This is a genomic window from Levilactobacillus spicheri DSM 15429 (genome assembly GCF_001435095.1).
GTDB classification, from domain to species: Bacteria; Bacillota; Bacilli; order Lactobacillales; family Lactobacillaceae; genus Levilactobacillus; species Levilactobacillus spicheri.
Map to the genome: position 1 here is coordinate 1 of NZ_AZFC01000003.1, position 57671 is coordinate 57671.

General features: G+C 49.4%; 62 protein-coding genes (1 of these 62 running past the window's edge). 53 read left to right on the forward strand and 9 right to left on the reverse strand.

Features of this window, described 5'->3' with window-relative positions; genetic code table 11:
- From FD37_RS01490 to FD37_RS01630, 32 genes are all read left to right on the forward strand, one after another.
- Nucleotides 1-234 (forward strand): DNA-methyltransferase (locus FD37_RS01490; protein ID WP_162256102.1); only part of this gene is annotated, 234 nt, incomplete at its 5' end.
- A 109-nt stretch (nucleotides 235-343) separates the two neighbouring features.
- On the forward strand, nucleotides 344-511 hold the full coding sequence (locus tag FD37_RS12995) for a hypothetical protein (RefSeq protein ID WP_170206968.1): 168 nt from the start codon (nucleotides 344-346) through the stop codon (nucleotides 509-511).
- A gap of 19 nt (nucleotides 512-530) precedes the next feature.
- Nucleotides 531-1007 carry an HNH endonuclease gene (locus FD37_RS12525; protein ID WP_186811284.1) on the forward strand — a complete coding sequence of 159 codons (477 nt, stop codon included), beginning with the start codon at nucleotides 531-533 and terminating at the stop codon, nucleotides 1005-1007.
- Nucleotides 1007-1555: an NUMOD4 domain-containing protein gene (locus FD37_RS12530; RefSeq protein ID WP_082605087.1), complete on the forward strand. Its 549-nt coding sequence runs from the start codon at nucleotides 1007-1009 to the stop codon at nucleotides 1553-1555. The genes FD37_RS12525 and FD37_RS12530 overlap by 1 nt, the downstream gene beginning before the upstream one ends.
- Before the next feature lie 131 nt (nucleotides 1556-1686).
- On the forward strand, nucleotides 1687-2145 hold the full coding sequence (locus tag FD37_RS01495) for a phage terminase small subunit P27 family (protein WP_056962971.1): 459 nt from the start codon (nucleotides 1687-1689) through the stop codon (nucleotides 2143-2145).
- A gap of 30 nt (nucleotides 2146-2175) precedes the next feature.
- The gene (locus FD37_RS01500; RefSeq protein WP_056962973.1) at nucleotides 2176-4074 is read left to right on the forward strand and encodes a terminase large subunit; all 1899 of its coding nucleotides are present in this window, start codon (nucleotides 2176-2178) and stop codon (nucleotides 4072-4074) included.
- Nucleotides 4064-4261, forward strand: coding sequence for a DUF1056 family protein (locus tag FD37_RS01505; RefSeq protein ID WP_056962975.1), 198 nt, complete (start codon nucleotides 4064-4066; stop codon nucleotides 4259-4261). The genes FD37_RS01500 and FD37_RS01505 overlap by 11 nt, the downstream gene beginning before the upstream one ends.
- A gap of 2 nt (nucleotides 4262-4263) precedes the next feature.
- Entirely contained in the window at nucleotides 4264-5418 is a 1155-nt protein-coding gene (locus tag FD37_RS01510; protein ID WP_056962977.1) for a phage portal protein, read from the forward strand.
- A complete protein-coding gene (locus FD37_RS01515) occupies nucleotides 5411-6115 on the forward strand; it encodes a head maturation protease, ClpP-related (RefSeq protein ID WP_056962979.1) in 705 nt (234 codons plus the stop codon). Before FD37_RS01510 ends, FD37_RS01515 begins: the two co-directional genes overlap by 8 nt.
- On the forward strand, nucleotides 6115-7347 hold the full coding sequence (locus tag FD37_RS01520) for a phage major capsid protein (protein WP_056962981.1): 1233 nt from the start codon (nucleotides 6115-6117) through the stop codon (nucleotides 7345-7347). Before FD37_RS01515 ends, FD37_RS01520 begins: the two co-directional genes overlap by 1 nt.
- 22 nt (nucleotides 7348-7369) lie before the next feature.
- Nucleotides 7370-7696 (forward strand): head-tail connector protein, encoded by a 327-nt coding sequence (locus tag FD37_RS01525; protein ID WP_056962984.1) that lies wholly within the window; start codon nucleotides 7370-7372, stop codon nucleotides 7694-7696.
- Nucleotides 7680-8036 carry a phage head closure protein gene (locus FD37_RS01530; protein WP_056962986.1) on the forward strand — a complete coding sequence of 119 codons (357 nt, stop codon included), beginning with the start codon at nucleotides 7680-7682 and terminating at the stop codon, nucleotides 8034-8036. Before FD37_RS01525 ends, FD37_RS01530 begins: the two co-directional genes overlap by 17 nt.
- On the forward strand, nucleotides 8029-8475 hold the full coding sequence (locus tag FD37_RS01535; protein ID WP_056962988.1) for a hypothetical protein: 447 nt from the start codon (nucleotides 8029-8031) through the stop codon (nucleotides 8473-8475). The genes FD37_RS01530 and FD37_RS01535 overlap by 8 nt, the downstream gene beginning before the upstream one ends.
- Entirely contained in the window at nucleotides 8472-8846 is a 375-nt protein-coding gene (locus tag FD37_RS01540) for a DUF806 family protein (protein WP_056962991.1), read from the forward strand. The genes FD37_RS01535 and FD37_RS01540 overlap by 4 nt, the downstream gene beginning before the upstream one ends.
- A gap of 16 nt (nucleotides 8847-8862) precedes the next feature.
- Nucleotides 8863-9486 (forward strand): phage tail protein, encoded by a 624-nt coding sequence (locus FD37_RS01545; protein ID WP_056962993.1) that lies wholly within the window; start codon nucleotides 8863-8865, stop codon nucleotides 9484-9486.
- A gap of 118 nt (nucleotides 9487-9604) precedes the next feature.
- Nucleotides 9605-10006 (forward strand): phage tail tube assembly chaperone, encoded by a 402-nt coding sequence (locus FD37_RS01550; RefSeq protein ID WP_056962995.1) that lies wholly within the window; start codon nucleotides 9605-9607, stop codon nucleotides 10004-10006.
- A gap of 207 nt (nucleotides 10007-10213) precedes the next feature.
- Nucleotides 10214-15634, forward strand: coding sequence for a phage tail tip lysozyme (locus FD37_RS01555; protein ID WP_056962997.1), 5421 nt, complete (start codon nucleotides 10214-10216; stop codon nucleotides 15632-15634).
- A 7-nt stretch (nucleotides 15635-15641) separates the two neighbouring features.
- Nucleotides 15642-17621: a distal tail protein Dit gene (locus FD37_RS12535; RefSeq protein ID WP_162256104.1), complete on the forward strand. Its 1980-nt coding sequence runs from the start codon at nucleotides 15642-15644 to the stop codon at nucleotides 17619-17621.
- Between the two features lie 16 nt (nucleotides 17622-17637).
- Nucleotides 17638-20232, forward strand: a complete 2595-nt coding sequence (locus FD37_RS01570; protein ID WP_056962999.1) for a phage tail spike protein — start codon at nucleotides 17638-17640, stop codon at nucleotides 20230-20232.
- Complete coding sequence (locus FD37_RS01575) at nucleotides 20229-21320, forward strand: tail fiber domain-containing protein (RefSeq protein ID WP_056963001.1); 1092 nt, start codon at nucleotides 20229-20231, stop codon at nucleotides 21318-21320. Before FD37_RS01570 ends, FD37_RS01575 begins: the two co-directional genes overlap by 4 nt.
- Nucleotides 21317-21556: a hypothetical protein gene (locus FD37_RS01580; protein ID WP_056963003.1), complete on the forward strand. Its 240-nt coding sequence runs from the start codon at nucleotides 21317-21319 to the stop codon at nucleotides 21554-21556. Before FD37_RS01575 ends, FD37_RS01580 begins: the two co-directional genes overlap by 4 nt.
- Nucleotides 21549-24092 carry a hypothetical protein gene (locus tag FD37_RS13090; protein WP_263862262.1) on the forward strand — a complete coding sequence of 848 codons (2544 nt, stop codon included), beginning with the start codon at nucleotides 21549-21551 and terminating at the stop codon, nucleotides 24090-24092. Before FD37_RS01580 ends, FD37_RS13090 begins: the two co-directional genes overlap by 8 nt.
- A gap of 17 nt (nucleotides 24093-24109) precedes the next feature.
- A complete protein-coding gene (locus FD37_RS01590) occupies nucleotides 24110-24469 on the forward strand; it encodes a hypothetical protein (RefSeq protein WP_056963005.1) in 360 nt (119 codons plus the stop codon).
- A gap of 1 nt (nucleotide 24470) precedes the next feature.
- Nucleotides 24471-24689: an XkdX family protein gene (locus FD37_RS12725; protein WP_147007661.1), complete on the forward strand. Its 219-nt coding sequence runs from the start codon at nucleotides 24471-24473 to the stop codon at nucleotides 24687-24689.
- Nucleotides 24690-24745: 56 nt separating this feature from the next.
- Nucleotides 24746-25174, forward strand: coding sequence for a hypothetical protein (locus FD37_RS01595; RefSeq protein WP_056963007.1), 429 nt, complete (start codon nucleotides 24746-24748; stop codon nucleotides 25172-25174).
- Nucleotides 25167-25985: a GH25 family lysozyme gene (locus tag FD37_RS01600; RefSeq protein ID WP_056963009.1), complete on the forward strand. Its 819-nt coding sequence runs from the start codon at nucleotides 25167-25169 to the stop codon at nucleotides 25983-25985. The genes FD37_RS01595 and FD37_RS01600 overlap by 8 nt, the downstream gene beginning before the upstream one ends.
- Nucleotides 25985-26257: a hypothetical protein gene (locus FD37_RS01605; protein ID WP_024526705.1), complete on the forward strand. Its 273-nt coding sequence runs from the start codon at nucleotides 25985-25987 to the stop codon at nucleotides 26255-26257. The genes FD37_RS01600 and FD37_RS01605 overlap by 1 nt, the downstream gene beginning before the upstream one ends.
- Nucleotides 26258-26676: 419 nt before the next feature.
- Nucleotides 26677-27075, forward strand: coding sequence for a hypothetical protein (locus FD37_RS01610; protein WP_056963011.1), 399 nt, complete (start codon nucleotides 26677-26679; stop codon nucleotides 27073-27075).
- Between the two features lie 427 nt (nucleotides 27076-27502).
- Complete coding sequence (locus tag FD37_RS01615; protein WP_056963013.1) at nucleotides 27503-28591, forward strand: DNA alkylation repair protein; 1089 nt, start codon at nucleotides 27503-27505, stop codon at nucleotides 28589-28591.
- A gap of 145 nt (nucleotides 28592-28736) precedes the next feature.
- Nucleotides 28737-29687, forward strand: a complete 951-nt coding sequence (locus FD37_RS01620; RefSeq protein ID WP_056963015.1) for a zinc-binding dehydrogenase — start codon at nucleotides 28737-28739, stop codon at nucleotides 29685-29687.
- 188 nt (nucleotides 29688-29875) lie between these two features.
- Entirely contained in the window at nucleotides 29876-30691 is an 816-nt protein-coding gene (locus tag FD37_RS01625; RefSeq protein WP_056963018.1) for a MerR family transcriptional regulator, read from the forward strand.
- Between the two features lie 326 nt (nucleotides 30692-31017).
- Nucleotides 31018-31722, forward strand: coding sequence for an MIP/aquaporin family protein (locus FD37_RS01630; protein ID WP_045808035.1), 705 nt, complete (start codon nucleotides 31018-31020; stop codon nucleotides 31720-31722).
- Nucleotides 31723-31807: 85 nt separating this feature from the next.
- Here the strand turns inward: FD37_RS01630 and FD37_RS01635 are convergent, their stop codons facing one another.
- A complete protein-coding gene (locus tag FD37_RS01635) occupies nucleotides 31808-32476 on the reverse strand; it encodes a histidine phosphatase family protein (RefSeq protein WP_045807943.1) in 669 nt (222 codons plus the stop codon).
- Nucleotides 32477-32747: 271 nt separating this feature from the next.
- Between FD37_RS01635 and gnd the strand changes: the two genes are divergently transcribed.
- A complete protein-coding gene (gene gnd, locus FD37_RS01640; protein ID WP_045807942.1) occupies nucleotides 32748-33650 on the forward strand; it encodes a phosphogluconate dehydrogenase (NAD(+)-dependent, decarboxylating) in 903 nt (300 codons plus the stop codon).
- 212 nt (nucleotides 33651-33862) lie between these two features.
- On the opposite strand, the gene FD37_RS01645 is transcribed toward gnd, so the two are convergent.
- From FD37_RS01645 to FD37_RS01660, 4 genes are all read right to left on the reverse strand, one after another.
- Nucleotides 33863-34387, reverse strand: coding sequence for a GNAT family N-acetyltransferase (locus FD37_RS01645; RefSeq protein WP_056963020.1), 525 nt, complete (start codon nucleotides 34385-34387; stop codon nucleotides 33863-33865).
- A 34-nt stretch (nucleotides 34388-34421) separates the two neighbouring features.
- A complete protein-coding gene (locus FD37_RS01650) occupies nucleotides 34422-34874 on the reverse strand; it encodes a MarR family winged helix-turn-helix transcriptional regulator (RefSeq protein ID WP_045807940.1) in 453 nt (150 codons plus the stop codon).
- A 139-nt stretch (nucleotides 34875-35013) separates the two neighbouring features.
- Nucleotides 35014-35196 carry a PspC domain-containing protein gene (locus tag FD37_RS01655; RefSeq protein WP_045807939.1) on the reverse strand — a complete coding sequence of 61 codons (183 nt, stop codon included), beginning with the start codon at nucleotides 35194-35196 and terminating at the stop codon, nucleotides 35014-35016.
- Nucleotides 35197-35221: 25 nt separating this feature from the next.
- Nucleotides 35222-35884, reverse strand: a complete 663-nt coding sequence (locus tag FD37_RS01660) for a histidine phosphatase family protein (protein WP_045807938.1) — start codon at nucleotides 35882-35884, stop codon at nucleotides 35222-35224.
- Nucleotides 35885-36046: 162 nt separating this feature from the next.
- On the opposite strand from FD37_RS01660, the gene FD37_RS01665 reads away from it, so the two are divergent.
- The 3 genes from FD37_RS01665 (at nucleotide 36047) to FD37_RS01675 (ending at nucleotide 38823) form a co-directional block, all read left to right on the forward strand.
- Nucleotides 36047-36913, forward strand: a complete 867-nt coding sequence (locus FD37_RS01665; protein WP_056963021.1) for a PPK2 family polyphosphate kinase — start codon at nucleotides 36047-36049, stop codon at nucleotides 36911-36913.
- Nucleotides 36914-37054: 141 nt separating this feature from the next.
- Nucleotides 37055-38233, forward strand: coding sequence for a hydroxymethylglutaryl-CoA synthase (locus FD37_RS01670; RefSeq protein WP_082605089.1), 1179 nt, complete (start codon nucleotides 37055-37057; stop codon nucleotides 38231-38233).
- Between the two features lie 149 nt (nucleotides 38234-38382).
- Nucleotides 38383-38823 (forward strand): nucleoside 2-deoxyribosyltransferase, encoded by a 441-nt coding sequence (locus tag FD37_RS01675; protein WP_045807936.1) that lies wholly within the window; start codon nucleotides 38383-38385, stop codon nucleotides 38821-38823.
- Between the two features lie 139 nt (nucleotides 38824-38962).
- Here FD37_RS01675 and lexA read toward each other — a convergent pair whose 3' ends face one another.
- The gene (gene lexA / locus FD37_RS01680) at nucleotides 38963-39592 is read right to left on the reverse strand and encodes a transcriptional repressor LexA (protein ID WP_045807935.1); all 630 of its coding nucleotides are present in this window, start codon (nucleotides 39590-39592) and stop codon (nucleotides 38963-38965) included.
- A gap of 188 nt (nucleotides 39593-39780) precedes the next feature.
- Here lexA and FD37_RS01685 point away from each other — a divergent pair, with 188 nt between their 5' ends.
- From FD37_RS01685 to FD37_RS01700, 4 genes are all read left to right on the forward strand, one after another.
- Nucleotides 39781-40029: a DUF896 domain-containing protein gene (locus FD37_RS01685; RefSeq protein ID WP_045807934.1), complete on the forward strand. Its 249-nt coding sequence runs from the start codon at nucleotides 39781-39783 to the stop codon at nucleotides 40027-40029.
- A 98-nt stretch (nucleotides 40030-40127) separates the two neighbouring features.
- Nucleotides 40128-40355, forward strand: a complete 228-nt coding sequence (locus tag FD37_RS01690) for a YneF family protein (protein ID WP_186811283.1) — start codon at nucleotides 40128-40130, stop codon at nucleotides 40353-40355.
- Between the two features lie 142 nt (nucleotides 40356-40497).
- A complete protein-coding gene (locus FD37_RS01695) occupies nucleotides 40498-42258 on the forward strand; it encodes an ABC transporter ATP-binding protein (protein ID WP_056963024.1) in 1761 nt (586 codons plus the stop codon).
- Nucleotides 42248-44044 carry an ABC transporter ATP-binding protein gene (locus tag FD37_RS01700; protein WP_056963026.1) on the forward strand — a complete coding sequence of 599 codons (1797 nt, stop codon included), beginning with the start codon at nucleotides 42248-42250 and terminating at the stop codon, nucleotides 44042-44044. Before FD37_RS01695 ends, FD37_RS01700 begins: the two co-directional genes overlap by 11 nt.
- Before the next feature lie 65 nt (nucleotides 44045-44109).
- Here the strand turns inward: FD37_RS01700 and FD37_RS13095 are convergent, their stop codons facing one another.
- Both FD37_RS13095 and FD37_RS01710 read right to left on the reverse strand, forming a co-directional pair.
- A complete protein-coding gene (locus FD37_RS13095; protein ID WP_225436288.1) occupies nucleotides 44110-44625 on the reverse strand; it encodes a hypothetical protein in 516 nt (171 codons plus the stop codon).
- Nucleotides 44626-44692: 67 nt separating this feature from the next.
- Nucleotides 44693-45334 carry a lysophospholipid acyltransferase family protein gene (locus FD37_RS01710; RefSeq protein WP_045807930.1) on the reverse strand — a complete coding sequence of 214 codons (642 nt, stop codon included), beginning with the start codon at nucleotides 45332-45334 and terminating at the stop codon, nucleotides 44693-44695.
- A 102-nt stretch (nucleotides 45335-45436) separates the two neighbouring features.
- Between FD37_RS01710 and FD37_RS01715 the strand changes: the two genes are divergently transcribed.
- From FD37_RS01715 to FD37_RS01725, 3 genes are all read left to right on the forward strand, one after another.
- Complete coding sequence (locus FD37_RS01715; RefSeq protein WP_056963028.1) at nucleotides 45437-46186, forward strand: tRNA1(Val) (adenine(37)-N6)-methyltransferase; 750 nt, start codon at nucleotides 45437-45439, stop codon at nucleotides 46184-46186.
- A complete protein-coding gene (locus FD37_RS01720) occupies nucleotides 46179-46454 on the forward strand; it encodes a GIY-YIG nuclease family protein (protein ID WP_045807928.1) in 276 nt (91 codons plus the stop codon). Before FD37_RS01715 ends, FD37_RS01720 begins: the two co-directional genes overlap by 8 nt.
- A gap of 91 nt (nucleotides 46455-46545) precedes the next feature.
- Nucleotides 46546-47541, forward strand: a complete 996-nt coding sequence (locus tag FD37_RS01725) for a D-2-hydroxyacid dehydrogenase (protein ID WP_045807927.1) — start codon at nucleotides 46546-46548, stop codon at nucleotides 47539-47541.
- Nucleotides 47542-47638: 97 nt separating this feature from the next.
- Here the strand turns inward: FD37_RS01725 and FD37_RS01730 are convergent, their stop codons facing one another.
- Complete coding sequence (locus tag FD37_RS01730; protein WP_056963030.1) at nucleotides 47639-48364, reverse strand: HAD family hydrolase; 726 nt, start codon at nucleotides 48362-48364, stop codon at nucleotides 47639-47641.
- A gap of 236 nt (nucleotides 48365-48600) precedes the next feature.
- On the opposite strand from FD37_RS01730, the gene rpsB reads away from it, so the two are divergent.
- The 10 genes from rpsB to FD37_RS01780 all read left to right on the forward strand — a co-directional run.
- Nucleotides 48601-49404: a 30S ribosomal protein S2 gene (gene rpsB, locus FD37_RS01735; protein ID WP_056963032.1), complete on the forward strand. Its 804-nt coding sequence runs from the start codon at nucleotides 48601-48603 to the stop codon at nucleotides 49402-49404.
- Nucleotides 49405-49551: 147 nt separating this feature from the next.
- Entirely contained in the window at nucleotides 49552-50436 is an 885-nt protein-coding gene (tsf, locus tag FD37_RS01740; protein WP_045807924.1) for a translation elongation factor Ts, read from the forward strand.
- Nucleotides 50437-50584: 148 nt separating this feature from the next.
- Nucleotides 50585-51310, forward strand: a complete 726-nt coding sequence (gene pyrH, locus FD37_RS01745; protein WP_045807923.1) for a UMP kinase — start codon at nucleotides 50585-50587, stop codon at nucleotides 51308-51310.
- Nucleotides 51311-51315: 5 nt separating this feature from the next.
- Complete coding sequence (frr, locus tag FD37_RS01750; protein WP_045807922.1) at nucleotides 51316-51873, forward strand: ribosome recycling factor; 558 nt, start codon at nucleotides 51316-51318, stop codon at nucleotides 51871-51873.
- A 28-nt stretch (nucleotides 51874-51901) separates the two neighbouring features.
- Nucleotides 51902-52324 carry a hypothetical protein gene (locus tag FD37_RS01755; RefSeq protein ID WP_045807921.1) on the forward strand — a complete coding sequence of 141 codons (423 nt, stop codon included), beginning with the start codon at nucleotides 51902-51904 and terminating at the stop codon, nucleotides 52322-52324.
- Between the two features lie 101 nt (nucleotides 52325-52425).
- Complete coding sequence (locus tag FD37_RS01760; RefSeq protein ID WP_056963034.1) at nucleotides 52426-53205, forward strand: isoprenyl transferase; 780 nt, start codon at nucleotides 52426-52428, stop codon at nucleotides 53203-53205.
- 28 nt (nucleotides 53206-53233) lie between these two features.
- The gene (locus FD37_RS01765) at nucleotides 53234-54022 is read left to right on the forward strand and encodes a phosphatidate cytidylyltransferase (RefSeq protein ID WP_056963037.1); all 789 of its coding nucleotides are present in this window, start codon (nucleotides 53234-53236) and stop codon (nucleotides 54020-54022) included.
- Nucleotides 54023-54110: 88 nt separating this feature from the next.
- A complete protein-coding gene (gene rseP / locus FD37_RS01770; RefSeq protein ID WP_056963038.1) occupies nucleotides 54111-55388 on the forward strand; it encodes an RIP metalloprotease RseP in 1278 nt (425 codons plus the stop codon).
- 31 nt (nucleotides 55389-55419) lie between these two features.
- Nucleotides 55420-57132: a proline--tRNA ligase gene (locus FD37_RS01775; RefSeq protein WP_056963040.1), complete on the forward strand. Its 1713-nt coding sequence runs from the start codon at nucleotides 55420-55422 to the stop codon at nucleotides 57130-57132.
- Nucleotides 57133-57205: 73 nt separating this feature from the next.
- A protein-coding gene (locus FD37_RS01780) for a PolC-type DNA polymerase III (protein WP_056963042.1) crosses the window boundary here: on the forward strand, nucleotides 57206-57671 show its 5' portion. The gene runs 3872 nt beyond the window's last position; only the first 466 of its 4338 coding nucleotides appear in the window; the start codon lies at nucleotides 57206-57208; its stop codon lies beyond the right edge, outside the window.

The window sequence follows — 57671 nt, forward strand, 5'->3', positions numbered from 1 at the left end:
GTCGCCAATAATTCAAAAGAGAAAACGGACCATCCGACACAAAAACCGGTAAAACTGCTGGACTACCTGATCAAGACCTACACGAACCCCGGCGATGTTGTCCTAGACAACTGCATGGGGTCCGGGTCGACGGGGGTCAGTTGCGTTGAGACCGGTCGGAACTTCATTGGCATGGAGATGGACCCGCATTACTTTGATGTGGCTAAGCACCGCATTGAAGAAGCACAGAAGTAGGAGGTGGCCTTTTAATTTGGAGGAATGGCAATGAGAAACTATCAACGGGACAACTTAATATTCGGCCTGCTGATGGTGCTACTCATTATCGTGTTGGGAGTGTGGCTACATGCAACACACTGAATATGGCTACGTTAGCCCAACAGAGGATCACTGCTATCATGACTTAGAGCGTTGGTTGGCTGATAAGAAGAAACGTGAGCGTCGTGCTAAGAAGCATGGCGCTTTTAATTTACACAAAGGTGGTGGTGATCATGCCAAGAGTAAGACGCTGTAGACAACCAGGGTGCCATGCCATGGTTAACTTACCAGATCATTATTGCCAACAGCATTATGAGCATGAAGCAGAGTACCTAGCAAGCCGTGAGCGTTGGGCACGTAGCCACGATAAGCATTACACGCACAAGTACAACACAGTTATACGTAATCGTAATGAGGACAAGCGCCAGCAATATAACTTCTATCGGACAAGGCAATGGTCACATCTAAGGCAACAAGTCCTAGAGCGTGACCATTACTTGTGTGCTTACTGTAAAGTGCAAGGCATTATCACACCAGCTAAGACAGTCGACCATTTACGACCTATAGAAGCTTTTCCAAATGATAAAGCTAACATAAATAATCTTGTTGTTATATGCAGACAGTGTCACGCACTTAAAACTCGGTTTGAGCAAAAGTATTACGGATGTGGGAAAGACAACGTGTTAACAGACGCAAAACCAGTAGATGATATTAAGAAGATAGTTTTGTTAATGAGAAAGGAACATATTTAATGGAACACTGGAAGACAGTTGACGATTACAAGAATCTTTATGAGGTCAGTTCATATGGCAGAATCAGAAGTTTAGACCGCTTTGATAGACTAGGACGAATAACTTGGGGAAAGGTTCTAAGCCCTACTAATAATGGAAATGGTTATTACAGTGTTATGCTTTGCAAGCCTAATTCTAAAAGAAGATGTTATGTTCATCGACTTGTGGCAACGGCATTCGTTGACAATCCTAATAGTTTTCTTGAAATAAACCATAAAGATATGAATCCTGGAAACAATAGAGCATCTAATCTTGAATGGTGCTCAAGAAAATATAATGTCAATTATGGAGATCACAATGTTAAATTGTCGCATACCAAAGGAGAGCCTTTTAAAGCTATTAATTGTTTAACTCACGAGAGCAGCCTGTTTTACTCAAAAGATACGGCCGCTTCAGAATTGCATATTGGTAGAGACAAAATAGTTAAAGGCTTGAAAGAAGGAAAAATAAGCTACTTTTTTAAAGGACAAAAATTTAGTTGGTATTTTGAAAGGTTGCAGCCGAAATAAAACAATAAAAATCCCCCCCGCCTTGTTTTAAACAGGAGAGAGCCGCACATAACCCTCATTTTGTGACGCAAACGTTTTTTTAAACTTTTTAGGTAGGGGGGGTCACCCAATAATGAAAGGAGACAGAGAAAATGAAAAAAACGGATAAAGACGTCAACAACGGTCAATTAACGCGCACACCGCCAGCTTACTTAGGACGGCAAGCTAAGGTCGTTTGGCGTCGATTAGTGCCTTTTTTAGAGGATAACACCCCAGTTAAACGCATTGATAGCGGACTTGTGGAACAATATGCTTCTCAATATGAGATTTACCGCAATGCGTATAAGCACATTCGAAAGAACGGTGAAGTCCAAGCAATCTATAAGACGTTGCAAGACCAGACTGGTAAAAAAATCGGTCAGGACTTTACAGGTTATAAGCGTAATCCTATGACTCAAATCTATGATTCAGCCGTTAAAAATCTAACGAAGTTAGGCGCTGAGTTGGGACTATCTCCTAAGTCGCGTAGCGATTTGCTCAAGTTAAACTTAGATGACCACAAAGACGAGCGAAGCATTAGTGACCGCATGAAAGAATTTCTAGGAGAATAAAAAAGACTACTTGTGAAAGGGGGTGATCTTATGAATATTGACCTTACTCAATCCCATGATGTGTTAGGAGCATACCGTGGGCTTGATGTAAAAAGTATTCGTGACGAATACACAGACGCAGGGACACAATATGCTTTTGATGTTTTAGATCAGAAGGCAACTACTGGCTATCTGATTAAGTTAGCTGCTTTTCGCCATATCCGAGACTTGCAACGGCAAGGTAGCGTTGAATTTCCCTTTACTTATTCGGTTAAGAAAGTAGACCAAGTGCTTAAATTTGCCGCTATCTGTCCAAATGTCGATACCGGCGAGCCAACTAAACTGATGCCGTGGCAGAAATTCATTATGGCTATGCTGATTGGTTGGCGGAATGATGACGGCGGCAAACGTTTCTCACGAGCCATTGTTTCAGTTGCTCGTGGTGCTGGAAAAACCTACCTTATGGCGATTCTTACAGCTTATAGTTTCTTAATTGAATCTCTAGGATTATCAAACCAAGATTATTTGGTATCATCTATTAATTACAAGCAGACGAGTAAGATTCTGGGGTACATTAAGTCGATGTTAGCCAAGATTGCAACCATTGAGCCGTTTAAAACGCTAATGCATGATAGTGGATTAGATACACGGACACTTTCCTCGCAGGCCGATCAAGTCACGATGAGTAAGACTAATAACAAGTTACGGGCGATTAGTCATGAAGCTGGACAATATGACTCTTTTCACTTTACAACGGCTATTTTTGATGAAATTGGCGAAGTAAAAACACGGCAAAAGATTTCTAAAATCGTTTCAGGCCAAGTTAAGGTGCGTAATAAGCAATTTGTTCAGATTTCAACAGCTTATCCCGATCCAACCGTGCCATTCCATGATGATGAACGTATGATTCAACAAGCCATGGAACAGGATTACTTGCGTGATGCTGATACTTACTTAGGCCTGATTTGGGCCCAAGACAGTTTAGACGAGACGTTTAAGCCTGAAACTTGGGTAAAAAGCAATCCCTTACTTGATCTGCCAAGCCAGTATGAAGTCTTAATGAACGGGCTGACAGATAAGCGTGATTCTGACGCGTTGTCAGGCACAATTAATGATTTTCAGAACAAGAACCTTAACCTTTGGCTAGAGCAATCAGTGGACAGCTTTTTAAAACTTCCTGATGTTGAAAAAGCCATTGTTCCATCGTTTAGTTTTGATGAGCGTCAAGTCTACATTGGCTTTGACTACTCAATGTTTAGCGATAATACCGCTTTGGCATTTGTGTTTCCCTATCAGGATGCTAAGGGCAAGCCACGTTGGTTTATTTATCAGCATAGTTTTATCCCGTGGCAAAAGGCCGGATCGATTGAAGCTAAAGAGAAGCAAGATGGCATTAATTATCGCAATTTAGCTCAAAAAGGTTTCTGTACGATCAGTAGTCACCCGCAGGGACTGATTAATGACGAACAAGTCTATCAATGGCTGCTCAATTTTGTAGAGCGTCACCGATTAGAAGTAGTCTTTTTTGGCTATGACGCCTGGGGAGCCACACCAGCTATTAAACAGCTGGAACTTAATTCTGGCTGGCCGTTAGAAGCTATTCGTCAAAGAACCAGTGAGCTTAAAGACCCTACCAAGTTCTTACAAAAGATGTTTGTTGAGGGATCGGTTGATCGATTAGATGACCGGATTATGGAAAAGGCACTACTGAATGCAGAAATCTATGAAGATAAGATTGGCATTCAGGTCGATAAGGCTAAAGCCACGTTAAAAATTGATGTGGTTGATGCGCTGATTGATGCCTTATTCCAAGCCATGTATCACTTTGAAGACTTTTCAGACGTGAACAATCCTGATAAGCAAGTGGAACGTATGACTAAGGAACAGGTCTTAGCATGGTTTAAGAATCCAGAGTCGGGGCTGTTAGGAGATGACATTGATGATTTTTAAACGCTTTTTTGCCATGATTTGGCACTATTTCGACTTTCTATGCTTCGTAAGCGCCCTGATTGTGGCGGATTACGGGGCATTTTTATTTGGCAAGCCTTGGGGTGTCATGGCAGTAGCGGTGACACTTTTTGTAATTGGCTGGCTGTCAGAAGTGATTAACACGTCCCAGAATAAAGGAGGTGATTAAAAATGCCAGTTTTCAGACCACCTGAGATTAAGAACCAAGTACAAAGTGTGCCCGTTGAAGATGACGATATTGTTAATTTCTTAACCCCCAATGGTCAACGTGACTATGTTAGCGCGACGGATGCTTTGAAAAATTCTGATATTTATTCGGTAGTCAGTCAATTATCTGGCGATCTAGCAACGGTACAACTTAGTGCTAACATGCCACGAGCGCAAGGCATCCTGAACAATCCCAGTAGTACCGCCAATGGTCATGCGTTCTGGCAATCAATGTTTGCCCAGCTACTACTAGGCGGCGAATGTTTTGCTTACCGATGGCGCAATAGCAACGGGTTAGATATTCGTTGGGAATACTTGCGACCCAGTCAAGTTGAAACGTACTTGCTGGAAGATGGAAGCGGCTTAACTTATACCGTAACGTTTGATGAAACCCAATTGGGTGTACGGCAATACGTACCACAGGGCGACATGATTCATATTCGGTTAACTGGTATTAACGGCGGTCAAACAGGTATTAGCCCCTTAGAAGCGCTAACTAGTGAGCTACAGATTAAGGACGCTTCCAATGACTTAACCTTAGCTGCTTTAGCGCGTTCGATAAGCGCGCCTGGTGTGCTATCTATTCAGCATGGCGGCCTGTTGAGTGAAAAAATGAAAGCTAGTCGATCACGTAACTTTATGAGGCAGGTCAATAAGTCAAATGGCGGCCCAGTTGTAATTGATGAGCTGGAAGAATATAAGCCACTCGAGATGAAGGCTGATGTAACTAAGCTTCTAAGCCAGACTGATTGGACCAGCAAGCAGATTGCAAAGGTATTCGGTATTCCTGATAGTTATTTAAACGGTCAAGGTGATCAGCAAAGCAACATTGACCAGATTAAAGGCATGTACGCCAATGCGCTAAACCGTTATATGCAATGTATTGTATCGGAGCTAGACAACAAGCTGAACGCGACTATCACCGCCAATTTACGGCCGGCAATTGATCCATTAGGCGATGCTTTTGCTACGACACTATCTGGATTAGCTAAGGACGGCACAATTGCTAATAATCAAGCGACATGGGTACTGCAACAATTGGGATACTTCCCTGCAGATATGCCAGAAGCTATTCAATCAGTGGAAGGAGGTGACAACAACGAAGAAGGTAATGATTAAAGGTGACGTGGTCGACAATGAAACAGCGGCATTCTATCAATTTTTCGGTATGCCAGCGGTATCACCAGCCGGCGTGTCTGATGTGTTAGATAGCGCAGGGCCTAATGATGATGTAGAAGTTGACATTGCGTCTAACGGTGGCGATGTGTTCGCTGCTAGTGAAATTTACACGATGTTAAAAAATTATCAGGGAAATGTCATGGTTAATGTGCAAGGATTAGCAGCTAGCGCTGCGAGCGTGATCGCTATGGCTGGGGACAAAGTCTCCATCTCACCAACGGCACAAATTATGATTCATAAGGCATGGTCAGGTGTCCAAGGAAACGCGGATGACCTGTCGCATGAGTCGAATGTGTTAGATAGCATTGATCAGTCTATCGTTGCAGCCTATGTTGCTAAGACTGGCATGGCCGCGGAGGATGTGTTGCAATTAATGGCAAACGAGACTTGGATGACGGCACAAGATGCAGTGGATAAAGGCTTTGCTGACGAGATTATGTTTGTCGATGATAAGCAACCTCAATTTACCAACTCAGTTTCAGAGATTCCTTCCAAAGCGGCAATCAACAAATTTATGAACCTGATTTCCAAGTCACAACCCAAACCTACACAACCTAAAGAAAGCCAACCTGCTAATGCACTTATGCAAAGCAAGTTGGCTATTTTGATGGGTAAAAATAAAGAGGAGGCCAACTAATGGCTACGAATATTAATGACTTAAACGATGCCTGGATTGCCCAAGGGCAAAAGGTATCGGATTTGAATGACAAGCTTAATGCTGCCGTTTTAGATGATAAATTTAACCAAGAAGAATTCAAAAACATGACTGCAGAACGGGATAACGCGGTTGCTCGTCGTGACGCCTTACACACACAACTTGAAGAAGAACGTAAGGCGCAAGAAATTGCCAATATGGATGATAAGAATAAGACCCCACTTGATGATGACGAAGAAGACATCAAAGCCAAGTTCATTAAGAACTTCCAAGGCATGATTAAAGGTGACCCTAAAGTTATGAACTTGGTAACTTCTTCTACCGACGAAGCTGGAAACGCAATTGGTTTGACTATCCCTCAAGACATTCAAACGGCCATTAACACATTGGTTCGCCAATATGACAACCTTCAACAATATGTTAATCGGGAAGCTGTTAGCACCCAGACGGGATCACGAGTTTTTGAAAAATGGTCAGATGTCACTCCATTAATTGATTTAGATGATGAAACAGCCACCATTGGTGATAATGATGATCCAAAGCTTACTTTGATTAAGTATGTAATTCATCGTTATGGTGGAATTACGACGGCAACAAATTCATTATTGAAAGATACTGCGGACAACCTTATGGCATGGCTTACCCAATGGATTGCTAAAAAGGTTGTTGTTAGTCGTAACACTAAGATTATTGAAGCCATGAATAATGCGCCAAAGAAGCCAACCTTAGCTAAGTTTGATGACATCATTGATATGATCAACACGGCTGTTGACCCAGCAATTAAGGCAACATCGTTCTTGTTGACGAACACGTCAGGATACAATGAGTTATGCAAGGTTAAGGACGCTATGGGAAATTACCTATTGCAACCAGATCCAACCCAGCCGGACCGCATGATTGTCCGCGGTAAGCGAGTGGTTATGATTGCTGACAAGTGGTTGCCAAATAATGGGACGACAGCGGCACCAGTTTATCCATTGTATTATGGCGACTTATCACAAGCGGTTACTTTATTTGACCGAGAAAATGCGTCATTGTTAACTACTAATATCGGAGCTGGCGCCTTCGAAAAGGATCAAACTAAGATTCGTGTGATTGATCGTTTTGATGTTGAAGCTACTGATACGGAAGCCTTTGTTGCAGGTTCGTTCAGTAAAATTGCTGACCAACCAGCGAACTTTGCAGCAGGTTCTACAACCACACCTGGTAAGTAATAATTAGTAAGGAGGTGGTTAAATGCCAACACTAGATGACCTCAAACTATCGCTACGCCTAGATGGTGATGACGATGATCAACTTCTGACCGGATATTTAAATACGGCAAAAAGCTATATCACACAAGCAGTTGGCACGGAATCAGACAGCTTCTATGATGATGCCAGCGTGGTTGATTTGTTTAACACTGCTGTGCTGGCATTAGCCTCAGCCTATTATAACTACCGCAGCTCTTTGATTCCGACCACAGCAATTAGTATTAATCTACCGGTTGATTCAATCATTGGGCAACTGAGAGGGCTCTATGATCTTAAAATGGAGGCGAACACTGATGGCCAAAGCAATTAATCCTTCGCGAATGACTTTCCGTATCTCCTTTGGTCATGATGCCGATACTGGCGAGATTAACCCGAATACTGGCACGCCAATTCAACAATTTTCGCCAGATTTCAGCTGTTGGGCGGGCCAATGGTCACTGAACGTGCAACAGCAATTAACCATAGCTGGAGCTGGGATCATCAATGCGGTGGTCTTTTTTATTCGGCATAATTCAGCCGTTAACGAGACGTTGCAAGTTCAGCGCGGATCTGATCTGTACAAGATTGACAGTATTGCGGCGGATGACGGCTTACAAAATGAAGGCTTTGATTTAATCACGTGCCATCGAGTGGTGACTAAGCATGGCTAGTCACATTAGCAATGAGACATCTTTTGACCAATTGCTAGACGATCTTGCGGATGGGTTTGGGCGTGAAGAACGGTTTCAAGCCAACAAAGCTGGGGCAAAAAAATTCGCCCAAATTATGAAGCCCAAAGTTCCTTATCGATTTAATTTGCGTAAGGGAGAAACAGCTCATCTGCGCGATTCCCTGATTAATGTGGAACATGCGAATGGGTCGGTCGATGTTGGTTTTACTAAGAAAAGCATGAAGGGTTACGTGGCTAGAATCATCAATGATGGTTGGATTCCGAAGCCACCAGGCGGCCGTGCTAAGCAATCAAATTATGATCCTGTAGCAGGAAAGCATTTTTGGGAAGCAACGCAACGTGAAGCTAAAGGAGAAGTTGGCAAGGCTGTAGCTGATTCGTTAAAAGCAACGATGGATAAGAAGGTGCATAGCCAGTGACGTTAGCCAGTGAGATTCGTCAGGTAATTGTTAACTCTATTGAAAAGTTGCCAAACGTTAGTAGTGACCAGATTCATACATTCGGAATTAAAGCCAATGATTGGACGGACGATAAGCCCGTCTTTTTAATTACAGAAATCTCAAACAATGAGTCTGGATATGGTGACAATGAGGCTACCTATCTACAGCAGCAAGCTCAGATTCAAATTTACTATCCGAAAGATTATGTCGGTGATATGGACGACTTAGAAAATCAGTTAAAACAAGTAATGCGTTCAGATCGTTATTACTGTTTTAGCGATAATGGTCATATTTTGACCCCAGATGATGGTCAATTGATGGCAACTTTAAAATTCAATCACAAAAAATAAAGGAGAGATATTTAACATGGCAAAAGCAAAAGACGGCGGGTATGTAGGTGTTTCCTATGCTCGCTTTGCATTATTAGATGCTACGACTGGCAAAGCGTTAACTTCTGGGATTCCAGGTGCTGATGCTAATGGAATTTACAAGGTTACGACGTCTACAGATGGTGGTGTTGCTAGTGCGGCCCTATCCGGGCTGGCACCTTCTGTTACCCGCATTTGGGGGAACAACTCTGTTGCCGATATTTCAGTCGGTAAGGCTCAACCAAGTGTTGCATTGACAATTAACTTCTTGGCTCATGATGTGCTGGCAGCTATTTTGGGACGGGAATCTGATGGCAAAGGTGGTTACGATCTTGAAGGTCACCCAGTCGATGTAGCGGTAGAAATCGTTTCAGAAACAGTTGCTGGTGGTGGTATTCACTTCGGATTCTACGACGGATACGTCACCGCTGGTGATTTATCACTAGGGACTAACAGCGAAAACCAAACACGAGTCAACGACGCACTGACTTATACACCATTTGCCAATGATGACAATCATGTCGGCAAGATTTACTACGATGGTGAGACTGGGTTTAATCAAAGCATCATTGATCAAGAAATCTTTGGTGTAACACCAGCGAGTAGCCCAACCAACGGTTAATTCAGTTAGCACGGATTCAAGCCATGTAACTGTTAATGCTAAGTAACTAAATAGTAGTCGCCTGAGAAAGCTAACAATACCGAATGGGGCGGCTTTTTTATTATGAAAGGAAATACTTATGATTGAATACATTGAATTTTCAGCGCCTGAAATCGGCCTAAACGAAGCAAAAAAAATTAAGCCTAGCAATCGTAATATGCGCAAGATTTGGAATTTACAATTAATTCAAGCCAAAGCGTTTTCAAGCGAAGATAAAGAGCTACAAACGTTTGATGATTTGCAAAAAGAACATGATCAAGCAATCGAGTTATTAGATAAGACAGAAGAATTTTTGACAACCACTTTAGGCCTTAACAAAAAGCAACAAGATCGATTAGAAGATTTAACCAATGATGAAATTGGCGAGCTTTCAGGTCGTTTGCAATATGCTTTGTCGGACATTAACCCGAATGCCGAAGATACAGACAAGGAGGACGAACCGGACCCAAAATCAGACAGCGAAAACGCATCCGAGAGTTAGAAAATCAAATCGAAGACTTTGATTACTATGCGCAGCAACTGATGGTCAATAAGGGCATGTCTCCTGATGAGTTTGACGATGCTAATTTTCACCGGATGCAAGAAATTCTCCAAGCTCGTGATCCTGACGAACGGCCAGAAGACCCAATGGAAATGCTTAAACGGTTAGGAATTACCCCAGGAAACATGTAAGAAAGGAGGAACAAAAATGGAAGAGATTCAAGGCTATAAGTTTGGCATCGATCTTGATGACGGTGGTATGACACGCTCTTTAAAGGAGCTACGTAATGAAGCCAAGCTGTTAAAGACGGCTATGAAGTCTAACTTTACTGAGATAAAGTCCGGCGGTGACGCCATGAAGGCTTATGCCAGTAAAGTAGTTGACGCCAAGCGAGCCATCTCCGGCCAAGAGGCCGTTATTAAAAAACTGCGAGAACAGCAAAAAGGTCTGGACATGGACACCGAAAAGGGGCGTTCGGCCTATGTGCGATATGAGAATCAGATTAAGCGAGCAAAAACTGAGATTAGCAATTTGTCGGCGCAACAGGAACGCGCTAAGAAATCTGCTGAACTTTTTAAATCTGGTGTTCTTGACGTTCAGCGTAGTACCCAATTGGCAACGCAAGCCAGCAAAGCATTTGTAGAACGACTACAGGCCGAAGGGCGTACGGCTGACGCAGTTACCGCTAAGCATAAGGGACTACAAGAATCTTATTCTGGCATGAACAAACAGCTGGCTATCGAAAAGCAGCGGCTTAATCAGGTGGCGGAAGCTAGCGGAAAAAGCTCTGATGAGTACCGCAAGCAGTCCATTCGGGTCAATGAACTAGGCACTAAGCTGGCTCACACTAAGACGGAGCTAGCAGACGTTCGCAAAGAGGATAATAGACTTCATCCGACAGGAATTAACCGGTTGATTGCTGCTACTGATCGTGCTAACCATAAGACAGAAAAAGCTGACCATTTGTTTGGCAAGATATTCGGAGCACACTTATTGGCTAGCGGTGTCATTAACGCATGGCAATCATTGACTAATCATATTAGTGATGCCATTAAAGCGGGTGCTGATTACGAAAAAGAACAGCAAAAAATGCAGGCCACTTGGCTAACCTTGACGGGGACAGCAAAAAAATCTGATTCGATGGTTAAAACAATTAATGAATTGTCAGTCAAGACAGGTCAGGCCGTGGACGTTGTTAATGAGTTAGAACAAGGGTTCTATCATTTGCATTCCAGCAAAAAAGAATCTGATGAGCTAACTAAATCGATGTTAAACATGTCTGATGCCGTTGGATTGAACAGTCAGCAAATTCAAGCAGTTACACAAGACATGGTCAACGGTTTATCCCGTGGTAAGGCTAATGCCGGTATGCTTAACCAAATTAGCCAATATTTCCCGATGTTCCGGGAACAATTGGCAAAGTATGAAACACAAGTTCATCACGGAAAGAAAGTCACTGTAGCAGATTTAGCTGCCATGGCAAAGTCCGGTAAAATTTCAGCTAATGATATTGAAAAAACATTCAATCAATTAGGATCTGGAAAGTATGATAAAGCTGCGGACAATATGCTTAAAACGATGGTGGGCATGGAACGAACTATCAAAGCACGTGTGCCCGCGTTATTAGGTGATATGGAGAAACCAATTATGACGGCTAAGAATCCGTTATATGCGGCGGTGGCTAAATGGGTTTCTGATCCGCGAACGGACAAAGAATTCACTAAAGTGGGGCGGTCTGCTAGCCAAGGAATCAACACGATTACAAAGGCATTTGCACAAGCGTTCGGTATTAAATCAGCCCCGCAAGCTATGAATCGTGCGATGAACTCATTGGCTAAGGGAGTTACTGATGCCTCGAAGTCAATTGCCAGAAATGCTCCTGAAATCAAAGATTTATTGGTAACTCTTAAGAGTTTAGGCGGAATTGGTTTTAAGACGCTGATTGATTCGTTAAAAATTGCCAATTTCCTATTGAAGCCATTTGTTAAGCTGATCGGTGGTAATGCCGACACGTTCGCTAAATTTGCCGCAACTTGGTTTGTTGCTAGTAAGGGGCTTAAGGCTTTCAACAAAGGGCTGAGGACCGTTCAAGGCTTTAAGGATATTTTTGGCAAAGCTGCTGAAATATTTGGCTTAAAAAAGGAAAAAGCGGCTATTGATGAAGAAACAGCCGCCCTTAATCGTAATAGTCGAGCCCGCCAAGAAAATGCTGATACAAGCATTGGCGGAAGCACTGGCAGTGGTAAAGTGTCCAAAGCTGAGAACGCTATTGAAGACGTGACAGAATCAGCAGGCGGAGACGTTGGCAAGGAAGCAAAGGAACTTACTCGTGTTGAAAAATATGGCTCAAAGACTAAGGGCCTTAGTCGCTTAACTTCTAAACTACATGGATTCGGTGAGCTTGGGAACGTTACTAAAGCCGGTAAAGTGCTTGCTGGATCAGTTGGCCTATTTGATGTTTTAAATGCCGGAACCGATTTAATTGGCACTACTAAGAAAACTGCTGGGTCACATGTTGGTGCAGCCGGTGGATCACTTGGTGGCACGGCCGCTGGTGCAGCTATTGGGACAATGATTGCTCCCGGAATTGGTACGGCCATTGGCGCTGGACTTGGTGGTCTTGCTGGTGAAGGAATCGGTCGCAAGTTAGGTAAAGCTATTCAAAAAGGGTTATCATTCCAGAAAATCCATGCTCCTAAGCTATCTGATGGTTCTGCTTTTGACAAACTAACTAAGACTGCAAAAAGCCATTACAAAGGATTAGTTGACCAAGATACCAAGGACCTTAAGCTGCTGTATAAGAATGGGGACATTACAAAATCCGAATATCAGAAGCGTCTTGCTATTATTCAAAAAAATGAGTCCAAAATGACTCGCCTATCTTCAATGTCTGAAAAAGATCGTAATTCCATTTCAAAGTATTATGCACAGTCACGTCAATCACTTACCGAAAAGTGGAATCGTAAGATTCTAGCCGATCAGAAAAAATATGGTAAAAACTCTAAGGAAGTTACTCAAGATGAAGTAGCAAAAAAGAAAGCTTTGCAAAAACAGGAACTTAAATTTGCCACTTCCGTGACCGCGAAAGAAGCACGTCTGCACACCACACTTAACGGGAAAATTAAGCTGGCTGCTAGCAAGCAAGAATCTATTATCAAAAAGCTTACTAAGGAAAAAGGCAAGCTGTCTAAAAAACAACTAGAACAGGCCGTGATTGATTCCAATAAGGAATGCAAGACGGTTTCGTCTAATGCAAATAGTCAGTATAAGACGGCTGTTAGAGCCGCTTATAAGAAGTATGCCGAAACCGTTAAGGCTGCCAAAGATGAGTACAAGGGTAATTCTAGCTACGCCAAGAAACAACGGGCGGCAATTGAGAAACATGCACACGCTCAACGTGACCATGCCATTGCAGCTGCGGAGAAGCAACGCCACGATACCGTTAAAAAAGCTGATGATCAGTATAATAAAACAGTTTATTATGCGCATAAGCAAAATAAAGGTGTTACTAAGCAATCGGCCAATCAATATCAAAATACCAAAGAAAATAATAGCAAAACGAAAGACAATTATTATTCAACTTGGCATGGTATCTGGAAGACTGTTGGCAACTGGGTTGGAAAGCTAATTGGTGGGCTAAACAAAGGTGCTGTTAAGGGACAGAACCAAGTGTTCAAACAATATGGCGGTACTAACACCCTATCCCCCATTACGGCTTCGTATTATGCAACTGGTACGGGCGTATTGAGTGGCCTACGCCGTGCAATCACTAAGCCTACGCTAGCTGTTCTCAATGATGGGCATGACTCACCAGAAACTGGTAACCAGGAGGCCGTTTTGCACCCCAATGGAGATGCAGAACTAATTCACGGGAGTAACACCATGAAGGTTCTAGAACCCGGTGCAGAAGTTCTCAACGCGTCTGAAACTAAGCTGATGAGTCAGCTGGGATTAATGCACTTTGCGTCTGGAACGGGATTCCTTAGTGGCCTGTTTAAGTCAGTAGGCAAGGTTGGTAGCTTCTTTAAAAATGCGTTTGGTTCCTTGAAAGACAAACTAAAAGCCATTACAGGTTTTACCAGTAATGCTACTAAGAGTTTCAATTCAACCTTTAACCCAGACTTTAGCGGTCTAAAAGGTGGTGTTGCAAAGGGATATGCGCACATTGCCAATCATAAGATCAAGAATCAAGGCCAGAAATGGTGGTCTGCTGCATGGAATGTGATTAACGGTGCAGCTAACGCTAGTGGCGGTGGTGGTCCTGTAGCGCACACGCCTGGTGCTGGGTGGCATATCACATCCGGATTCGGATACCGAGGTGCTACTAGTAGCGGCATGTCTATTCATGATGGTGTCGATTTCTCTGGCGGTAAAGTTGTTCATGCGTTAGAAGATGCTGTGGTTACAGAAGCAGGGCCGGGACGTTGGTTAGGCAATAATGGTGTCGGTGAAGTTATCGGTACTAAGGGCGGACGCTTGCGTCTGATTTATCAAGAACTCAATGGCAAGAATGCTCATGGTGCTGACTTGCTTGTGCATGTAGGAGACCACGTAAAGCGTGGACAAGCCATCGCTAAGCTAGGCCCTAATGGAACTCACGTGCATATTGGAGCAACTACAGAAGGACTATGGGATCATGGTGGTTCGTCAACTAAAGGTTGGTTGGATGTCACTAAACTTCACGGTAGTTATGGTAACAAGGCAGCAAAAAAGATCACCAGTGGGCTTACCAAGTTTGTCACGAAGCAACTCAAAGGTTCCGGTGTTCTGTCTTGGGTTAAGAAATTTCTTGCTCCACTTGAAGCTGAACTTGATGGAGATATTGGAAATACTGGGTTATCTGGTGATGTAGCGCATCGAGCAAAAGAATTAGCCGCAGCAATTAAGAAAATCGACCCAGGGGCAACTAAAGCAGGTATTGCAGCCGTTTTAGGTAACTGGGAATTTGAATCAGGATTAAATCCTAGTTCAGTTAACCCAAGGGGTGGTGCTACTGGTTTAGGACAATGGCTTGGTGGACGTTTGAGTGCATTGAAATCTTATGCAGCAAGACATCACATGAGTTATAAAAATGCTGGAGCACAATTGGACTTTGCCTTTCATGGGGATGGTTCAGATAGTTCGATTTTGAGGAGTGTTATCAATGGCCATGGATCAGTTGCTTCATTAGCCAATAAGTTTTCTCGTGAATGGGAACGTGGTGGCTATAATGGTGAACATGTTTCTCATGCCGAAACTATTGCTAAATATTTGGGCTATGCCAATGGTGGATTAAGCCAAAAAGAAAAGTTGGCCCATATTTCCGAGGGAAACATGCCGGAGATGGTCATTCCACTGTCTAAGCTAAAGTCTTCAAGAGGCTATGAGCTTTTGGGTAAAACGGCGGCTATTATGGCTAAGCGAGATCACTTAGAGGCCCAATCCAGTAACGACAACAAGAACTCAGACAAGTTGATGGATAAGTTAGATCAAGTCATTGGACTTATGCAAAGCTTGCTTGTTGGTCAACAGAATCCAGTACCCGCTGTTGTATCTGACAATGCTATTTATAACGGATACAACCGCATGAGCACAAAAACAAAGTTAAGTAAAAATCTAGGAAGGGGATATGTAAATGGTATTCAGTAGGACAGCCATGGTAGATACATTTGATTATGCGTTTTCTGAAGACGGTTCGGATGGGTTTAACAGTTTCAAAGACTTAGAAATTCTAGTTAACCACGTTTCGAAGCCAATTGCTCCCACCATCACTGAATCCTTTCAAGACGTCCCTGGTAGATATGGGGGCGTTTTTTTAGGGAATTCATACGGAGAAAAAGAGATTGATATTCCAATTACAATCATGGCTAGCAGCCGTGATGAGTACAACCGTAAAATGGACAACCTATCTAAATCCCTCATTAATACCCATGATGACGCCGATACTCAGTACCCGTTACGGTTCAATGACCAGCCAGAGGTAGTCTATTACGGTCACTTTACCGCCATTCCTACCCCAACCTTTATCAACGATGGGGTTCAGGACTGTACCACTACGTTAACGTTCATGTTGGCTGACCCACGGGGGTTTCTACCTCAACGGGATATTAAGATTACCAGTAACGAGCAGATTATCAGCCCCGCTGGTAATACTGCTGTTCAACCCATTATTCATATCATTCCAAAAACTGACCTGTACTATTTTGGTTACACGTTAGGGGATAAATATGTAGCGGTTGGGTATCACGTTGATGATGGTTCAACGGTTACTGATTCTAATGGTCATATCACTAGCTTAACGCCTCATCAAGAATTGCAGGTACACGATCCATGCAACTCGATGAGTACGTGGTTTCAAGCCGGTCAGGATACCCAAGAAATTAAGGTATACCGTGGGGAAAATGATGGTAAAGCAACTGCTACAGCAACGGCTTTAATGGTTGCTAAGGATAGTAAGGGCCATTACAACTGGGGTACAGTCGGCAAGCACAAGGACTTCTACGGTCCCGTTATTATCCACCAAGGTATTCCCAAGATTAGTAATTATTGGAAAGTGTCCATGAGATTCCACCATATCAAGCGGATGGCTAATGAACGGGCCATGGGTAAGGTTGAAGGTTATCTACTGGATTCCAATGGCAATGTATGTGGACGAATGGGTATTACCGATTATGCAACAGGTCGGTATCCCAGAGGATATGTCCAACTGGGAAGTTCCTTCAATGCCACCAAGGATAAGGGTAATTACCTCACCCTTCTATATAACGAGGGTGGACGTAAGAATAATGGACCGACTGAGCACGTTAAAGTCCAGTTAACTAAGACAGTAAAAGGTAAATCAACTTCTAAGAGTAAAGCTAAAGCAAAATCTGCCCGAATGTATCAAGCAACCATTCAACGGGAAGCCTTCAAGTTAGCGGCTAAGAAAACTTCTAGCAAGAAGAAAAAGAAGAAGTCTACCAAAAAGAAAGTAACTAAGAAAAAATCCGGTGGTAAGAAGAAGTCTACCAAAGCTTCTAAACCAACTGTTAAGACTAAGTCAAAAACTATTAAGACTTATGTGACTGAAATTAGTTACATGAACAAGGACGCTTATTCTAACTTTTTCGGTGAGTTCTCTTTGGAACGCCAGAAGAAGACGATTGGTGGAAAAGTCTATGACAACTGGGTGGCTGAAATTAACGAATATAATCCCAAGACTGGGGTAGCATACTCGATTAATACAGCCAACACGGTCCACATTCATACCGAGAAATTAGATAAGTCAGGTAAGTTTGGCTTTGCACTGGCTAACGTAGCGGCCACATTCATGAAGCACGATATCAAGGAAGACTTAGTTAAGCCAGCCGTTGGTTATTATACGGATTTTGAGACCTTGACAGACCTCAAAATATATACCTCAGATGGATCAGATGACCCTGATGATATTCCTCATGTAATCGCTCATGCCGGCGAAGAAATTATCATAGATTCCGCTGATAACACGGTCACCGTGGCTGGAAGGAACGTTGATAAGTATGTGTCATGGCTTTCTACCTTCCCTTCTATTGAAGGAGACGTTAGCCAAGAGATGCACTTCACACCGGACCCAGTAAACGCAGATATAACGCTTGAATATAAGCCAGCAATCAAATAGAAAGGAGCTAAGATGTGTGTACGTCATTCTTGATAAGAACCTCAAACGGGTCGCCACCTTAGATACGACCAGTGATACCAATATCTTCTGGGGTGAAACTATTCAGCAACAGCTTGCTGATGATAACAGCTCAAACGACAGTATTACCGAAGCTAGTCTAGCCAATACCTCTGACCCCAACGCCAATTCTAAGAGTTGGAATGATACTTTCACTGGGCTAACGATGACAGCGGATAGTCCAGCGGCTCAATACTTGCGAGTAGGCAATCACTTAGCGGCTTATGACCAAGCTAATGATCGCTGGCGGGTATACCGGATATATACCGTTGATGAAACGATGGATACCACTTCTGGCACTAACCTTGTTTCAGCTGATGCCATTAACCTCTTAATATGGCGACTCGGTAAGACAATCCCAACCAAAAAAGAGATTAAAGAGTGTTCCTTACCCGCCGCTATGAACTGGATTCTTGCTGGTACTGGGATAACACTGGTTGATAATGCGACTTCTGGACTACTTTCAGATTTTTCCATTGATGGTGAGAGTTCTTCTCAAACTTTGCTTCAAACAATCCTGACTACTTATGATTGTGAAGCTGATGGATACGTTAAGTTAGATAGTTCTGGAATTGTGGTTGATACCATTCTGGAATTATCCGACCAACGGGGACAGAATACTGGCCGAAGAATCACTTATGGTGACAACATGCTTAGTATTAAGCGAGAGACAGTTGACACCACCTTGATTACCAAGTTGTACGTCTATGGCTCCGGTGGAGCTTCAATCAGTACAGCCAAAGGTAACGGCGGTCGTAACTTTGTCACTGATGCCTCTGCTAATAGCCGGTACAACAATGATGCCAACACCTGGCTGGAGGGTAGTATTACCAGTTCAACTGTCAGTGAACCCGATGCCTTACTATCGCTGGGATTGAAGACGTTACGACTGTATAACCACCCTCGGGTCAATTATTCCGTTGATGTAACCAGCGATTTTGATGCCCAACTAGGTGACACCATTAAGGTAATCGACCTGACTATGTCCCCAGTATTAACTCTTCAAGCCAGAGTAATCCAACGGACAACTAGTGAGAGTGACCCGACTCAAAATAAGGTAGTCATCGGGGAATTTTCAACGGTTACAGTCGTTACTCCAAACTTTATTAAAAACATGGAACAGCGATGGAACGACCACGTAAAAAAGCTGTTTGAAGACGCTAAAAAGAACCAAAATGCTGCTAGTATCAGCTTAATTACCCCACTGGGACAATCATGGACGAATACTGATACCAGTAAAAGGGTAATCGCAAGGTTATTCATTGAAGGGGAAAATGTTACCTCCTTCTTATCAGCGGCGGCTTTCAACTGGGAGTATATTCAACAAGATGGTACCCATAATCTAACTTGGGAGAGTCAGCATTCAAAAGACGGTTATGAAGTCACCATTACCCCACCATTTGTTGGTAGCTTAGTGGTATCAATTGATGACGCATTCGTTAAAGATGAATCAGAAATGTGGATAGATACTGGAGCCAACGCTGACGGTACCTTCAAAAAGTTGTGGGAGACCACTGATGGTAACCCTGATGAGTTCGGTAATAATCACGTTGGGGCATTGCAATTTTCTTACAAAATGAGTAATGGCGAGATACTTGCCAGCTATGCGTACAAGGGAAAGCAAAATCAGTCCAATCTAAGCGATTGCCAATACCTACATTGGAGTGCTGATGGCAAGTTAATTGATTCCATGATCGTTCAAGGAGGTCAACATGGCTCTTCCTTCGGCTACGATGAAACCAACAATCTTATCTACTCCCAGATTAAGGATTTGAGTGGTGGCAAGAATTGGTTAGCAACTTTTCCATACACCCCTCATGCCGTGATTACCAGTGGTTCCAGTACGGTAACTAAGTGGTGCGAGATGGAAACATATGTCCGGCCTAACGTTGATCTAACCAATGGATTATGGATTGGGAGTCAGATGGATGGAACCGTAGAAGTATGTAATATCTCGGATTTGAAAGCTGGTCATTATTTCCCAATTATTCGCTTCAAGTTGCAAGACTTCGGTTGGAATCCGGTACCAAGTGGGGTTACCAATAATGGCACATATAATACGATTCAAGCTAACTCAATTGATTATCCATATGCCTTCTTTACCACTGGGGACGTCAATAATAAGGATGACCGACTATTAATGTGTATCAATCTCATTACTCAGTCAGTCATTTTTAATTACCAGATAGAACCCAGTCAGGATATTCAGCTGACTGTACCAATTGAATATGGTGGTCACTTTGAGCCAGAAGGGATATACCCTGACTTAGCTCATGACCAGCTAATAATCGGATTCAATGTCAGCGAGTACCGAGACGCGGCTCATAATACCATGATTAGTCATTCTGGCTTATGGTCGATCCCAATTGGTATCCGCGATGATAGCAAGGACTTAGCCGTCACTTATCCAGCAGAAGATGAAGGGGAAAATACCGAGGTAGAAGAGCCAGTGGTAATCCCTGACAATTCTGACGATTCAGATAGTGCCAGTGATGATGATTCTGATTTTAATATTGATGACGGCGAGACTTATCAGGAGGTGGTTGAAGGATGATTATTGCAACGGGTTCAGTCGATATTAACGAGGCAACTAAGTTAGCCCAAGACGCTTCAGATAGCGCCGATGACTTAGCCGATAAGATGAAGAATACGGTAGCCACCATGGACGGGAAAACAACGGTCTCAACCAGCACACCATTCGATGATGGCAAGGAACATAACGAAGGTGATATGTGGACAGTTATTAACAATGATGTTGCCTCAGCTATGTATATCTATACTAACGGCCAATGGCAGGTTAAAAAGTGGGACCAGCAGGCACTAAGTGTTAATCAGTTGTCGGCACTAACAGCTGATTTAGGGCACGTTACCGCCGGAACACTTGATTCAGCCATTATCAACGGTGCTCAAATAACTGAAAACAGTGCTAACGGGACCATAACACTTGATAAGAATGGATTTTCAGCAGTAAGTGGTAGTAGCTACTTTAAGTTCATTGCGTCAGGTTCTAATCAATATACCGTTGCTAATGGTGGCATTAGAACCGATGATATTACAGCAAATACTGGAAACATTGGAGATACCTATATAAAAGGACAAACGTTTGCCGCATACCATGTTAACACGCATATTGGACAGCCAGAAACGTGGACTTATCTTTCTGAAAGTGTTAAATGTGGCGCTACTAATGGTGGAAATTCTGCAATATCTCCGACTAGTGGGATGGCTATATATTTCCACAATCAGTCAGGTAGCACAATTGATATACATGCCGGTGATGTTTATGCTGGTGGCTCAAAGTTGAAGTCCGCCTTATCTGCTAAACGAGATGTGACAGATTATTCCCCAGATGAAGCCTTATCAGCTGTCATGAACACGGATGTTAAAAAATGGAAGTACAAGAATTCCGATAACTCTGCTAATTCCCAACATATTGGACCGATTATTGATGACATTAATGAGGTTGGTAAAAAGTCTGCAAGTATTGACAATAACATGATTAGCACGGATGAAAATGGTAATTACTATCTGAACGAGTCCAATACCATTTCAATTTTATTGGCGGCTTTGAAGAAGTCCAACCAGCGGATAGATGAACTCAGCTACCGAATCGCACAATTAGAAAGGAAGAACATTCAATGATTACAAGTTTAGATGTCAAGCAGAACTCAGATAACACCACTCACGTTGTCTACACGGTTGTTTTTAGTGGTACCAATCACCAAGCCTATGGTAACTTCGATGCAACGGCTGATGAAGCTTCTACAGCCTTCTCTGGGTCAACCAAGGAAGATATGTGGGCTGGGTTTAAGCGATTGGTACTAACTCGATTGAAAACTGAAGCCATGAATGCCCTAGGAGGCGGTGCAAGTGAGTAAAGAACTGTACTTCACTGATGGTAACAATGAGGTTAAATACCTCGATACCACAGCCAGTTTCAACTTGGCGATTACCCAAGACGGTTCAGCCTTCGACTTAACTAATGCTAAATCAATTGATGTAAAGGTTGCCAACGATACCGGTTATGTATTCGACAAGTCGATTGATATGACTACTATCACGCAACCATTGGCCGGATTGATTACCATGCCGGTGGATGCTGAGGTCATGAACGCCCTAGTACCCGATGATTATACGATTGAAGTTTGGGTGACCTTATCCAGCCTAGTAACACCTGGTAGCCAAGAAGGATTAACTGATGGTGCAACCACAAGTACCACTACCTCATCAACTGATACGACCACTTACAACGCCATCTTTCCGAGCGATGATCCACAAGGATTCACCATTACCGATAATGTTATGAGTGACTCTGGTGATGTTATCCCGGTTATGAGTCTGGACGATTTTCAGCAGGAATTTGACCAGCTTAAGACTGACTTAACTAACAAAGTTTCCACATTGCAAGGTCCAAAAGGCGATACCGGACAAGGACTAGAGATTAAAGGCAAGGTTGACACTACTTCCCAACTTCCAGCAACGGCTAGCGAAGGAGATGGTTACTTAGTTGCCGAAGAACTGTATGTCTGGACAAATAACGCATGGAAAGATTGTGGACCATTACAAGGGCCTCAAGGTATTCAAGGAATTCAAGGTCCAAAAGGTGATAAAGGTGATATGGGTGCAACTGGACCTCAGGGTCCACAAGGTATTCAAGGGCCAAAAGGTGATAAAGGTGATACGGGTCCGCAAGGGCCAAAAGGTGATACGGGCGCAACGGGTGCTACTGGACCAATTGGCCCTCAAGGTCCTGTTGGCGCTGGGTTAGTTGTTAAAGGTACAGTCAATAACGCTTCACAACTTCCAACGACTGGAAATCAAGAAGGATATTGTTATTTTGTTGGTACAGATTTGTATGTTTGGGATTCTGGAGCATGGAAAAATTGCGGAAGTGTAAGCCCAGACTTAAGCAACTACGTTACTGTTACTGATTTAAACAATGGACTAAGCACAAAAGTTACTGATAATAAAAATGGTACTGAACAACTTAATGGAACTAAGGTACAGCCATTCAATAAGTTATCGGATACCATTGGTGGACGTAACCTAGTTAAGGACAGTGAACAAGAGTTTACAGGCAAGGCTTACGACTTCTATTATTATAATTTGGCTAGTATCACCGAATTGACACCAGGCAAAACCTATACGGTGTCGTTTAGTGCGAAGGTAGATGATAAGGCAGTCAAATGCAATCAAAACGTATTCGTTGTCATACATGATTCATCGTGGAAATTTTCAGCGGAAACGGATGCACTTATCTCAACTGATTACCAGCGGGGCACTAACACGTTTACGGTTCCCAAAAGTCAAACAGGCGTTTCCTATATAACGGTTTATCTGAGTCATCCAGTCATTAATGGTAAGTCTGATTCAAGCGCTGACAAGAGTGATGTCGCAGGAACTGGATACATTAAAGAATTTAAATTAGAAAAAGGTTCAGTAGCTACTGATTGGACACCAGCTCCAGAAGATAAGGTTAACGTCACCGATATGCGTAAACCAGCTAGTGATGTAGCGGGGATTGAAGAGGTTAACGCCAAACAAGATAAAATTGGTTACACACCTGCTGATGATTCCAAAGTCGCCCACCTATCTGGTGCTAACAACTTTGATACCGTTCCAACTGTTAACAATAATCCGTTATTACTAGCAAGCGGTTTGCCAAGTGACCTAGCACGAACGGGTTCAGACCAAGAGTTTACGGGTAAGAACACTTTTGATACTGCCCCAATTGATAAGACAACGGGTAATCCATACATTACTAAAGATGGTGTACCGGCAGTTCCATCAACACTTGCAGATACCACGAAAGATGCCAATTTTACAGGAAAACTTCAAAAGTCTGGAATTGACGTGGCTACTAAGTCTGATGTTACAACGGCTGTCAGCACTGCGACTGCTAACATGGTTGACTCTACTAAAGCCACAAACTTCACGGCGGGATTAAAGTCAGGAGGTGTCGATGTCGCAACCGCGGCTGACTTGAAAAGCATTGCAGACAAAGCTTGGTATATGAAGAGTTTACCGAATGTCTTTGCATTAACAAACATATCTTTGTTGTATCAAGTAGATGATACAAATAAAAAAATGAATATAGTTTTAAATGGTAGCTATAATTCAAACACAATCACAGCAAGAGACTCTACTGGATTCCTCATAGCAGATTTTGGCGATATTATACAAGGAATCACAGCAATAAGTATGAAAACTAATACAAATAAAAACGGATTTTACTGTTATGACCAAAGTATGCAGCAAAGTCCATATGTGACAAACAAAGTTAATATAGTATTTTCGGGGACAAAGCTGTATATGAATACTGGTTTAGACAGCTATCCAAGACTAAAAATTTATAGTGCAGACTATCTATGCCTTATGTATGGGTCTACTATTAAATATACTGAATTAGCATAAAAAGAAAGGACGATTACATGTTTATTTACATCACTTATGATACAGATGGTTTCATCACGGCGTACCAAAATACTGAAGCAGACGGGTACACGAAGGTGTTCATTCTCGATTCATGGATTACCCAGTTTGCTCAGCATTCCGACAAATTCCGGTACGACACTGATAAAAAGGTTGTACTCAATCCGGGTAATCTACCAGAATTATCCCTCGATGAGTTGAATACCAAGTATTCCGATGTGTTGGAAACTAGCAAGCAAGCAGTACAGTCAGCCACTACCTTAGCACAGCAACAGGCGGTATCAGCTGGTAACATTAACCAGTTACAACAGTCAATTACAGAAATTGCACTCAGTCAATCAGCAAAGGGGACGAAATAATATGGTACAAATTTTTACATGGGCATATCAAGACTGGAAGACAATTACCAAGGAAACGTTAGCAACAGTCGTGGGATTACCAGATGGGATTACCGCTGAAGATTACAAGGCGATCACCGGAGATGATTATGTAGCACCGACAACTCAAGCACCAACAACTCAATCACCGACAACTCAAACACCAACAACTCAAGCAACGACCACAAGCACCACTAACTAGCAGTTACTCAGCCAGTTAGTCAGTGCTTTTAATTTACCCAAAATTGGAGGAATATTATGTTCAAAGAAATTACAGATGTGTTCAATTGGCTTAATAATGCAGGGGTATTCGCCTTCTTAATGGTGTTAATTCCCGCCGTGTACAAGTTATTGAAGCCACTTCTAACTCGTAAGGTTCAGACGGAAAAGAACACTCATGTTAAGCAAGGCTTAGAAGTGGGATTAAACTTGGCGAATACCATTGTACCTGAAATGGCAGTCATGGCTGGCTTATCTAAGTCTGACCGTAAGCAGGAAGCAATCCGCTTCGTAAACGCTCAATTAACAGCCAATGGTTTCAACTTAGATGTTCAAACTATCTCAGGGCTGGTTGAGAAGGCTTATCAAGCGTACAAGGTAGCCGGTGGAGATAATCATGCCCCAATCTCTGTACCAGCACCAACGGAGGTCATTACCCCATCAGAAGGGACTGATAGCAATGACTAAAAAGATTGTTGACCTGTCATCATACCAATCTGATTCTCTGGCCTACATGAAGCAACTCAAAGGTTGGGGTGCTGATGGGATTATGGTAAAGCTAACAGAAGGCACTGGTTATCTCAGTCCCAAGGCTGGTAACCAGATTGCCAATGGCTTCAAAGTATTCGATACCGTTGGGGTTTACCATTTCTTCCATGGCCGGGGAACAGCTGAAGCTCAGTACTTTCTATCATGGGTGAAGAAGATGGGATTAGATAAGTCCACGGTACTTGCAATTGATGTTGAAGCACCAGGCTTACCCTATTACACGACCAGCCAAGTTAACGTATTTCTTCGGTACCTGATTAGTCACGGGTACAAGAATGTGATTACGTATGGATCAGGTTCTTGGTTCAATTCTGGCCGAATTAATCGGTCCCAACTGGTAGATAAAGCAATCTGGGTGGCCGCTTACGGTGTCAGTCAACCGGGGGTAGCTAATGCCAACGCTTGGCAATATACCGACAGCTGGCACGGGGTAGATTGCAGTTATGATTTCGATGGTAAGCTGTCTGGTAAGGTTACCAAGGTAACACCTAAAAAAGCCTCATACTGGGCTGATAACGGCCTGTACGAAGTGATTACCAGTGAGGTTAACGTGTATGGCAAGCCAGCCCTAGACAAGGCTGATAAGCGCCGTATTCACTTCTCCAAGGGCAGTACCATTTATGGTAAGGCCGTCAAGTACGGTAAGGTGTACCGGATTAAGACTGACGTTGGTTACATCTCAGCTAACAAGGACTATGTAAAGTTGGTCAGAAAGTCGGGTGGGAAGTAATGACCTTTGATCGTTGGATCGAATTAATCACCTTGGCTTTGGCTGTAGTCGCGGGTATCTATGCGGCTTTGATGGTTGTTATGAAGCCCTTCACGGATCGGCTGCAAGACATTGCTCAAAGCATGAAGGATAGCAGCCAGCGGATTGAGCGGCTGTTTGATTCGCAAAATACGCTGCGTGAAGATTTCATCACTAGCAGAAGCGAGCATAAAGTTATCAACGAACGCCTAGACAATGTTGAAGACGATGTACGTGAACTGAAAAGTAAATAGTGATAAACTAAGTTTTATCCAGGTACTATTTGTAAACTGAAAAGGCCACTCATCTCTTAGGAGGTGGGTGACCTTTTTTATTTTGCACGTTTTTTGCACACTTGGGTTGTAATCATTGATACATAGGCATGCTAAAATCCTGTACTCTCCTTAAATTAACATCTCATATCTATGTGGAACGCCGTCAAACGTTGATTTGGCGGCGTTTTTGCTTGCGCTAAAACGGTGGAGTTGCGTTGGTAAAACGAAAGAAAACAAGTTGCGGTGGAGGAATGGGTAGACGCTTAGTTGCCGGCTGGTTTCGGTAAAGATTTAGTTTTAGAAGTGTACAGCTTTCGTAAAGCCAAATAATTGTTCTCCAAAATAGATTATACTAGCCCTGGATTCGGGGAATAATCGTTTTTTATGGAGGATGCAGGATGAATATTAAAAGAGTTATTTTGACCTTAACAACGTCAGCACTTGGAATTGTTTTAATGTTACCAGTAACTGCTGATGCATCGAGTTGGCATAAGGGAACACCTAAAGCTATTCGTGGAGTATGGTTTCTTCAGGAGAAGGATAGATGGACAAGCTTTGAGGTGACGAAGAAGGATTTTGGAGTTGGTCACATGGGGATGCCTGCGGTGACTGTATGGCACCCATTTTATAAGAAAACAAAATCTGCTTATATTTTGAAAGGATATGCAAAGGCTAATGGCTTGTGGCTTGGTGCTAACATCAAATATAAGGTGGTTAAAAGAGGGCGTCACATTCATATCAAGAGCATAAAGAAAACCATCTATGACAATATCACCCTATATAAGACGAAATTTTAACCTGGATGATTTACAAAAAGAAACGCTACTTAGTTGTTATTGTGAAGCTACCATGGCTATAGTAGTTGGAAACTGTAGCAAAAAATGGCGGCTAAATTTAGCAATAGCCAGATAGCGTTATTGGATTTCAGGCTAGATTGGAACAGCTGTTTTTGATGATACTTGGTTTTTAATAAACTAACACTACACACAATATAAAAAAATTGAATTTAATATTGTTGTAGGGCACTCAGCAATCTGTTGAGTGCTATTTTCTATATGGCGGTAATGTTTAAAATAAAAAATCATTAAAAGGATGAACCGGACGCAGAGAATGAGTAAAATGGATGGTAAATTGATGATTTTGTGGAACGGATAGATGGTTTAACGCCATCAGTTAGCAATAATTAACAAAAATAGTGAAACAGAACTAAGGAGGCCCCCATCAATGAATCTAAAAGATCTTTATTCCCCCGCGTTCCTACACCGCTTAGGCCAGAGCTTTCAGGAACAGCTTCCGAGTTTTGACGGCGACCGGTTTGAGGCGGCGTGCCAAACCCCGGATTGGGAAGGGTTAAAGCTTATGGAGCGGCGGGACCGGATCGTGACGTGCTTGCATGACCAGCTGCCGGCGGACTTTGCCGCGGCAGCTCCGCTGATTCGGGCGGTCGGACCGCAGTTTACGGGCTTGGCCGCCGTTTGTTTGCCGCATTACGTGGCCACCTACGGCCTGAACGAGTGGGCGCTTTCGATGGACCTGCTTGCCGAGCTGACCCGGTTCTCATCGGCCGAATTTGCCATTCGCCCGTTTTTGGTGCGGGAGCCCGCCGCGACCAGCCAGCAGATGTGGCGTTGGACCCAGAGTCCGGATGCGGACGTGCGCCGGCTGGCCAGTGAGGGGATGCGTCCCCGCCTGCCGTGGGGCATCCGGTTGACCCAGTTCATTGACGACCCCTTACCGGTTTTAGCGGTGTTGAAGCAGCTGATCACCGATGAAAGTCCCTACGTTCAAAAGTCGGTCGCCAACAATCTGAACGATATCAGCAAGGATCACCCGGAATTGGTGGTGACCTTCGCACAACGGTACTGGAACCAAACTTCGCAGACCAATTGGATGCTGACCCGGGGTCTCCGGACACTGTTCAAGCAGGGAAATCCGGCGGTCTTGGCGTTGCAGGGGTATGCCCTGACGGCTAAGGAGCAGGTCCGGTCGATCCAATTTACCCCGGCCCACCAGCTGGCGCAGATCGGGCAGACCACGCGCTTGCGCTACCAATTCCGGTCAACGGCGGCGACCGAGTTGCCACTATATCTGGGATATCGGGTTCACTACGTGCGGCAACGCGGGGCCACGACCACCAAGGACTTTTTCCTCAAGCGCGTCACGTTAGCCGCGGGGGCGGAATTGACGGGCGAGGTCACGATTCCGTGGCGGCAGTTGACCACCCGGCACCTGTATGCTGGGGAGCACGTTATCGAGTTATTGGTCAACACCCAACCGATCGCCGCTAGCCGGGTCATCCTGACGGAGGCGTAAGTGCCGGCCCTGATTCATGGCACCCGTGGCGGCAGCCATTCGAAAATCACTTCAAATTTGCGAGGCGGGTCTTGACTGTCACGCTACGGGACAGTTTAGGATAGACTTTGAGCGTTTATCCCATACAATACAAGGAGACTTAATCATGAAATCAGTTGTCATTCATCAAGCCGGCGGTCCCGAGGTCCTACAAATCGAGGAACGGCCCATTCCCGTTGCGACGGCGACTCAGACCGTCATGCACATTCGCGCCTTTGCCGTGCACCGCTACGAGGTGTTGACCCGTGAGGGCGGCTCACCGTCCGTGAAGTTTCCCCGGGTCATTGGTATCGAAGCCGTGGGGGAGGTCGCCGAGCCCGCCACCAATAGTTCCCTCAAAAAGGGACAACGGGTCGTGACCATCAACGGCGGCTTCGGTCGCGAATTTGACGGCAGTGAGCAGGAGTATGCGCTGGTCCCCGATGACCAGTTACACGCGGTCGAGTTTGACGGGTCGTGGGCGCAGATGGCGGCTTATCCGGAGACCTTTTATACGGCCTTCGGGTCCATTAAGTACACCAATCTTAAACCTGGGCAATCTTTGTTGGTCCGGGGCGGAACGACCGGTGTCGGCATGGCCGCGATTTTACTGGCCAAGGTCTTGGGACTGACAGTCACGGCGACGTCCCGGCGGCCGGAACGGTTGGCGGAACTCACGGCGTTGGGCGCCGACGAGGCGGTTCTGGATGATCAAGGAACTTTGGCGACGACGGTGCAGTATGACGGGATCGTGGACATGGTTGGTGCGCCAGCCCTGGAAGACACGCTCGGTCACCTGAAGGCGGGCGGCACCTATACCTTGGTCGGCCTCTTGGCGGGCAAGTGGTTGTGGAACCAGTTCGATCCCTTTGAGAACCTTTATGGGCGCCGTTACGCGACCATTTTCGATGGCACGGTCTACGATAGTTGGATGCAGGAGATGTTCCAGCTGATCAACCAGCACCACTTAGAAATTCCGATTGCCAAGGTCTTTCCCCTCGATGAGATTCAAGCGGCGCAGACCTACGTCATGCAGCACGACCGGCCCATGGGTCAGGTCATCGTGACGACGGATTGAAACGGCTCAAGGGTGATTCGTTATGCAGCGCACCCCGCGGTCGATTGACGACCATATCAGCACACAGTAACGGGCCTCGGACGGATTGTCTCGGGTCCGTTTTTTGAAAAAGGGGATGCCAGCCCACTGTTAACCGGGAGAATTCTGGTAAGCTTAGAGAAACGACGAACGCAATGGGGAGGCAAAAAATGTTAAAGATTAGTGAAATGGCGCGGTTAGCCGACACCACGCGGCGCACCTTGATTTTTTATGATGAGGCCGGTGTCTTCAGTCCGGCCGAGAAAAATGCCGCGGGATACCGGTACTACGACTATGGGCAGCTCTATGACCTCTTATTCATTCTGGGTCTCCGGAAGTTGGGACTGTCAATCAGTCAAATCAAAGCGGTTCAGGGACAGGCGACTCCGGAACTAGGGCCTCAGTTAGTGACGATTCAGAATCGCCTCGACCAACAGATCGCTGAACTCAGCCGGATTCGCAGCATTATCGATCAAAAGGTGCAGCAACAAGCGCCGACACCGTTGCCCCACTACGTCCCACGCCTGGTGCAGCGGCCCCGGCAAGTCTTTTGGTGCTCCACCGCAGCTGCCTCCTGTACCGAAGAGGAGGTGGCGGAGCTGTTCGCCGCCTTCTACCAGCAGTTGGGCGACCTGGCGCTGATGAAGACCGGCCAGTCGGGCTTCATCACGGACCTGCCGGAAGCGGCGCCGATGGGCTATGAGCAGGCCGGGTTTCGGATCATCAAGGAGGCGACCGCCGCGATTCCTGACCGGGCCCTGCCACGAATCGAAAAGTCGGCCGGGCAGTTCGTCGTGGTCCGCGTCGAGAACACCACGCCGGGAATCTGCCGGGGGCTGGCGGCCATTCAGCGCCTCTGCCGGGACCGGCAGCTGACCGTCACCGCCGATCTGTGGCAACTCAATCTGGGGGATGCGGCCCTGACCGCTCACGGGGGCTCCCCCGATGGACAACTGGAGTACCGGGTGAAGCCCCAAGCCCGGTAAGGTCCGCCGACGTTGGTGAAACGGGATGAAAGCACGCACCAGTGGCTAAGAAAAACTTGTTATTTAAATAGTAACAATAACCGTCCGAAAATGACGGTGACATTCCCAGGTCACCACAAGTGAAGGAAAAATGGCCGAAAACTTGACAGCTGGCGGGGAACAGCCGGGTCAATCCTGGTAGCGTCACCATCCTTGATGCACGGCGCGTTTTGTGAAGAATATTTTTTGGCTAAAGGGTCAAAATCTCCCGGTGCGCGTGGTACACTAACGGAAGGTTCCATTTAGCAAGTTGTTTGATCAAATACATAATGAGGATGTGGATTCACGTGAACGGATTTATTGGTGAGTTTTTTGGGACATTGATTCTAATCGTGCTGGGGGCCGGGACCGGGGCCAGTCTTAACCTGAAGAAGACTTATGGGACTGGGTCGAACTGGACGTTTGTGAGCATCGCCTGGGGGCTTGCCGTGACGATGGGCGTCTACGTGGCCGGGGCCTTGGGGTCCGATGGCCACCTGAACCCGGCGGTCACCGTGGGCTTCGCGGCGTTTGGCTTCTTCCCGTGGGACCAGGTCGTCCCGTACCTGCTGGGACAATTCCTGGGAGCCTTCGTGGGGGCGGCCATCGTGATCGTGCAGTTCTACCCACACTTTCTGGCCACTAAACCGGCGGAGGGCAACACGGTGGGCATCTTCGCGACCCGGCCAGCCATCAACAATCCGGTCTTTAATTTCTTATCGGAAACCATCGCCACCTGGGCGTTCGTCTTCATTCTGCTAAACCTCGGGAACTTTACCCAGGGGCTCAAGCCCTTCATCGTCGGAACGCTGATCACCGTCGTGGGGATGGGCCTGGGGACCACGACCGGCTTCGCGTTGAACCCGGCCCGGGACTGGGGCCCGCGGCTGGCCTATACCCTGTTGCCGGTGCCTAATCGCGGCCAGGCCGAATGGTCGTACGCGTGGGTACCGATGTGTGGGCCGCTAGTTGGCGGCCTCTTAGCGGCGGGATTACAAGCCATTTTGCAATAGAAAAAGAATTGCCGTCACCAGATCAAGGGTGGCGGCAACGAAAAAGAGTCTCGGACGTTGACCCATGTCCGAGACTCTTTTGTAATTAGTTTTGATTGTAGGCCAGGACCGTGGCGGCGAACCCGGGCGCCGTTGAACTGGTTTGAAGCTTGAGCGTGGTGACACTGCCGTTTTCCGGATAGTGCTCGGCCGGGTGGAATTGGGCCCCGAAGCGCATCGCCAGGGTGCGAATAAAGGTGCCGTGGGTGACCACGAGCAGCCGGTCGCCGTCGGTGCTTTGTTCGAGCAGGTACGTCAGCGCCTGATCGATACGGTGGTAGAAGGTCTGACCGTCCTCGGCGAGGTGCCGGGGGTCGACCTGGTGCATGGTATCCCGGGCCGTCGTGAAGGAGTGTTGACGGATGATGTCGTCCTGGTCGGTGCAGCCGATGGTTTGGGCGACCTGATGCCAGGATGTCTGGTCATCGGCGCCCTCGAAGGACCCGAAGAAGACCTCCCGCAATAACGGCGACGTGGTCGGGGCGACCTGGGGGCCGTGGTTGGCGGCGATGATGTGCTGGGCGGTGTCCACGGCCCGTTTGAGGTCAGAGGCGTAATAGTGGTCGTAGCGCACGTCTTGGAGCCGCTGACCGGTCGTATCGGCCATCTGGATGCCGGTAGGGGTCAGGGGGGCGTCTGACCACCCCTGCAGCCGATACAGAATGTTGAACAACGTTTGTCCGTGACGAATAAAGTCAATTGTGACGGTCTTCATGAATGAATCCTCCTAAGGTCCCCGTGGTGGGGCAGATTGGGGTTGACGAGTCAACCGGCGTTAAGATTATTATACGCGCTTCAATTTCTTTTTTGAACGGCGTAACCGTGAAAACCCCGATGGATTAAGGGTTTCTTGGCAGTTAGTTTCCAGGATTCACAAGTTATGAAACTTTTTTTCGTGTTTTTTCTTGAAATCTGTAAATACTTTTCATATAATGGGTTCTGTTAGATAGAGAGCACATTTGACCATAGAAGGGAATTTGACAACAATGAAAATTGGATTAGTTGGATTAGGTAAGATGGGGTTAAACTTAGCCCAAAACATGATGGATCACGGCAGTGAAGTTGTGGGCTTTGACTTGAACAAGGATTTTGTCGACCAAGCCGCAGGTTTTGGCGCTGAAGCCGCTACCTCACTTGACGATCTGCTAAGCAAGTTACCATCACCAAAGGTTGTTTGGTTAATGTTACCTGCTGGTAAGCCAACGGAATCAACGATCGCAACGTTAACGAAGGAACTCGACAAGGGTGACTACATCGTTGACGGTGGGAACTCCTTCTGGAAGAACTCCGTTGAAGACGCTGAAAAGGCCGAAGCCGTTGGCATCAACTTCTTCGACTGTGGGACTTCTGGTGGTCAAGCCGGTGCCCGTCACGATGGAAACTTCATGATCGGTGGGACGAGTGCTGAAGCCTTCGATGCTGTTTTGAAGCCCGTCTTCGAAGGCATCGCCCAAACGAATGGTTACCTCTACACCGGTGCCGCTGGTTCTGGCCACTACTTGAAGATGGTCCACAACGGTGTTGAATACGGGATGATGGAAGCCATCGGTGAAGGTTTCGACGTCTTGGCTCACAGCCAATTCGATTACGACAACGAAGCCGTTGCTCGTCTGTGGAACAATGGTTCCGTGGTTCGTTCATGGTTAATGGAATTATGTGAAGAAGCCTTCGCAAAGGACGCTAACCTGGACGCCATCAAGGGAACGATGCACAGTTCTGGTGAAGGTAAGTGGACCTTACAAGAAGCCCTTGACGAACAAGTGGCAACGCCGGTTATCGGTCTTTCACTGATGATGCGTTACCGTTCGATGGAAACCGACACCTTCACGGGTAAGGTCGTTTCCGCAATGCGTCATGGCTTCGGTGGTCACGCCGTTGACAAGGCTTAATTAAAATTGATTTAATCAATCGTTGTGGTCGTGAGGCTGCAGCGATTTTTTTGTGGGGACGGCTGGCAAATAAGTGTGAGCTGAGCGCCGGTTAGCGATTTGGGGGCACCGGTCGTTTGGCGCTACACAGAAAAATGGTAAAATTAAAAAGGCAATTCTCGATTTTTCCGAGAATTGCCTTTTACTCGTTGAGGGGGGTGAAACACTGGGGATTAAAGGTCCTTCCCCAATAAATAGTCGGTCTGCCGACTTCCGCCGATGGTAAAGGTGTGCTCCCCAATCTGGTGGAAGCCGCTCCGGGCGTAGAAGCCCCGGGCGTTGTCGTTGTGTTCCCAGACGCCCAGCCATATCCGGGATTTGTGGGCGTCACGGGCCAGCTGTTCGGCCAACTCGATGAGAATCCGGCCATAGCCGTGCTTCTGGTAGGCCTTCCGAATGTAGATCCGTTCAACCTCGAAGTTGTCGGCGGGCATGGGTTCGCTTTGAGCGGCACCCGTATTGACCTTCAAGTAGCCGCAAACGGTGCTCCCGACTTGTAGGAAAAAGAAGTGCGAGTCGGAATTGGTCATTTCATGGTGTAGTTTGGCCGGTGCGTACGCCCGGTCGAGATATTTCGCGAGGTCTTCGGGGGTGTTGGCCGCCCCGAAGGTGTCCGCGAAGGTCTCCCGACTAATGGCTTGAAGGGTCGGCAGGTCGGTCAAGGTGCAGGGGTGAATGCTGGGAATATTTTGGTTCATATCGAGTAGCTCCTTTTTTAGTGGGTTGAAATGGTTAATAGTCCCGGTGGGCGCCGTGCTTGACACGGTCCCAGTCGGCGGTCACGTTGAGGCGGGCCTGATGCAGCAGGGTCGTCAACTGATCGACCTGGTCGGGGGTCATGCCGCTGAGGGCGGTTCGGGTCGAGTAGGCCTCCTCGGCGATCGTGCGCTGATAGACCAGGCGCGCCCGTTCCGTCGGGTAGAGGCGGCGAATTTTTTTGTTGGTGGTATCGGGCCGTTTCTCGACAAATTGATGATCGACCAAGCGTTGGACCGCCCGAATCACGGTGGTCCGGTCGACCATGATCAACTTGCTTAACTGTTCTTGGATGATGCCGGGGTGCTCACAGATCCGCGCCAGGTAGAGGTATTGCCCCTTGGTCAGATCGTACTGTTGGAACTCGACGTTGCTGATGGAGTCGAGGGCCCGGGCAATCATGCCGATTTCACGTAAGATGTCAGCCATGGTTAGCCTCCCTTTCCTGAGAATAGAAATAAGCATAGCACAAAACATAGTGCATTTACAGCATAAAATAAAATTTTTGGCTTATTTGCGGTGGAGGGGTGGGCAACAAAAAAGCCGGTTGCCCGGCTCAGCGTGGTACCTATTCAGGATCGCCCATGACCATCCAAAGAATCAGGTACGCCAGGATACCCGGTAGGGGTGTGATGGCGAGGAGGATAAAGATGATGCGGGCCAGGGTGACGTTCCAGTCGAAGTAGTGGGCTAGGCCCCCGACGACTCCGGCGAGGACCCGGTCATTGGCGGAACGGTGGATCTTTTTCATGGGAAAGGACTCCTCTCAAGTAAGCTTAGGATTGAAAATCAACCTTGTTGAAGAAATCGACGTGAATCGTGTCGTCGGTGATCTCCAGCTTGGTGATGCTCCCGTTGATGGTGGCGACGCCTTCGTCCAGTTCGGGCGCGTACCGGTCAACGATGGAGCGAATCGTCATACCGTGGGAGACCACCAGGACCTGGTCACCGTCCTGGGAGTTCGCCCGCAGCTTGTCGAAGCCCCGGTCTAACCGGTGCCAGAACATGTCGTTACTTTCGGCCTCACCGTACAGGTCGGCTTGGTGGATCAGGTCACGGGCCTTCTCCAAGCCGTAAGTGCCCAGTACGGCCGATTCGGAGGTCAATTTGACCTGGGCACCGACGAATTGCCACATCTGGTTCAGGTCGTTGCCTTCGAAGTACCCATGGCACTGTTCCCGAAACTCGGGGTATTGGTAAGAGACAATGTTCATGTTTTCGGGATTTTGCCGCAGGGCGATGTGGGCCGTCTCGATGGCCCGCCCCGAGTCGCTGCTGTAGGCGGCGGTAAACGGGATGTTCTTTAGTTGTTCGCCCGCGCGCTTGGCGTCGGCGCGACCTTTTTCAGTCAGGGGGGAATCAATCCAGCCCTGAACCTTGTTATAGTGGTTTAACATGGTTTGCCCATGCCGAACGAAATATGCGGTAATTTTCTTCATAGCGCTAAACTCCTCTTTCATCGACTTGGTTACGCTTTAAGTATAGCAATCCCGTTGGGAGAACGCGAAGGTTTTGGCCAGATTCTCCCAATTTTTGCAAGCGTTGCCAAGTGTGCTGGATTGAAAAAATGGTAGAGTTAAGGCAGATAGGAGATGGGTAGCATGGATAAGACGGTTTATCAGTATACGGGTGACCAACCGGTCGATCTGACCCAGTGGGCGACCACGACCGATACGCGCATCAAAACGGCGCAACGCAACGCCGACTTAGAGACCTTGCACGACCTGCAACGGCGGTTGTATGCGCAGAAGCAGACGGGGGTCGTGATCATTCTCCAGGGGATGGATACGGCCGGTAAGGATGGCCTGATCCGCCACGTCTTCAGCGGCTTTAACCCGGCCGGGACCAGCGTGGTCAGCTTCAAACAGCCAACGAGTGTCGACCTGCAGCACGACTTTCTCTGGCGCATCAATCGTCAACTGCCAGCTCGTGGGGAGATTCGGATCTTCAACCGCTCGCAGTACGAGGACGTCCTGATCAGTCGGGTCCACCCGGAGATCTTGGTCGGCCAGCACCTGCCCGGTGTCCAGTCAATGGCCGATGTGACGGATAAGTTCTTCGAGCGGCGTTACCACGACCTGCGGCACTTCGAGACGTATCTGCGGCATCAGGGCATCATGACGTATAAGTTTTTCCTCCACATCTCGCAACAGGAACAGACGGCACGACTGGAGCGGCGCTTGGCGTTACCGGAAAAGAACTGGAAGTTCTCGACCAGTGATCTCAAGGAACGGCAGTTTTGGGCCGCTTACCAGACGGCCTACGCCCAGATGCTGGAACACACGGCGACGGCGAAGAATCCGTGGTACATCATTCCGGCGGACGATAAACCGACCGCGCGGCGCCTGGTGACCGCGATCCTGACGCAGGAGCTCAGCCAGCTGGACCCGCAGTACCCACAGGTCACGGCGGACCAACAGGCGCACTTCCAGCAGTTGTTGCAACAATTGCGCAAGGGGCAGATCTAAGGCGACCAAGGTGCAACGCGAGGGGGACTTCAAGGGGCCACTTTGCCCCATATTAACGGTGGCCACCGGTTCCGCTTGCCCAACTGAGGGATAAAATGGTAGGGTTAGGGTTCAAGAATGAAAGATGAAGGAGTGGCACTGATGACGGTGACGGTTGGAATTGATCAAATGGGGTTTTACACCCCACACCTGTATTTAGACATGACGGCCTTGGCGCAGGCACGGGGGGATGACCCGGCGAAGTATCACGTGGGCATCGGCCAGGACAAGCAGGCCGTGATTCCGCCCACCCAAGACGTGGTCACCATGGCGGCGAACGCGGCGGCCCAGATTCTGACGCCAGCCGACCAGAAGACCATCAAAATGGTCCTGTTCGGCACGGAGTCGGGGGTCGACAATTCGAAGGCCACGGCCGTGTATCTGGCGCACCTGCTGGACCTGCCGGCCGATACCCGGGCCATCGAGATCAAGCAGGCGTGCTACGGGGCCACGGCGGGCCTCCAATTCGCGGCCGATTACGTGCGCAGTCACCCCACGGCGAAGGTCCTGGTGATTGGGGCGGACATTGCCCGTTACGGACTGCGGACCGCGGGTGAGGTGACCCAGGGCGGTGGCGCCGTGGCCATGCTGGTGACGGCCAATCCCCGGATCCTGGCGTTAGACCCGGTCAGCAGCTACCACACCGCGGACGTGATGGACTTCTGGCGGCCCCTCGGGCGCTCCGAGGCCCTGGTCGACGGCAAGTATTCGACCAATGTCTACCTCGACTTCTTCCGGACCGTGTGGACCGACTACCAAGCCCAAACGCACCGGACCATCGCCGACTTTGCGGCGTTCGCCTTTCACATTCCGTTTACCAAGATGGGACGCAAGGCGCTGCGGCAGATTCTGCCGGAGGCGACCCCGGACCAGCAAACGGCCCTGACGGCGGCCTTTGAGGCCAGTCAGCTGGACAACCGCAACGTGGGCAACCTGTATACAGGATCGCTCTACCTCAGCCTGCTGTCCCTGTTACGCCACGGCAACTTACAGCCCGGGGACCGCATCGGGTGCTACAGCTATGGCTCCGGCGCGGAGGGCGAATTCTACAGCGGGCGCCTGCAACCGGACTACCGGGCGGGCTTTAACGATGCGGCCGTGACGGCGCTGCTGGCAAAGCGCCGGGCGGTCAGCGTGGCCGAGTACGAGGAGCTCTTCCAGCAGCAGTTGGATCTCACGGGCACGGACGTGCAGCTGCCGGTGGGGACGGACCCAGCGCCGTATTACCTGGCGGGGCGCCAACACCAACAACGGCAGTACCGCCACCGTTCCGAGGCCTAACGGGACTAATTGGGGGTTGAACGGTTGAACCGCTTAGTTTAAACGAGGATAAAACGAAATCCCGAATATTAAAATAAAAATAGTCGCCAAAAGTTAACTTTTTCGCTATAATAGGATTTATTCTACGAGAAAGAAAGAGGAGAGAAACGGTGACCAACATTTATTTAGCAGGACCCTTCTTCGATGACGAACAAATTGAACGGATTTCCCGAGCGGAGCGGGCATTAGCCGCCAACCCGCAAGTTGATCATGTCTTTAGTCCCCGGTTAAACGAGATTCGCGACTTGGTAGAAGGGACGCCCAAGTGGTCCGATGCCACCTTTAAGATGGACACGGATGAGATCGACCGGGCCGACGTCGTGGTGGCGTTAGCCGATTACGTCGACGACCAGGTCGATTCCGGCACGGCGTTTGAGATTGGCTACGCCTTCCACAGTGGCACGCCGGTCGTCTTACTGCACGAAAAGGACAACAAGGTCAACCTGATGCTGTCCGAAAGCCTGCACGCCTACCTGCAACGGGCGGAAGACCTGGCAACCTACGATTTTGAGACGCTGCCAGAAAGTCACTATGACGGTCCCGTCTTTTAGGGAAAAAGACTAGAGTAAGGGGTGATTAGCTGGCTGACGGCGTTAAGCAAAACCAGTGCCCTTTTATCCCCATGTAACTAAAAAACGTTCTGCTGAGCTTCCCGTTAGACGGGGATATCAGCAGAACGTTTTTAGTTAGTTAGTGCACGTCGTCGCGGAACAGGCCGACGACCTTGCCTAAGATGGTGACTTGATTGAGAATGATGGGGGCCATGGTGTCGTTTTCGGGTTGCAGGCGGAAGTGGTCCGCTTCCTTGAAGAACCGTTTGCAGGTCGCTTCGTTCTCTTCCGTCATGGCGATGACGATATCGCCGTTATCGGCGGACCGTTGCCGGCGCACGATGACCTGGTCACCGTTCAAGATACCGATGTTGATCATACTTTCGCCCCGAATCGTCAGCATGAAGAGGTCGTCTTCGCTGTTCTCGAATTCCGGTGGAACGGGGAAGTAGTCGGTCGCTTCCTGCACGGCCAAAATGGGCTCGCCGGCCGTGACCGTTCCCAATACGGGAATCTGGGTCTGTTGTTCGTGCACGCCCAGTTCCTCCAGGCCAGCCGGCGTCACTTCCAAAGCCCGGGGCTTCGTCGGATCCTTGGTCAGGAGGCCCTTCTTTTCCAAACGGGCAATGTGCCCGTGAACCGTGGACGTGGATGATAGCGCGACCGCCTCACCGATTTCACGAACAGTCGGCGGATATCCTTTTTCGTTAACCCGTTCCCAAATGAAGCGGAGAACGGCAATTTGTTTACTTTCAGAAGCTTTGCTCATCTTATTGCCACCTCGTTCGTCATTCATAGTTTAGTTTAGCCCAATTTTAGCATAGGTAGCGAACGTTTTCAAACAGATGTTCGGTTAAATGAGTTGAATTCTGAAATTATCCCTGATATGATAGGGGATGTTTTGAAAGGCTTCATCATTCACTGAATAAATAAACGATAAAGGAGCGTGGTTGTTTCATGGCAGAAACCACGATGGACACGTTATTAGTCCGCATCAATGAACTTGCCCACAAGGCCAAAGGCACCGGGCTCACCGCTGAAGAGACGGCAGAGCGGGCCGACTTACGGAAGCAGTACCTGAAGCTGTTCCGGGAAAGCTTCCGGAGCCAGGTCGAAATGATGCAGGTTTACGACAAGAACGGGAAAGAAGTCACACCGGAAAAAGTGCGTCAGGTCCAACGCGACAAGGGCTTACGAAACGATTAATCCGCGAGAGTGGGTCTTTTTGAGGATTCACTCTTTTATTTTGGCTTAAATTTGTGTAAAATTGTGTAATGAATGCTGTTATAAGGGAGGGAATCGTCTTGCCAATTTGGGGCTGGATCTTAATTATCATCGTCGTTGGAATCGCCTGTGCGTTGGGTGGGTTTTACGGCGCGCGGAAATACATGGAAAACTACCTGAAAGACAATCCACCTATTAATGAAGACCAATTGCGGGCAATGATGCTGCAGATGGGACAAAAGCCATCACAACGGAAGCTTCACCAAATGATGAACGCGATGCAACAACAATCGCGTAAGTCTAAATAAGCCTTCATGCTTAAAAAGACTCGTCACGCCGATTCAGGGGTGATGAGTCTTTTTGATTTGTTTTTGGCAATAAGTGCGCTAGACTAATAGAAGTCTGCTATAATTGTTTTCTAATCTAATTTTAATGTCAGGAGGGATCGCGTTGAGTATCTTTAAAAAACTGGCCTGGTATTTTCGGCTGGAATGGCGGCGCTACTTGGTCGGGGTTATCGGCTTACTACTGACCGCCATAATCGCGATCATTCCACCACGGATCATTGGGAACATGGTGGATAGTATTCACGGGCAAACGATGACCCGGTCGTTGCTGGTCTGGGACCTGATCCTGGTCGCCGGCGCGGCGATTGCCCAGTACGCCACCCGCTACGTGTGGCGTAACGCCATTTGGGGCGGGGCGGCCCGACTCGAACAACTGTTGCGGGATCGGCTCTTTCGGCACTTCATGCGCATGGACCGGACCTTCTACCAGCGGTATCGAACGGGGGATTTGATGGCCCACGCCACCAATGACCTGGAAGCCGTGCAACGGGTCGCCGGCGGGGGCATCTTGCAGTTTGCCGACGCCATCATCACCGGGGGGACCACCCTGATCGCCATGATGGCGCTGATCAACTGGCGGCTGACCCTGTTGGCCATCATTCCCTTTCCGTTTCTGGCGGGGGTCTCATGGTATCTGGGACAGAAGATCCACCGGGCGTTTGCGAAGTCGCAAGCGGCCTTTTCGCGCCTCAACAATAAGGCGCAGGAAAGCATCAGCGGCATCAAGGTCATCAAGGCCCTGGGGCAGGACCAAGAGGACGTGGCCGACTACGATCACCAGGTCGCGCAGACCATCGATATCAACCGGCACGTCAATCGCCTGGATTCCCTGTTCGACCCGGGAATCACACTGATCATCTCCATCTCCTACGTGGCGACCATCGTCTTGGGTGGTCGGTTCGTGTTGGACGGGACCATCACGATCGGGAACCTGGTGTCCTTCATTAGCTACCTGGCGATGATGATCTGGCCGATGTTCGCCGTAGGGATGCTCTTCAATACCATGGAACGGGGCAATGCCAGCTATGACCGGGTCATGGAGCTCTTGAACCAGCAGAGCCGTATCCACGATAACCCCCAGGGCCTCGCGATTCGGCCCCAGGGTGCCCTGAGCTATCACGTGGCGCACTTCGATTATCCCAACGATGAACAGGTGGCCTTGGACCACATCGACTTCGAACTGCCAGCCGGGCACACGCTGGGCATCGTGGGCCGGGTCGGTGCCGGAAAATCGACCATCATGAAGCTGATCTTACGGGAGTTCGATGACTATACCGGGGAGATTGCCTTCGGGGGTCACCCCATCAAGGATTACCAGTTGGACAGCTACCTGCCGGCCATCGGGTACGTGCCGCAGGAGAGCTTCCTCTTCTCGGACAGCGTCTTTGAGAACATTCGCTTCGCCAAGGCGGATGCCACCGAAGCGGAGGTCCAGGCCGCGGCCCAAAAGAGTGACTTGGCCCACCAGATTGACCTGTTGCCGGCCGGGTATGCCACGCAGGTCGGTGAAGACGGCATCTCGCTGTCCGGTGGCCAACGGCAACGGCTGGCCATCGCGCGGGCGCTGCTGATCAATCCCGAATTATTGATTCTGGACGACGCGTTGTCCGCGGTCGATGCGGAGACCGAAGCCCAGATCTTAACGACGTTGCACCAGGAACGGGCGAATAAGACCACGATCATCGCGGCCCACCGGCTGAGTTCGGTGATGAACGCCGATGAGATCATCGTGCTGGATCACGGCCACATCGTCGAGCGGGGCGATCACGCGAGCCTGATGGCCGCCCACGGCTGGTACCAACAGATGTTTACGGAACAACAACTAGAAACTCGGGTGAAAGGAGGGGGTCGCAATGGCCGCTAAAGCCCATGAATCCGCGTGGGCCCACAGTATGTCCACCAAGGAACAACTGACCGTGATCGGTCGTCTGTTCCGATTTGCTGCACCCTATAAGTGGTTCTTTATCGGATCAGTTTTGCTATCGGCACTGATTAGTGGGGTCAACGTTTTTCTGCCCTGGGTCCTGCAAGTGTATATGGACCGTTACCTGCGTCACGGGTCGGCGACGATGGCTATCATGTGGCTCTTTGCCGGCCTCTATCTGTTCGGCATGGTCGTCAAGGCCGTGACCCAGTTCTGGCAGAACTACACCAGTACTATGGGGGCCGAATACATGTTGGAAAGCGTGCGGCGGAAGATGTTTGCCGACCTGCACGGGAAGGGCATGCGCTACTTCGACCAGACGCCGGGCGGGTCGATCCTCTCGCGGCTGATGAACGATACCATGACCTTTTCGAACTTCTGGGCGTTGCTGAACACCCTGATCTTAGCGCTGTTTGCCGTGATCTCGTCCTTTATCGCCATGGCGATGACGGACTGGACGGTGGCCCTGGCGACGCTGATCCTGGTCCCCTTCCTGATCTTTGTGATTTGGTACTACCAGAACTTCAGCTCCCGGGTTTACCGCCGGATGCGGGAACGGCTGAGTGAGCTGAACACGAAGCTCAGCGAGGCCATCACGGGAATCACTGTGATCCAGGAGTTCCGCCAAGAGCACCGAATGGCGGATAACTTCAAGCACACCAACCGTGCGTATTACGACACGCGCCGGGCGATGATCCGGACGAACTCCCTGCTGCTCAGTCCCATGATCAACCTCTTCTACGCCTTAGGGACCGTCATCATCTTGGGTCTCTTCGGGATGCGGGGGATGCACCAGGTCGTGGCCGCCGGGGTGATTTACGCCTTCATTACCTACATCAGTAACTTCTACAGTCCGATGAGTCAGATGATGGACAGCCTGAGTGACTTTCAAAATGGGATGGTGGCTGGTTCGCGGGTCCTGAAGATCCTGGACGACCGGACCCTGGCGCCCCAACAACACCCCGTGGCGGATGCACGGATCACCCGGGGCAAGGTCGAATTTCGTCACGTGACCTTCGCCTATGACGAGGAGCATCCGGTCTTACGCGACGTTTCCTTCGTGGCGGAACCCGGACAAACGGTCGCCCTAGTGGGAGAGACCGGTTCCGGGAAGACGTCGACCATCAACGTGTTGATGCGGTTCTACGAATTTCAAAGTGGTCAGGTCCTGATCGACGACCGCGACATTCGCGAGTATCCGGCGGCGGAATTGCGGGCCAAACTGGGCCTGGTCCTGCAGGAACCCCAGCTCTTCTACGGGGACATCCAAAGCAATATTCGGATGTTTAACCCGAACATCTCGGACGAGCAGGTCCGGCAGGCGGCCCACTTCGTGCAGGCGGACGACTTTATCGACCGCTTGCCCCAGCAGTACGCGACGCCGGTCCTGGAACGAGGGACCGAGTACTCGGCGGGACAACGCCAGCTGATCACCTTCGCGCGAACGGTGGTGACCGACCCGAAGATCCTGATCCTGGATGAGGCCACGGCTAACGTCGATACGGAAACCGAGACCATGATTCAGACGGGCCTGAGTCGGCTGCAGGAAAACCGGACCACGGTCGCCATTGCGCACCGGTTGTCGACTATTCAAAACGCCGACCTGATTCTGGTGCTGCACCAAGGCCGCATCGTGGAACGGGGGACCAACGACGAGTTGATGCAAAAACGAGGGTACTATTACGATATGATCCAATTACAAAACGCCGCCCACCAGGACGACTAAAAAAAGGAGCTGCCTGGCAAGTTTGTCGGGCAGCTCCCTTTTTATGGGGGAAGGGGGAGCGTTGGTCAAAGCATAAAGGCAAATTGGTCGGTCGCCGTCCACCCAAACTGATCATCACAGCGGTACCCCCGCAACCACAGTTGGCCGTCCAGCCGGCGGAGATAAAAGCCCTTAGGATGGTGCGGGTCAGTCTCCCAGACGGGGGAAGCCACGGTCACGGCTCCCTGAGGGGCCCGGTGCCGGTGCATGGCGGCGTCCGTGCTCGCGTCCTGGGTGCGCCAGTGCAGGCGTAACGCGACCGCTACGGGTAAGGGACAGAGGTGCAGTCCCAGCGCCTGCGCGCGGGTGAAGATGACGGGCAGGGTGGCCCCGGTGGTCAGTCCCAGGTCGGCGACGGTGACGATTAGCAGGCGCACGCGGGTGGTTCCCGTTGTGGGCGTGAAACGGGGGTCGGTCAATAGCGCCTCCGCGTGCGCGTTCAGGCGAATCTGGGCGGCTTGGAGGCGTTCGCGCCAAACCGAGGCCGGGGCGTGATGCACGGTCAACGGCTGAACGGAACCGTTTTTCAGCAGTGGCTCCATGGTCAGGACTTCCTTTCAAGTAATGACAAAATCCCATCAACCAGCGCTGATGGGATCGGGTAACGTCTTATTTAGCTGATTTTTCGTGTTTCGCCGAGACGTCGACGTAGTGGAAGGTCGGGTCAATCTCTTGGTCGAGTTGGTCGAAGGCCGCTTGCATCTGCGCCTCTACCTGGGCTTGACCGGCCTCGTCGAGCTTGAGCTTGCGGTCGATCGTAATCGGTTGACCGTAAGCCACGGTGATCGGTTGCCGGCTAAAGAGCCGTTTGAACGTCAAGGGGCCTTGGTAGACCGTGGGAATCAACGGCACCTTGGCCATCTTGGCGATGACGGCCGCGCCGCCCTTTAGTTCGGACGAGTGCCGACTGCCGGACGGGAAGATGATCAGGGACAGGTCTCCCTGGCGCAGGATGCGCACGGGGGTCTTGATGACCGAGGGCCCCGGATGATCACGATTTACCGGAAAAGCATTGGCATGAACCAAAATCCATCGTAAAATTGGGTTTTGAAAGAGTTCTTCCTTCGCCATGAAGCTAAACTTACGGGGACTAGCGCCCAAGGCGAAGTAGACCGGATCGAACCAGGTCCGGTGGGGGCCCACTAGGATGTAGGGACCATCGGGTAAGTCATCACGGTGCAGGTACGTTGCCCGACCGTTGATAATGAACACGAGGATGCGAATCAACCCTCGTAAGAACGAATAGAACATGTGACGCACTCCTCTCACAACGGTGCTTTATCTTTCTAGTATGCAAAAAAAGTGGGGGAGTTGCAAGTTATCTCACCAGAGAATCACGGAAAGGGGTCGCTCATGACCAAACCAACGTTGCGGTCCGGCGAACGGATCGACCAACTCTATAGTCAAGATATTCAAATCATTCAAAGTCCGGAGGTGTTCGCCTTCTCCCTGGACGCCGTCTTACTGGCGGCCTTCGCGAAGCTGCCGGCTCGGGCCAACAGCCAAACGGTTGACCTGTGTGCCGGTAACGGCGCGGTCGGCCTGTTCATGAGTCACCAGACCCGCGGACAGATCGCCGAGGTCGAACTGCAACCCCGCTTGGCGGACATGGCCCGGCGAAGCGTGGTGCTCAACCACCTCGAGGACCAGATGACGGTGTATGAGGGGGACCTGGCGGACGTGACGCAGTGGATCCCCAAGGATAGCGTGGACGTGGTCACCTGTAACCCGCCGTACTTTGCCGATTTACCGGATAGTCAGAAGAATCCGAACCAGTATCTCGCGATTGCCCGGCATGAGATCACGACGGATCTGGCGACCGTCGTGGCGACGACCAGCGGCTTGCTCAAGATGAACGGCAAGGCCTACTTCGTCCACCGGCCGGACCGCTTGTTGCAGTTATTGACCTTGATGGCGCAGCATCGCTTGGCCCCAAAGCGCATCCGGCTGGTTTACCCGAAGCCGAGGAAGGAGGCCAACATGGTCCTGGTCGAGGCCATTAAGGATGGCAAACCCGGGGGCCTCCGCTTTTTGGCCCCGCTGACCGTGTATGACGACCAGGGGCAGTACCAGCCGGAAGTGGGGCGGTTGCTCTATGGCTGATTCACAAAGTTACTACTTTTACGTGCTGCTCTGTGCGGATCATTCCCTCTATGGGGGCTTCACGACCGACGTTGCCAAGCGCTTTGCCACCCATTTAGCCGGAAAAGGGGCCAAGTACACCCGCACCCATCATCCCATCAAGGTCCTGTACAGCGAGGCCTTTGCGACCAAGCACGACGCGTTGCACGCCGAGTGGGCGTTCAAGCACCAGACCCGGCGCAAAAAGGTCCAATTTCTAAAAAATCACGGAATTGATTTAAAGATTTAACTCCTTGACTAATCAAACGACAGATTTTGTGTTAAAATATACAAGTGCATCAGGATTTACAGAAAGTAGAATTTTAAGGAGGAACTTTACTGTGAAGATTATTGCTTATGGAATTCGCGACGACGAACAACCTTACTTGGAACAATGGTCCAAGGATCAAGGTATCGAAGTTAAGGCTGTTAAGGAACTGCTCGACGAGAGCACGGTTGATTTGGCTAAGGGTTACGACGGTGCCGTTGTATACCAACAAAAGCCTTACACCGCTGCCGTATTAGACAAGTTAGCCGCTAATGGTGTGACGAACCTGTCCTTACGGAACGTTGGGGTCGACAACGTTGACGCTGACGCCGTTAAGCGTAACGGTTTCAAGGTTACGAACGTTCCAGCTTACTCTCCAGAAGCCATCGCTGAATTCACTGTCACTGAATTAATGCGGTTACTCCGCCGGACGCCTACGTTCGACCGGAAGCAAGCTAACGGTGACCTTCGGTGGGCTCCAGATATCGCCGACGAATTAAACTCCATGACGGTTGGTGTTGTGGCTACTGGTCGGATCGGCCGGGCCGCAATGAAGATCTACCAAGGCTTCGGTGCCAAGGTCATCGCTTACGATGTCTTCCACAACCCAGAATTGGAAAAGCAAGGCATCTACGTTGACACCATGGACGAATTATACGCCCAAGCTGATGTCATCTCCTTGCACGCCCCTGCAACCAAGGACAACGAAAAGATGATCAACGACGACGCCTTCAGCAAGATGAAGGACGGCGTTTGGTTGTTGAACCCAGCCCGTGGTGCCCTCGTGGACACGGATGCTTTGATCCGCGCCCTCGACAGCGGCAAGGTTGCCGGTGCCGCATTGGACGTTTACGAAGACGAAGTTGGTATCTTCAACACCGACTTTGGCAGCTTCGATGCTATTCCAGACGAACGGCTCAAGAACTTGATGAAGCGTGAAAACGTGCTGGTTAGCCCACACATCGCCTTCTACACCAAGACGGCCGTTAAGAACATGGTTCAATTTGCTTTGAACAACAACAAGCAATTAATCGAATCTGGTAAGGCGGACAACGTCGTTAAGTTCTAACGAATCACTTACCTAAAAAGCCCAAGGCCGCGTGCCTTGGGCTTTTTTCTATGAAAAAAAGGTGTGACGACACAGCCTTCGCTGCGGGTCACACCTTTTAAAATGACGCCTTGGTCAGGGTCGTGAGGGCCAGTAACAGGTCCTGCAACTCGGCGGGGTTCTCGACGGTCTGGTCGGGAATCCAGTCGCCATCCGGAATCTCTAAGTTTCGGTGGTTGAACCAGAATGCCTGCCAGCCAGCTTGCTTAGCGGCCTTGACGTCCATACTGTAGCAATCACCGATGTAGACGCTCTCGCTCGCGCGGAGGTTCAGGCGACGGTTCATGGTGGTGAAGATCTGTGGATCGGGCTTGGCCAACCCGGCCTCTTCCGAGGTGAGGATGGCGTCCCGGTCGATCCATTGGTGCATCTTGAGCCGCATGACCTTGGCCAACTGATGGTCCGTGTGGCCGTTGGTAATGATGCCCAGTTGATAACGTTCCTTAAGTCGATCGAGGGCCGCTGCTAAGCCGGGAAAGAGCTTGATATGCTGGAGCTCTCGGACGTAGGCCTCCTGAAAGGCGAGGGCGGCCTCCGGCGTTACCGGGGGCAGGTCCTGGGCATGCAGGGCGGCGTTGAGCCGACGGACCGCCATTTCGGTGGTCGACCAGCTGCCGCTGGCGACCCGGGCATAGGCCTGGGCACTTTGCCGGCGGTAGGCTTGAAACGTCGGGGTCAGATCAAAACTGGATGGAAGCTGAACGATCGGCGCGAGGGCGGCCACAAAGGGCGCCTTTTGGTCATAGAGCGTGTCATCAACATCGAAGACGACCGCTTTTATCATGTGCGTTTCCTCCTGTCTAAGTCCTAAGCAGTTTATCACAACTCCGGCAGTTTGCCAATTTTTCTTAAATTTTTAACGAGTTAGTCTTGTGTTTACTTAGTGAGTTTTGTATAATAACTGTCGGTGCGTATGCGCCAATTCACACCTGACGTGATGACCGCAGGAGTGCTCGAAAGAGTTCTGCGGGCGTGTGAGCGTCGGGGAGGAAATCAAAAACTATTTGGAGGCATTTTAACATGGCTGTTATTTCAATGAAACAACTGCTTGAAGCCGGTGTCCACTTTGGTCACCAGACGCGTCGTTGGAACCCAAAGATGAAGCAATACATCTTTACGGAACGGAACGGCATCTACATCATCGACTTACAAAAGACGGTGAAGTTGATCGACGCTGCTTACAACTACATGAAGGACGAAGCATCTAAGGGTGCCGTTGTTCTCTTTGTTGGGACTAAGAAGCAAGCCCAAGATTCAATCGAAGAAGAAACTACGCGGGCCGGTCAATACTACGTTAACCACCGTTGGTTAGGTGGGACGTTGACCAACTGGACCACGATCCAAACGCGGATCAAGCGTCTGAAGTCTTTGAAGAAGATGGCAACCGATGGGACGTTTGACATCTTACCTAAGAAGGAAGTTTCCTTGTTGAAGAAGCAAACCGACAAGTTGGAACGGTTCTTAGGCGGGATCGAAGACATGCCTAAGTTACCAGATGTGATGTTCATCGTTGACCCACGTAAGGAACAAATCGCGGTTCATGAAGCACAAAAGTTGAACATCCCGATCGTTGCCATGGTTGATACCAACACCGACCCTGACGACATCGACGTGGTGATTCCTTCTAACGATGACGCTATCCGTGCCGTTCGTCTGATCACTTCTAAGATGGCTGATGCCATTGTGGAAGGTCGTCAAGGTGAAGACCAAGTCGACGAAAAGACTTTCGAAGGCAAGAAGGATGACGCTGCCAAGGACGGTCAGGCTAAGTCTGACAACTCCATGGAAGACATCGTGAACGCTGTTGAAGGCGACAACAAGTAATTAAATGCGGGGTACCGTTCGCGGTACTTTCCAAATATATGCTTTAAAGCACCTTAGGCTGGCTTAATTAGGACCGTACATGGCCTGAGATTAGGCCAGCCTTTTTTAGGTGACTGAAACAGATACTTTTAAAGGAGGCCATTACACATGGCAAGCAAGATTACTGCGGCACAAGTTAAGGAATTACGTGACAAGACGCAAGTCGGCATGATGGACGCAAAGAAGGCCCTGGTCGCTTCCGAAGGTGACATGGACAAGGCCATCGATTTCCTGCGTGAAAAGGGAATTGCGAAGGCGAAGAAGAAGAGCGGCAACGTGGCTGCTAACGGGTTAGCCAAGGTCGTTGTGAACGGCAACGATGCGGCGATCATCGAAGTGAACTCCGAAACCGACTTCGTGGCAACGAACGACACGTTCAACGGTTTGGTTGATTCGATCGGTGAAACGATTGCCAAGCAAGAACCTGCTGACTTAGACGCTGCCTTGGCCTTGAAGACGGCGGATGGCGAAACCATTCAAGAAGCCATCGTTAAGACCACGCAAGTTACCAGCGAAAACGTTCAATTACGGCGGTTCGCTGTGGTCAAGAAGACCGACAGCCAAGTCTTTGGTGCTTACTTACACCAAGGCGGCCAAATCGCTGCTGTTGTGGTCTTAGACGGTGCTGACGAAGCAACGGCTAAGGACGTGGCAATGCACGTTGCCGCCATCAACCCAGAATTCGTCTCCAAGGACGACATTCCAGCCGACCGGTTGGCCCACGAACGCGAAGTGCTGAAGCAAGAAGCCCTGAACGAAGGCAAGCCTGAAAAGATCGTTGAAAAGATGGTCGAAGGCCGTTTGCACAAGTTCTTGTCCGAAATCAGCTTAGCTGACCAACCTTTCGTCAAGGATGGCGACCAAACGGTTAGTCAATTCGTTGCTAGCAAGGGTGGCAAGTTGGTCAACTTTGTCCGTTACGAAGTTGGTGAAGGTATCGAAAAGCCTAAGACTGACTTAGCTAAGGAAGTTCAAGACCAAATCAACGGTTAATGAACCGACAAAAGCGTAGGCTGCGGTGGCAGACTACGCTTTTCTTATGAGCAAATTTCTAACGAAATCGTGATTTCATCACCCCTGACTATCACTAACCCTGGGAATATGATAGAATTGTTCTCAGAATATAATAGGAGGAAACAGCATGGCGGACGTAAAGTATCAACGGATTATGCTCAAGCTCAGTGGCGAGGCTTTGGCCGGAGACAAGGGATTTGGGATCAATCCACCCGTAATTAAAACGGTAGCAGAGGAAATTCGGGATGTCTATAACCTGGGCATTCAGATTGCCATCGTCGTTGGCGGTGGGAACATGTGGCGCGGTGTCGCCGGTTCTCAGATGGGCATGGAACGCGCCCAAGCCGACTATATCGGCATGCTGGCCACCATTATGAACGCCCTGGCATTGCAGGATAACCTGGAATCCATCGGGGTGCCGACGCGGGTTCAAACGTCGATCGAGATGCGACAGATCGCCGAGCCGTACATTCGGCGCAAGGCCATTCGGCACTTAGAGAAGCGCCGCGTGGTCATCTTCGCTGGGGGCACGGGAAGTCCGTACTTCTCCACGGATACGACGGCCGCATTGCGGGCAGCCGAAATCAACGCCGATGCCATCTTGATGGCGAAGAATGGCGTCGATGGTATCTACTCGGCCGATCCGAACAAGGATCCCAAGGCCGTGAAGTTTGATAAGTTAACGCAACTGGACATCATCAACAAGGGCTTACACGTGATGGACACCACGGCCAGCTCGTTCTCGATGGACAACGACATTCCCGTCGTGGTCTTTAACCTGAACAAGCCGGGGAACATCCGGAAGGTCGTTGAAGGTGCCAATATTGGTACGACAGTCTATAGTAAGGGGTAATAAGGATGGCAGATCAGATTATTTCAACCGCATCAACTAAAATGCAAAAGGCCGAAGACGCGCTCAAACGTGAATTAGGAACGATTCGGGCCGGCCGGGCCAACGCCAGCATCTTAAACCGGGTGATGGTGGAATACTACGGGACGCAGACGCCCCTGAATCAGGTGGCCTCGATCACGATTCCCGAACCGCGGGTCTTGATGATCACCCCGTTTGACAAGTCCGCTCTGGACGACATCGAACGCGGAATCCTGGAATCCGACGTGGGCATCACCCCGTCCAACGATGGATCCGCGATTCGGCTGGTGATTCCACAACTGACCGAGGAACGGCGGAAGGAAATCGCCAAGCAGGTCAAGGCCACGGCCGAGACGGGCAAGGTCGCTGTGCGGAACGTTCGGCGTGAAGCCATGGACAGCCTGAAGAAGGGCCACAAGAACGGCGACTACACCGACGATGAACTTCACAACTTGGAAGACCAAGTTCAGAAGGCGACCGACAAGGCCATCAAGGGTGTCGACGCGATTGCTGCTGAGAAGGAAAAGGAAGTTATGACCGACTAAGGTCGTTTACGAAGGAGAGTGCTGGATTATGGCAGAAGATAACCAACAAGAACCAGAAAACATTGAAATCACCCCCGGTTCCGAGGAATTTGGGAAGATGGTCTTTCGTTTAAACAACCCGGTCAATGCCGAAAACGTCTCGGTGTTGAACTACAACGGGGCCGAATTGGAACAGATCCAAGACGGCGTCTACGCCCAACCGGCGTTCGTCAGTGACAAGTTCAACCTGTTTTTCGTGGTCACGCAATTGATTGGCGATGACTGGATCGTGGCGTTCTCCAAGGCCACCATCGAAAACGGCAATGAAATCACCGACTTATCCGATCCGCTACCAACGGGAGAAGGGTTAAATCTGTTGGGGCAAGTGAGCGCCGACGATGCAAACAACCTGTTGAGCTATTTTGGCACGTTAGTGGACGCGAAACGCGGTGAATGGCGGTTAATCGAGTAATCGCTCAAAGCTAAAGATTTCGCACAATTTTGGGGCTAGGATAGTATCCTAGCCCTTTTTTTGTTAAGATGAGAGGTTGTAAAGAGCAATGGAGGTGCGCTGTGTTCTCATTTTTAAGTAAAGATCAAACAACTGGTGAAGTGGCCGAACGGCAACTCGACGAAGCCAACATTCCTGCTCACGTCGCAATTATCATGGATGGTAACGGGCGTTGGGCCCAGCAACGCCATTTACCCCGGATTGCGGGGCATAAGCAGGGCATGAACACCGTGAAGACGGTGGCCAAGGCCGCCAGTCATCTGGGCGTCAAAGTGTTGACGCTCTACGCGTTCTCAACGGAAAATTGGAAGCGGCCCACAACGGAGGTCAACTACTTGATGAAGTTGCCGGTGGACTTCTTCGGAACGTTTGTGCCGGATCTGATCAAGAACAACATTCGGGTGAAGGTCATGGGCTACACGGAAGACCTGCCGGACGCGACGCAAAAGGCCGTGCGGGACGCCATCGCCGCGACCAAGGATTGTACCGGCATGGTGCTGAACTTTGCACTGAACTACGGGGGCCGCGCGGAAATCGTGACTGCCGTGCAACGGTTAGCCCAACAGGTCCAAGCGGGCACCTTAGACCCCACGGCCATCGACGAGGCGCTCCTGAGCCAGAACCTGATGACGGGGGACCTGGGGGACCTCCAGGACCCGGACCTCTTGATTCGGACCAGCGGCGAGGAACGCTTGTCCAACTTCATGTTGTGGCAGGTGGCCTACAGTGAATTTGTCTTCATGGCCCAACATTGGCCGGACTTCGATCAGACCACGTTGGAAGAGGCCATTTATCAGTATCAACAACGGCATCGTCGCTTTGGCGGGTTGACGACGGCCTAAAATCTATGGATGATGAGGAGCATGTAAGATGAAACAACGGGTTATCACGGCGATCGTGGCGTTACTTATTTTCATTCCAATTATTATCGCCGGTGGCATTTGGGTCGACATTGCGGCATTTGTCTTAGGACTAGTGGCCCTGTCGGAAGTGCTGATTATGCGTAAAAAATTATTGGTCAGTCCGGAAGCGATTATCTCGGGGCTAGGGATCCTGGTGGTGATTGCCCCGACGGGATGGTTGTCGGCACTCCCGAAGTACCTGAATTCCTGGTACATCGTGTACTTGTTCGTGCTGTTGTTATTGGTGCGGACGGTCTTCTCCCGGAACCGGTTCTCCTTTGACGACGCCGGGGTCATTACCCTGAGCATGTTGTATATCGGGATCGGGTTCCACTTCTTCGTGGCGGCCCGGGCCGTGAGCTTAGTGGCGCTGCTGTACGCACTGTTTATCGTTTGGTTGACGGATTCGGGGGCCTACATGATCGGCCGGAAACTAGGCCGGCACAAGTTGGCGCCCCACATTAGCCCGAACAAGACCTGGGAAGGGTCCGTGGGGGGCACGGTGGTCGCGACCATCGTCGTCTCCATCTTCTGGTACTTCTTCCCCTTTGGCGGGCACAGCTTAACGACCATGGTGATCTTGACGTTGATCTTCTCCATCGTGGGTCAACTGGGGGACTTGGTCGAATCGGCGTTGAAACGCTACTACGGCGTCAAGGACTCCGGGAAGATTTTACCGGGCCACGGGGGCATTTTAGACCGGTTTGATAGTTTACTGTTAGTTCTTCCGGTCATTCATCTCTTTGGCCTGATTTAAGCCGACACGTTCGCTTGCGTCGGTGCAGGTGCTAAGGTATGCTAAAGAGCAGCAAGAACGACTACGGATTGAAGAAGGGACGACATCTGTGATTAAAACGATTATTACCTTTATCATCGTCTTCGGGATCCTCGTGATCGTGCACGAATTCGGGCACTTTTACTTTGCCAAGCGCGGCGGCATCCTGGTACGTGAATTTTCGATTGGGATGGGCCCTAAGCTGGTCTATCACCGCGGAAAGGACGGCACGACGTACACCCTGAGACTGTTACCGGTGGGGGGCTACGTGCGCATGGCCGGCGCTGAGGACGACGAAGAGGAGCTGAAGCCGGGGACCCCGGTGAGCTTGTATCTCGGCAAGAACGAGACGGTCGAACGGATCAATACCAGCAAAAAATCGACGTTATTTAACGGAATTCCCTTAGAGGTCACGGCCACTGATTTGGAGAACGAGCTGTGGATCGAAGGGTATGAGAATGGTGACGAGTCGGCGGTCAAGCGCTTTGCGGTCGATCACGACGCCACCATCATCGAAAGTGACGGGACCGAACTGCGCATCGCGCCGAAGGACGTTCAATTTCCGTCGGCCACGTTGGGCCGGCGCTTAATGACCAACTTTGCGGGGCCGATGAACAACATTCTGTTGGCCATCGTGACCTTCATGCTGATGGCGGTCGTTCAGGGCGGTGTCGCGATGGGGACCAACCAGATTCAGGTTGCATCAGCGCCGGTCTCGGTCGCCAAGCAGGCGGGGATTCGCAATAACGATAAGATCATTGCCGTGAACGGCAAGGCGACCAAGGATTGGACGGCGCTGAGTCAGGCCATTCAGCCGCGGGCGAACCAAGCCACCCGGGTCACCATTCAACGGGGCAAAACGACCAAGCGGGTGACCTTAACGCCGAAGGGCGAAAAGTCGAACGGCAAGACGGTCGGCATGATTGGGATTACCCAGGCGCAGGATAAGCGGGTCGGGACGATTCTCTTGTCCGGCTTCACGCAGACCTGGACCATGACCAAGGCGTTATTTGGTGCGCTGTGGCACATGGTTTCCGGGCATTTTAGCCTGAATGACCTGGGGGGACCCGTGGCCATCTTTGCGACGACTTCGCAAGCCACGAAATTTGGGTTGGTCGGGGTCCTGAACTTCCTGGCCTTCCTGTCATTGAACCTAGCAATTGTTAATTTACTGCCAATTCCGGCTTTGGATGGTGGTAAAATATTATTAAACCTAATTGAAGCCATTCGCCGTAAGCCATTATCGGAAAATGTGGAAGCGGGGATTACCCTGGTCGGGGTGGCCTTTTTGGTCCTCTTGATGCTGTTGGTAACCTGGAATGATATCGAACGTTACTTTATTCGATGATTAGGACGTTACGAGAAGGGAATATTTGACTATGAAGCAATCAAAACTACTGATTCCGACCCTCAAAGAGGTGCCGAATGATGCGGAAGCGCTCAGCCATCAAATGATGTTGCGGGCGGGGTATATTCGTCAGGTGACCGCGGGGATGTACGCCTATCTCCCCTTAGCCTTTCGGGTACTGACCAACATTGAAACAATCATTCGCGAGGAAATGGATAAGATCGACGCGGTGGAGACCTTGATGCCCGCCGTTTTACCCGCTTCTTTGTGGCAGAAATCCGGTCGTTACGACACGTACGGTCCCAACTTGTTTAAGTTCAAGAACCGTCATGACAGTGACTTTATCTTGGCCCCGACGCACGAAGAAACGTACACCATGCTGGTGCGCGACGCCGTGAAGTCCTACAAGCGGTTGCCTCTAGTCATGTACCAAATCCAAGCCAAGTACCGGGATGAAGACCGTCCCCGATACGGTCTGTTACGGGGCCGGGAGTTCATCATGAAGGATGCCTACTCCTTCTCCCTGGACGATGCCGATCTGGATCGGATCTACAGCCAGATGGAAGGCGCCTACGAACGGATCTTCGACCGGATCGGCCTGAACTACCGGGCCATCGTGGGTGACGGTGGGGCCATGGGCGGCCAGGATTCGAAGGAATTCTCCGCCATCGCACCGGTCGGGGAAGACACGATTGCCTACTCCGACTCCTCCGACTACGCGGCTAACCTGGAGATGGCGAAGAGCCTCTTTATCAGCAAGAAGTCCCACGCGGCCTTAGCGGATCTGGAGAAGATCACCACACCGGGTGTGAAGAGTATCGACGACTTGGCGGCCTTCCTGAAGGTGGACGCTTCAACGTTGGTCAAGAGCATGCTCTACATGGCGGACAAGACCCAACCCGTGATGGTCTTGGTTCGTGGGGACCACGAAGTCAACGACGTCAAGCTGAAGAACTACCTGGGCGCCGACTTCTTGGAACCGGCAACGCCGGAAGACGCGCAGAATTACCTGGGGGCCAACTTTGGGTCCCTCGGGCCAGTTGGGGTCGGAGAAGACGTTAAGATCTTAGCCGACCAGTACGTGGGCGACATGGTCAACGTGGCCGTGGGCGCCAACGAAGACGGCCATCACTACATTAACGCCAACGTGGACCGGGACTTCCGGATCGACGCTTACGCCGACTTACGGACGGTTCAACCGGGCGACCTGTCTCCCGATGGTGCCGGGGTCCTGAAGTTCACGAAGGGGATCGAGATTGGTCACATCTTCAAGCTGGGGACCCGGTACTCCGATGCCTTAGGGGCCACGGTCTTAGACGAAAACGGCCGGCAAAAACCCGTTGTGATGGGGTGCTACGGAATCGGTGTGAGCCGGTTGCTGTCCGCCGTCGCCGAACAACGGGCCGACGATAAGGGCCTGGTTTGGCCACGGAACATCGCGCCGTTCGACATTCACCTGATTCCGGTCAACCTGAAGAAGGCCGACCAAGCCGACCTGACGGATGAGCTGGAACAACAGCTGACGGCCGCCGGTTACCGGGTCCTGACCGATGATCGTAAGGAACGCCCCGGTGTGAAGTTCGCCGACTCCGATTTGATGGGGATTCCGATGCGCATCACCGTCGGTAAGAAGGCCAGCGACGGCATCGTTGAAATCAAGATTCGGAAGACCGGCGAAACGGTCGAAGTCATTAAAGACGAAGTTGCTAGCACCCTTGAGATTTTATTCAAAGACATTGACTAGCCACGCCACGAAAAGACCAGCTGGTATTGCTGGTCTTTTTTAGACGCGTGGGTGAGTAGAGAGGAGTTTTCTTGTGGCCGAAGATCGTCATAGTTTATTTCAAAAACTCTTACAACAATTAGATTTAACGGATGTTGCGGATCAGCCGACGTTTCAACAGGCGACCCTGGAGAAGTTGACGGTGCACGAGCAATCCCGGCGCTGGCACTTTACCCTGCGCTTCCCGGAGATCCTGCCGTTTACGACCTTTGTCACCTTTCAACAGCATTTACAACTGGCCTTTCACGAAATCGCCACGGTCAGCGCAACGATTCAGGTGACCAATCCCCAGCTGACCAGCCGGGGACTGGGGGACTATTGGACCTGGGTGGTCAAGCACAGCGGGTTGACCAATAACCTGGTTCAGGATCTGAGCCAGTCGCAGGTCCCCGAGTTGGATACCGACGGCCGGGTCCTGCTGTACGCGCAAAATGAGGTCATGAAGAACTTCCTGCAGAACCAGGCCCTCGGGCCCCTGGAGGCGACCTACCGCCAGGCGG

What these genes read in the sequence shown, in the direction of transcription:
- FD37_RS12995 (WP_170206968.1), top strand. Translation starts at nt 344, where the DNA reads ATGCAACACACTGAATATGGCTACGTTAGCCCAACAGAGGATCACTGC.
- FD37_RS12525 (WP_186811284.1), top strand. Translation starts at nt 531, where the DNA reads ATGGTTAACTTACCAGATCATTATTGCCAACAGCATTATGAGCATGAA.
- FD37_RS12530 (WP_082605087.1), top strand. Translation starts at nt 1,007, where the DNA reads ATGGAACACTGGAAGACAGTTGACGATTACAAGAATCTTTATGAGGTC.
- FD37_RS01495 (WP_056962971.1), top strand. Translation starts at nt 1,687, where the DNA reads ATGAAAAAAACGGATAAAGACGTCAACAACGGTCAATTAACGCGCACA.
- FD37_RS01500 (WP_056962973.1), top strand. Translation starts at nt 2,176, where the DNA reads ATGAATATTGACCTTACTCAATCCCATGATGTGTTAGGAGCATACCGT.
- FD37_RS01505 (WP_056962975.1), top strand. Translation starts at nt 4,064, where the DNA reads ATGATTTTTAAACGCTTTTTTGCCATGATTTGGCACTATTTCGACTTT.
- FD37_RS01510 (WP_056962977.1), top strand. Translation starts at nt 4,264, where the DNA reads ATGCCAGTTTTCAGACCACCTGAGATTAAGAACCAAGTACAAAGTGTG.
- FD37_RS01515 (WP_056962979.1), top strand. Translation starts at nt 5,411, where the DNA reads ATGATTAAAGGTGACGTGGTCGACAATGAAACAGCGGCATTCTATCAA.
- FD37_RS01520 (WP_056962981.1), top strand. Translation starts at nt 6,115, where the DNA reads ATGGCTACGAATATTAATGACTTAAACGATGCCTGGATTGCCCAAGGG.
- FD37_RS01525 (WP_056962984.1), top strand. Translation starts at nt 7,370, where the DNA reads ATGCCAACACTAGATGACCTCAAACTATCGCTACGCCTAGATGGTGAT.
- FD37_RS01530 (WP_056962986.1), top strand. Translation starts at nt 7,680, where the DNA reads ATGGCCAAAGCAATTAATCCTTCGCGAATGACTTTCCGTATCTCCTTT.
- FD37_RS01535 (WP_056962988.1), top strand. Translation starts at nt 8,029, where the DNA reads ATGGCTAGTCACATTAGCAATGAGACATCTTTTGACCAATTGCTAGAC.
- FD37_RS01545 (WP_056962993.1), top strand. Translation starts at nt 8,863, where the DNA reads ATGGCAAAAGCAAAAGACGGCGGGTATGTAGGTGTTTCCTATGCTCGC.
- FD37_RS01550 (WP_056962995.1), top strand. Translation starts at nt 9,605, where the DNA reads ATGATTGAATACATTGAATTTTCAGCGCCTGAAATCGGCCTAAACGAA.
- FD37_RS01555 (WP_056962997.1), top strand. Translation starts at nt 10,214, where the DNA reads ATGGAAGAGATTCAAGGCTATAAGTTTGGCATCGATCTTGATGACGGT.
- FD37_RS12535 (WP_162256104.1), top strand. Translation starts at nt 15,642, where the DNA reads ATGGTAGATACATTTGATTATGCGTTTTCTGAAGACGGTTCGGATGGG.
- FD37_RS01575 (WP_056963001.1), top strand. Translation starts at nt 20,229, where the DNA reads ATGATTATTGCAACGGGTTCAGTCGATATTAACGAGGCAACTAAGTTA.
- FD37_RS01580 (WP_056963003.1), top strand. Translation starts at nt 21,317, where the DNA reads ATGATTACAAGTTTAGATGTCAAGCAGAACTCAGATAACACCACTCAC.
- FD37_RS01590 (WP_056963005.1), top strand. Translation starts at nt 24,110, where the DNA reads ATGTTTATTTACATCACTTATGATACAGATGGTTTCATCACGGCGTAC.
- FD37_RS12725 (WP_147007661.1), top strand. Translation starts at nt 24,471, where the DNA reads ATGGTACAAATTTTTACATGGGCATATCAAGACTGGAAGACAATTACC.
- FD37_RS01595 (WP_056963007.1), top strand. Translation starts at nt 24,746, where the DNA reads ATGTTCAAAGAAATTACAGATGTGTTCAATTGGCTTAATAATGCAGGG.
- FD37_RS01600 (WP_056963009.1), top strand. Translation starts at nt 25,167, where the DNA reads ATGACTAAAAAGATTGTTGACCTGTCATCATACCAATCTGATTCTCTG.
- FD37_RS01605 (WP_024526705.1), top strand. Translation starts at nt 25,985, where the DNA reads ATGACCTTTGATCGTTGGATCGAATTAATCACCTTGGCTTTGGCTGTA.
- FD37_RS01610 (WP_056963011.1), top strand. Translation starts at nt 26,677, where the DNA reads ATGAATATTAAAAGAGTTATTTTGACCTTAACAACGTCAGCACTTGGA.
- FD37_RS01615 (WP_056963013.1), top strand. Translation starts at nt 27,503, where the DNA reads ATGAATCTAAAAGATCTTTATTCCCCCGCGTTCCTACACCGCTTAGGC.
- FD37_RS01620 (WP_056963015.1), top strand. Translation starts at nt 28,737, where the DNA reads ATGAAATCAGTTGTCATTCATCAAGCCGGCGGTCCCGAGGTCCTACAA.
- FD37_RS01625 (WP_056963018.1), top strand. Translation starts at nt 29,876, where the DNA reads ATGTTAAAGATTAGTGAAATGGCGCGGTTAGCCGACACCACGCGGCGC.
- FD37_RS01635 (WP_045807943.1), bottom strand. Translation starts at nt 32,476, where the DNA reads ATGAAGACCGTCACAATTGACTTTATTCGTCACGGACAAACGTTGTTC.
- gnd (WP_045807942.1), top strand. Translation starts at nt 32,748, where the DNA reads ATGAAAATTGGATTAGTTGGATTAGGTAAGATGGGGTTAAACTTAGCC.
- FD37_RS01645 (WP_056963020.1), bottom strand. Translation starts at nt 34,387, where the DNA reads ATGAACCAAAATATTCCCAGCATTCACCCCTGCACCTTGACCGACCTG.
- FD37_RS01650 (WP_045807940.1), bottom strand. Translation starts at nt 34,874, where the DNA reads ATGGCTGACATCTTACGTGAAATCGGCATGATTGCCCGGGCCCTCGAC.
- FD37_RS01655 (WP_045807939.1), bottom strand. Translation starts at nt 35,196, where the DNA reads ATGAAAAAGATCCACCGTTCCGCCAATGACCGGGTCCTCGCCGGAGTC.
- FD37_RS01660 (WP_045807938.1), bottom strand. Translation starts at nt 35,884, where the DNA reads ATGAAGAAAATTACCGCATATTTCGTTCGGCATGGGCAAACCATGTTA.
- FD37_RS01665 (WP_056963021.1), top strand. Translation starts at nt 36,047, where the DNA reads ATGGATAAGACGGTTTATCAGTATACGGGTGACCAACCGGTCGATCTG.
- FD37_RS01670 (WP_082605089.1), top strand. Translation starts at nt 37,055, where the DNA reads ATGACGGTGACGGTTGGAATTGATCAAATGGGGTTTTACACCCCACAC.
- lexA (WP_045807935.1), bottom strand. Translation starts at nt 39,592, where the DNA reads ATGAGCAAAGCTTCTGAAAGTAAACAAATTGCCGTTCTCCGCTTCATT.
- FD37_RS01685 (WP_045807934.1), top strand. Translation starts at nt 39,781, where the DNA reads ATGGCAGAAACCACGATGGACACGTTATTAGTCCGCATCAATGAACTT.
- FD37_RS01700 (WP_056963026.1), top strand. Translation starts at nt 42,248, where the DNA reads ATGGCCGCTAAAGCCCATGAATCCGCGTGGGCCCACAGTATGTCCACC.
- FD37_RS13095 (WP_225436288.1), bottom strand. Translation starts at nt 44,625, where the DNA reads ATGGAGCCACTGCTGAAAAACGGTTCCGTTCAGCCGTTGACCGTGCAT.
- FD37_RS01710 (WP_045807930.1), bottom strand. Translation starts at nt 45,334, where the DNA reads ATGTTCTATTCGTTCTTACGAGGGTTGATTCGCATCCTCGTGTTCATT.
- FD37_RS01715 (WP_056963028.1), top strand. Translation starts at nt 45,437, where the DNA reads ATGACCAAACCAACGTTGCGGTCCGGCGAACGGATCGACCAACTCTAT.
- FD37_RS01720 (WP_045807928.1), top strand. Translation starts at nt 46,179, where the DNA reads ATGGCTGATTCACAAAGTTACTACTTTTACGTGCTGCTCTGTGCGGAT.
- FD37_RS01730 (WP_056963030.1), bottom strand. Translation starts at nt 48,364, where the DNA reads ATGATAAAAGCGGTCGTCTTCGATGTTGATGACACGCTCTATGACCAA.
- rpsB (WP_056963032.1), top strand. Translation starts at nt 48,601, where the DNA reads ATGGCTGTTATTTCAATGAAACAACTGCTTGAAGCCGGTGTCCACTTT.
- tsf (WP_045807924.1), top strand. Translation starts at nt 49,552, where the DNA reads ATGGCAAGCAAGATTACTGCGGCACAAGTTAAGGAATTACGTGACAAG.
- pyrH (WP_045807923.1), top strand. Translation starts at nt 50,585, where the DNA reads ATGGCGGACGTAAAGTATCAACGGATTATGCTCAAGCTCAGTGGCGAG.
- frr (WP_045807922.1), top strand. Translation starts at nt 51,316, where the DNA reads ATGGCAGATCAGATTATTTCAACCGCATCAACTAAAATGCAAAAGGCC.
- FD37_RS01755 (WP_045807921.1), top strand. Translation starts at nt 51,902, where the DNA reads ATGGCAGAAGATAACCAACAAGAACCAGAAAACATTGAAATCACCCCC.
- FD37_RS01765 (WP_056963037.1), top strand. Translation starts at nt 53,234, where the DNA reads ATGAAACAACGGGTTATCACGGCGATCGTGGCGTTACTTATTTTCATT.
- FD37_RS01775 (WP_056963040.1), top strand. Translation starts at nt 55,420, where the DNA reads ATGAAGCAATCAAAACTACTGATTCCGACCCTCAAAGAGGTGCCGAAT.